Origin of the sequence: Actinomadura terrae (assembly GCF_022751215.1) — a bacterium.
In the GTDB taxonomy this organism is placed as follows: Bacteria; Actinomycetota; Actinomycetes; order Streptosporangiales; family Streptosporangiaceae; genus Spirillospora; species Spirillospora terrae.
The window spans coordinates 57672-114682 of the sequence record NZ_JAICDG010000002.1; the positions used below are offsets into that span (position 1 = coordinate 57672).

The window sequence follows — 57011 nt, forward strand, 5'->3', positions numbered from 1 at the left end:
GGGCCTTGCGGTGCGTCGTCAGGTAGAGCGCCGCGACGCCGCTCACGTACGGCGTGGCCATCGACGTCCCGCTGAGGGACTTGTGGCCGCCGTTCTTCCAGGTGGAGGTGATCCCGTAGCCGGGCGCGCTGATGTCCACGCATTTGCCCCAGTTGGACCAGGCCGCGCGGTTGTCGTAGACGGTCGTCGCGCCGACCGTCATGACCCAGCCGGCGCTGGCGGGCGACGTCCGGCAGGCGTCGACGTTGTCGTTGCCCGCCGCGACCGACACGAACACGCCCGACTTGGACAGGTTCGTCACCGCCGTGTTGAGCGCCGCTGACTTCGGCCCGCCGACCGACATGTTCGCGACGGCGGGCTTCGCAGCGTGCGTGCGCAGCCACTGCGCGGCGGCGACGAGGTTGGACATCGAGCCGGTCCCGTCGCAGCCGAGCACGCGCAGCGCCCGCAGTTTCACGTTCTTGGCGACGCCGTACGTCTTGGACCCGATGATGCCCGCGACGTGCGTCCCGTGCCCGTTGCAGTCGTTGCCGTCGGCGAACTCGCCCGCCTTCCAGGCGACCGCGGCGCGTCCGCCGAACTCCTTGTGCGTCGTGACGAGCCCGGTGTCGATGATGTAGGCCGTGACGCCGCTGCCGGTGGCGCTGTAGGTGTAGGACTTGGAGAGCTTCCGTCCGCGCTGGTCGATGCGGTCGAGCCCCCACGGCAGCGACCCGCGCTGGGTCTTGGACGCGACCTTGACCACCTGGTCCTGCTCGATCGCGGCGACCCGCCCGTCCCGCCGCAACTCGCCGAGCTGCCGGTCGCTGAGCCGCGCCGCGAACCCGTTCAGCACGCCGTCGAACCTCTGGACACCGGCCGCGCTGACCTTCTTGGCGGCGGCGTCGGTGGACGCGCCGGCCTTCAACGTGACGATGTACCGTCCGGGCAGCGGAGTGCCCTCGGCCGCCGTGACCTGCACCAACGAGGGCGACGGGTCATCGGCGAAAACCGGCAGCGCCGCCGCGCCGCCCGCGCACGCCGCGACGACGCCGACCAGCAAGAGCCTTTGGTGGACAGCCCGCAAGACGTCTCCTTCTGCCCGGGGGGAACCGCGTTCTCGGAGGCCAGGCCGCCCGTCCCGGGGGCTGGGCCGAGGGGAACCTTAGCGGATCTATCGCGACATGACTGGTAAATCGGTCATGCTCGGTCTTGGGCTCTACGTCGTCCTTTGGGCCTGGGGCCATGTGGCGGCCAAGTCAGGAAACCGACACCTTGGATGGCCACTTGGCCGCGCTGAAGGTGGCCTCGGCGTGCGGACGTTTTTGCTTGTCGGATCGTCCGAGACACGCCATTGTGCTCGGCGTATCGCGGGGCAGGATCTCAGCTGCGGCTCAGCTTGCCCGCGTAGCCGAGTTGGGTGCCGGGTTTGCTCCAGGTGTACTGGAGTGTTCCGTCCGGCTCGCGGAGGACGCGCACGGTGCCGTTGGTGCACGGCTTGGGGATGACCAGGTCCATGTTGAGGGTGCGCTCCGTCCCCTGGCTCAGCGTGAGCGTCCCGGTGCAGTTCTCCCGCGGATAGACGGCACGCGCGGTCCTGCCGCCCGTCTCGAACGTGACCTCGATGGGGAACGACACGTTGCGGTTGGTGTTGACGACCGTCCCCTTCCACGTCCCGGCGAACGAGGGCGGGATCGCGGTCACCGGACGGTCCGAGCCCGTCTTGTCCACCGGGGGCTGGGCGTCGTCGCCCTTGAGCTGCGGCCACAGCACCAGGGCGATAATCGCGATGCCGACCCCCACGCCGATGATGAGGGAGAGCGCGACACCCAGCACGTGGTTGCTCGGGCGTCGCAGCTTCCCGAGCGCCAGCGCCGGGTTGAACCGCCGCTGCTCGCCGCTTTCCCGCGACGGCTTCAGCCCCGGGATGAGGTGCGGGGCGGTTTGGGTGCGGTCGTGCGAGCCGTCCTGGTCGTCCGGCTCCACCGATGCGAACGCGGTCGTCTGGTCGTTGGACGGATCGACCTCGAACACCGTCGTCGACTCCCCGCCGTCCACGGGAGTGAACGCGGCGGTCGCCTCGAAGGCGGCCGGGTCGAGATCGGTTGCCGAGGAGTCGTCTTTCGCGTCCCCGGGTGGCGGGGGAGGCGGGGCACCCATGGGCGACCGGGGCGGTACGAATCCGGGTTGCGGACCAGGGCCGGGGCCGCCTGGTGGCCCCACCGTCCACGGACCCGCCACTCCGGGCCCAGCGGCCCCGCCGGCCCCAGGCGCAGCCGCACCGCCACCGGGACCGGGCACGGGCACGGGCCCGAAGCCCGCGGGGCCATGACTCGGCGCGGCGCCGCCGGGCGCAGCACCAGCGGGGCCATGACCTGGGACGACGCCGCCGACCGCAGGGCCACCAGGACCACGACCGGGCGCGGAGCCAGAACCAGGTGCGGCACCGGGATTCGCGATACCGCCGGGCGCAGCTCCTGCGGAGCCAGGCGCGGTGCTGAGGTTCGCAGAGGCAGAACCAGGTGCGGGACCGGGATTCGCGGCGGGGTTCGCGAGGCCAGGAGCGGCGAACCCGGCACCTGCACCACCGAAGGAGGACGGAGCACCCGCTCCTTGTCCGGGGCCGGGTACCCCAGGAGCGGCGACGCTCGTCCCACCAGGCGCGGTCACCGCCGAGCCCGGGTTCGGACCTCCGGAACCGGAGCCCACGAAGTCGGACGACACCACAGGCTCGGGCGTCGTCGGATCCGGCGGGCCAGACTGGGAGCCTGTCATCCGATTCCCGGACGCCTCGTTGTCCGCCACGCCCGAACCCGCCTGCCCCACGACATCAGAGGGCTCCGCGATCGGTAGAGACGACGCGAGTGCGCGCCCCTCCTCGACCATGGCGGGGGGCATGCGGCCCGCCAGCGGCGCACTGTCGTCGAGCAGGCGCGCCAAAAGGATCTTGGCGGTCGGACGCTTGGTGGGGTCCTTGGCCAGGGCGTCCGCCATCACCTCGCGGAGCGACTCGGGGACGGCCGACAGATCGGGGTCGTCGTACACGATCCGCTGCATGATCTCGGACGGCGAATCGTCCCCGAACGGAGCTTTCCCCGTCGCCGCGAACAGGATGGTGGCCGCCCACGCGAACACATCGGCGGGCGCGTCGATGCCATGGCCGCTGAGCTGCTCGGGCGCCTTGTAGGCGGGGTCCTCGGCGACCCGTCCGGCGGGGGTGGCGTTCACGGCCTCCAGGGCACCGGCGATGCCGAAGTCGCACATCCTCGGGCCGGCCCGTCCGAGCAGGATGTTGCCCGGCTTCAGATCGTGGTGCAGGGCACCGGCGCGGTGGACGGCGGCGAGGGCCACCGCGGCCCCGACCGCCAGGCGCTCCACGACGGCCCCGCCGCGTACGCCCTCCTCTTCCACGAGCTGCTGGAGGGACGGGCCGTCCACCCACTCGCTCACCACGTAGGCGCGGTCGCCCTCCACGTCCGCGTCCAGGATCGCGGCCGTGCAGAAGCCGGACACCTTCCGCGCCGCCGTGAACGAACCCGCGAACCGCGAGCGCGCCACGGGCTCCCCGCTCAGCCGGGCGTGCAGCAGCTTCACCGCCACGACACCGCCGGCCGCGTCCCTGCCGAGGAAGACGGCGCCCTGCTCACCGACGCCGAGCCGTCCCGTGATCTCGTACGCGCCGAGTCTCCGCGGGTCACCCGGCTGCAGGGGCAGCGCCTCGGGCATCTGACGAACCTCCGTGTCCTGCGGGGACCCGTGTCCCCGGCCGTCCGTTCCCCTTGGCCCCATGTTCGTACCGGGGTCCATTGTTACCGCCCCGGTGGCGTTGCGCCGCCGGACGCCCCTTGCCCGCGACCCGGTAGCGTCGGACGCGATGCCTCGAACACCGCTGTCCCCGGCCGTCCTCACCGAGCAGCGCGCCGCGCTCGGCCTGCCGCCCTACACCGGCCCGGACGAGCCCGCCGAACTGCGCCGTGCGGCCCTCGACACCGTCCTGGCCTCGGTCGACGCTGGATCCACAGCCGCCGTGCAGTCCCGGCCGGTCGTCCAGGGCGCGGTGCGCTTCCTACTCGACCGCCTGGCGGAACTCGCGCCCGGCCGGTCGGTGGAGGTCCGCGTCCCCCCGCACGCCGCCGTTCAGTGCATCGACGGCCCGCACCATACCCGGGGAACCCCGGCAAATGTGGTCGAGATGGACGCCCCCGCTTGGATCGCCCTGGCCACCGGACGCCTGACATGGACTGACGCCATAGCCGACGGCACCATACGCGCCAGCGGCTCCCGAGCGGACCTCTCCCCCTACCTCCCCCTCCCCCCAGACTGACCACCCCCGCTCCACAACGTCTCGCCCCCCCGCCAACAAACCCCCCTCAGCCCCACCCCGCCCCCGACCACAAAACCCCTGCAACCCGCCCCCCGACAAACCCCGCCCCCCATCCTTCACACCAGCACACTCGTCCGGTCCACACCCACGCCTCCGCCCTGACCCCCGCCTAGCCCCACCAGCGACGGCCTCGTCCGAGCGGAGCCGACGCTTAGCGGGACCGCTTGGGCGAAGTACACCGCGCGTTCCGCCCGCCGGAACACTCCAGCTAGCCCGCATGAGCCCTGCCCCTCCCCTTCCTGGTGGGCGAGTCCTGCCGTGGCCGCAGTTCGCCCCCGCCAGCCCAAACACCACCCCCAGCGGCGTCAAACTTGCTGCGGGCCTGTCCGTGCCTTGACAGTTCCGAGGGGGCGTCAGACGAGGCAGGAAGTAAGAAGAGGCAGACCAGAACGGACTTGACCCAGCTCACGACATGACAACGGCGGCGAGCACATCGGGCAGGACGACGCCAGCAGCGGCGCCCTGTGGGCAGCGCAGGCAGCCTGGGCAACGCTGACCAGGCAGGGCGCCCCTGGGGACCAATCCCGCAGCGCGCCCGTACGCCCCGACTAGCCCCCGATGGCCCCTCATGCCAGACGGAGCAAAGAAAACGCATGCGACGGCGCGTCCAAAGGGCCTAGACCTCAGTGGATTCGCCTGCGGGACGGTGCCAGAGGCGGCGCGGAGCGGGGGCCGCGGGCCCCCACAGCACCGGCTAGATGGTCGTCAACGAACACCACCCCGGCGGGGCAGACCCCTGCCCGCATGCGCCCAGAGGAACCGTGGGCCACGGAGATCCGTCCGGCGGTAAAGGTGGGACCCCAGCGGCCCGCCTAGGACGAGGGGCCCAGTATCAGAACTCAGGCCCGCCTGCGCCCCACGGCCCCGCCGCCCCGCGGCCCTTGCCCCCGTGCCGCCCCACCCGTGCCGCCCCACCCGTGCCGCCCCACCGGCCCGCCCAGCTCCGCCGCGCCGCCGTGCCGCGCCGCCGTGCCGCCCCGCCGTGCCGCCCCACCGCCCCGCCCCACCGTGCGGGGCTGCGGACCTGTCGCTCTGCCCTGCGGGTCGGTCGTCCTGCTAGTCGGCCGCTCCGCCGTGCCGCCGAGGGGTTGCGGCCCTGGCGCCTTGCGCGCTTGCCGCGCTGCGGGCCTGCGCGCCTGCCGCTGTGCCGCGCCCTGCCGTGCCGCCCTGCGCAGGCTGCCGCCCTGCCGTGCCGCCCCGCCGCTATGCCGCCCGCCCCGCCGTGTCGCCGCGCCGTGCCTCGGTGCTGCCCTGCGGGCCTGTAGTCCTGTGGGTTTTTCCCGCCGTGCCGCCCCTTAGTTCTTCGGGGATGTCGGCCTGTGCGCCTGCCGCCCTGCCCGCGCTGCGGCTCTGTGGGCCTACCGCCTCGCGGCAGCCCCGCCGCTCTGCCGCTCTGCCGCTCCGCCGTGCCCCGCGCAGGTTTGCGGCCCTGGCGCCTTGCGCGCTTGCTGCTCTGCGGGCCTGCGTGCCTGCCGCTGTGCCGCGCCCTGCCGTGCCGCCCTGCGCAGGCTGCCGCCCCGCCGCTCAGCCCTCTCGCGGCTCAGTTGTCCTGCCGTACTGCCTGTGGCCCTATGCCTTGTGGCCCTGCGCGCCTGCGGACTGCCAGCCCCGCCGTGCGCCTGCCGTGCCGCCTGCGTCGTGCCGCCCTGTCGGTATGCCGCCCCGCCGTCCGCCGTGTGGCTCTCTGCTGCCATGCCGTGCTGTCGCCCTGCCGCCCCGCGGATCTGCCCCTCCGCCGTGCCCCCCGCGGATCCGCGGGCTGTCGCCCTGCGCTTGCCGCCCTGCGCTTGCCGCTCTAGGGCCTGCCGCTGTGCCGCTGGCTGTCTGTCTTGCCGCCTTGCGGAGGCTGCCGCCCTGCCGCCGCGCCGCTCTGCCGTCTCGCGGGTCAGCCGTCCTGCCGTGCTGCGCTGTCACTCTGCGGGCCTGCTGCCTCTGCGGCCCTGTCGCCCTGTGCGCCTGCCACTCTGCGGGCCTGCGTGCTTGCCTCTGTGCCGCCCTGCGGAGCTGCCGTCCTGTGCGTCTGCTGCACTGCGGGCCTGTGGAGGCTGCCGCGCGCCGTGCGCACTGCCTTGCCGCCCTGCCACCCCGCCCTGCCGCGCCGCCCCTTGGCTCAGCGGACCTGCCGTCCTATGCGCCTGCGGCCCTGCCGCGCTGCGGGTCTGTGGGCCTGCGGCCCTGCCGCGCTGCGGCCCTGCCGCGCTGCGGGCCTACGGGCTTGTCGCCGTTGGGCCGCGGGCCTTGAGCCTGCGGAGGGTGCCGGGGTCCCGTGCCGGCCTGCGTCCTGGTGCGCTGGGGGTCCGCCGGGCTGCCGTGCCGCCTCGTGGGTTTGCGGGCCTGCGGACTTGACGCACGGGGGTCTGGCGCGCTGCGGGCTTGTGGCCCTGTGGCCCAGTGGGGCTGTGGGTTGCGGAGCTGTCGGGGTGTTGGAGGTGTGTGGGGACGGGGCGCGGGGGCCTTGGTTGGGGTCGGGTTTTGGGTGGGGTGGGAAACCGGTGGGTGCGGGGGGTAAAGGTCGGATAAGGAGATGCGCCGATCGGAGCAGGTGAAGGGGGCATCTAGACTGGTTCGCGTGCCTCTCCGTGATGGACGTCTGAGCCACGACCTCGACCCCTCCGATCGCTCTCCGCAGGACGCCTGCGGGGTGTTCGGGGTCTGGGTCCCGGCTGACCAGGCGTCGCGAGCAGAAGTGAGCAAACTCACCTACTTTGGCCTGTACGCGCTCCAGCACCGTGGGCAGGAGTCGGCCGGTATCGCGGTCAGCGACGGGTCTCGCATCGTCGTCTTCAAGGACATGGGTCTTGTCGCCCAGGTCTTCGACGAGTCGGTGCTGAACACGCTCCGTGGCCACATCGCCGTCGGACACTGCCGGTACTCCACGACCGGCTCGCCCACGTGGGAGAACGCGCAGCCCACCTTCAGGTCGACCGAGTCGGGTGGGCTGGCGCTCGTCCACAACGGCAACCTGATCAACACGCCTGAGCTCGCGGCGCGGCTGGAGCCCGGGGTGTTGACCGCGACCAGTGACACCGAGGTTCTGGCCGCGCTGTTCGCCGCCGGTGGCAAGGGCGCGGAGGCGCCCGAGGGTCTTCATTCGCGTGGGCAGGGCGTCGCGTCGGCCAGGCTCCCCCATGACGAGCCGGTGGCGCGGGTCGACGAGGGGCCGTTGGCTGCGGCACGGGAGATCCTTCCTGCTACGCGTGGTGCCTATTCACTGGTTTTCATGGACGAGGGGACCCTGTACGCGGCGCGTGATCCCGAGGGGATCCGCCCGCTCGTTCTGGGCAACCTCGAGGACCGCGGCTGGGTGGTCGCGTCCGAGACCGCCGCGCTCGACATCGTCGGTGCCCGGTTCGTCCGCGAGATCGAGCCCGGTGAGATGGTCGCGATCAACGGTGACGGCGTGCACTCCGAGCGGTTCGCCGAGCCTCGGCCCAAGGGCTGCCTGTTCGAGTACGTGTACCTGGCCAGGCCGGACACCACGATCGCCGGACGCAGCGTCCAGGCCACCCGTGTCGAGGTCGGGCGCCGGTTGGCGCGTGAGCATCCCGTCGAGGCCGACATGGTCATCCCGACCCCGGAGTCGGGGACGCCGGCCGCGATCGGGTACGCCGAGGCGTCCGGGATTCCCTACGGCCAGGGGCTGGTGAAGAACTCCTATGTCGGACGCACCTTCATCCAGCCGTCCCAGACCCTTCGACAGCTGGGCATTCGCCTCAAGCTGAACCCGCTGCGCGAGGCCATCGAGGGCAAGCGGCTGATCGTGGTCGACGACTCGATCGTGCGCGGCAACACCCAGCGGGCGATCGTCTCGATGCTGCGGGACGCGGGTGCCGCGGAGGTCCACGTGCGGATCTCCAGCCCGCCCGTGGCGTGGCCCTGCTTCTACGGCATCGACTTCGCCACGCGCGCCGAGCTGATCGCCGGGAACCTGTCGGTGGAGGAGGTCCGCGACTCCATCGGCGCCGACTCGCTCGGCTATATCTCGTTGGACGAGCTGATCTCCGCCTCCCACATCGCCAAGGACAACCTGTGCCGCGCCTGCTTCGACGGGGTCTACCCGATCGAGGTGGAGGAGGCGGCACGCGGGAAGCACCTCCTTGAGGTGACCCGGTCCTGAGCGGCGCACCCGTGGGCGGCAGTTGTCGGCAGAACAGTGGTCTCCTGCCATGTCGGGGTCGCGGTCGGACCTGCTTGGGTGGTGACCTGGATGCGCAAGAGCACGTCGAGAGGACGAGATGACCTCGTATGAGGCCGCCGGAGTCGACATCGCGGCGGGGGAGCGTGCCGTCGAGTTGATGAAGGCCAGGGTCGCGCGGTCGCGGCGGCCCGAGGTCGTGGACGACGCCAGCGGGTTCGCGGGCCTCTTCGACGCGTCGGCGTTCCTGCGTTACAAGCGTCCGCTGCTCGCGACGTCCACCGACGGCGTCGGTACCAAGGTCGATCTGGCGCGGCGCCTCGGGATCTACACCACCATCGGGCACGACCTGGTCGGCATGGTCATCGACGACCTGGCGGTGTGCGGCGCCGAACCGCTGTTCATGACCGACTACATCGCCTGCGGCAAGGTCGTCCCTGAGCGCATCGCCGACATCGTGGGCGGGATCGCCGAGGCGTGCGCCCTCGCCGGGTGCGCGCTGGTCGGCGGCGAGACCGCCGAACACCCCGGCCTCCTCGACGCGGACGAGTTCGACGTCGCCGGCGCCGGGACCGGTGTCGTCGAGGCGGAGGAGCTCCTCGGGCCCGAGCGTGTTCGGCCGGGGGACGCCGTTATCGCGATGGCGTCGTCGGGGATCCACTCCAACGGGTACTCGCTCGTCCGCCACGTCCTGGCCACGACCGATCTCGCGCTGGAGTCCGAGCCCGCCGACCTCGGCCGGTCGCTCGGTGAGGAACTCCTCACGCCGACCCGTATCTACGCCAAGGACTGCCTCGCCCTCACCGCGCTCGGCGGTGTCCGCGCGTTCGCCCACATCACGGGCGGCGGCCTGGCCGCCAACCTGGCCCGTTCCCTGCCCGCGTCCGTCGACGCCGTACTGCGCCGGTCCTCGTGGGAGGTCCCGCCCGTGTTCCGGACGCTCCAGGCCCATGGGAACGTCCCCCAGGCCGAGATGGACAAGACCTTCAACCTTGGGGTCGGGATGGCCGCCATCGTCGCCCCCGACACGGCCGACGAGGCGCTCCGCGTCCTCGCCGCCCGTGGCGTCCCCGCCTGGACGCTCGGGGAGATCGTTTCGGGCACCGGTACCGCCCTTCTGTCCTGACATCTCCCGCTTGGGGAGCTTTCGTGGCGCCTTGACCACCGTCGATACCTCCGTCCGTCCTTGTCGTGGCGAGCCTCGCTGCGGATGGCCCGTTTCGTCAGCTCTCGGTCGTGCCTGCCCTGTGCCCCCCGCGGCGAGCCGACTCAGGCCCCTTCCGGTGGTCGGCTTAAGTGGGCGCTTGCCGGTGGCCGTCTCGGGTCCCTGCCGGTGGCTGTCTTAGGTGGGCCCTTGGGGTGGGCGTCTCAGGGCCCTACTGGTGGTCGCTTAGGTGGGCGCTTGTGGGTGGGTGTCTCGGGTGCCTGCCGGTGGATGGGGTCCGACGGCCCGGATTCGTGAGCTCCTGGTCGTGGCTGCTCTGCGTCGCCCCGGCGAGGTCGTCTCAGGCTCCTGCCGGTGCCTGCCTTAGGCCCTTGTCGGTGGCTGGGTGCCGCTGCCACCCGGCAGCCGTCGGATCGTGTGGGTTCGGGGCCTTGGCGTCGCTGGTGGGTCTCTGGCTCGTTCGGACTCCATGCGAGTGGGTGATCTTGTGGGTTGAGTGCCTGGGTAAGGCATCGGGTTCATGCTCGTCCTGGCGGGTGGGGCGGGGAAGTGGAATCGCGTTCTGTGGATAACCGGGGGACCGCGATCTTCGGGAACTTCGGTGCCGATGGCGGCGTCGAACTTGTGTGATCTTCATCCGGGAGCGGGCTGAGGGGGCTCAGGAGGGCGCGGGACGGCTGCTGGGCCTCTGGGGATGGGTGAGGCGCTGGGCGGGACCTCTGGGCGTTCTCGGCGGGCTTGGGGTGTACGCGGTGCTGGCGCCGATGGGGTGGGCGTACGCGGACACGGCTCGGTACCGGTACTCGGTGGAGGACGTGCCCGAGACGCCGGTCGCGTTGGTACTGGGGGCGGGGATCTGGAGCGGGCAGCCGTCGCCGCTGCTCGCGCGGCGCCTGGATCTGGCCGTCGACCTCTACCGGCGGGGCAAGGTCAAGGTCCTGCTGGTCTCCGGCGACAACCGGTTCAGGGGCTACGACGAGCCGACGGTGATGCGCGCCTACCTGGTGGGGAAGGGCGTGCCGGAAAGCAAGGTCGTCCGGGATTTCGCGGGGCTGGAGACGTGGGACTCCTGCACGCGCGCGAGACGCATCTTCGGCGTCACGAAGCTGACCGTCGTCACACAGGACTTCCACCTGCCGCGGGCCGTCGCGCTCTGCCGGGCGGCGGGGATCGAGGCCTGGGGCGTGGGGGACGACAGTATGGGCGGCGGGCGCACGCAGGCCACCGTACGGGGCTACGTGCGCGAACCGCTCGCCATGCTGAAGGCGATGCGAAGCCTCACACTACGGCCCGATCCGGCGCTGCTTGGCCGGAAGGAGCCGGGTGTGGACCAGGCCCTGGCATCGCCCTGACCGGCAAACGAACGCCACTGCCCGGGATCCGGGCAGTGGCGCCATGTCGTCCGGTCAACCGGAGGTGCCGTCCTTACGGTCCTCCGTGCCGAAGTCCTCTGCGAAGTCCGCGTACTTCTCGGCGAGCTCGTCATAGGAGTCGTCGCCGGAGTCGTTGACTCCCAGTTCGCTCTTCAGGCGGTCGAGGTCCGTGTTGCCGCTGTTGTACTTGAGCTGTCGGGCAACCTTTACCTGCTTGGCCTTGGCTCGGCCGCGACCCATTGGCTCGACCCCCTCGATGGTCAGGGCTTTCGTGGGCCCATCAACGCGCGCGTGTACCACACGAACCGGTGCCTGATGAGCCATGCGTCAGTCACGGATACAACCGTACCCGTTTTGCGCCCGGCTCGGTACATCGACGGTACGTGGCGGCGCTCATGTTGCGCAGAACACGAGTCTATCTGGGGCCTGGCTAGGGAAGACAGGGTCCCGTAACCCACCCGGACACTCAGATCATCAAGGCCGTCATGGGAAGTTTCGGACAGCCCATGACGGCTCCGTGATGGCCTCGTGACGGGCCGTTCAGACGAGGATGCCGCGCAGCCGGCCGATCTCCGACATCCGGCGCTCGGCGAGCCGGTCCGCCGCGACCGCCGGGGGGACGCCCTCGTCGGCGGCCAGCGCGAAGATCTTGCGGGTGGTCTCGAAGATCCCGGTGGCACGGGCCTTGGCACGGTCGAAGTCGAAGCCGTCGATCTCGTCCGCCACCTGGATCACGCCGCCGGAGTTGACCACGTAGTCGGGCGCGTACAGGACGTCCCGGTCGGCGAGGCTCTTCTCGATGCCGGTGTGGGCGAGCTGGTTGTTGGCCGCCCCGCAGACGATCCGGGCCTTGAGGGCGGGAACGGCGTCGTCGTCCAGGGAGCCGCCCAGGGCGCACGGCGCATACACGTCGAGTTCCGTGCGGACCATGGCGTCCTTGTCCGGGACGACCTCCACTTCGGGGTGCTGCGCCCGGACGCGCTCCACGGCGGCCTCGTTCACGTCGCAGATCACGACGTCCGCGCCGTCCTCGCGCAGGTGCTCGACCAGCCTGTGGCCGACCTTGCCGACGCCCTCGACGCCGACGCGGCGGCCGCGCAGGGTGGGAGCGCCCCATACGGTCTCGGCGGCGGCGCGCATGCCCTGGAACACGCCGAACGCGGTGAGGATGGAGGAGTCGCCCGCACCGCCGTGCGCGACCGTCCTGCCGGTTACATAACGGGACTCGCGCGCGATGACGTCCATGTCCTCGCTGTAGGTGCCGACGTCGCATGCGGTGTAGTAGCGGCCGTTCAGGGTCTGGACGAAACGTCCGTAGGCCCGTAGGAGCGCCTCCGACTTGTCCACGGCCGGATCGCCGATGATGACGGCCTTGCCGCCGCCGAGGTCCAGACCCGCCAAGGCGTTCTTGTACGCCATCCCCCGGGACAGGTTCAGTACGTCGGTGAGCGCCTCCTCCTCCGATCCGTATGGGTAGAACCGGGTGCCACCCAGGGACGGGCCCAGGGCGGTGGAGTAGATCGCGATGATGGCGCGCAGGCCGCTGGCCTCGTCTTGGCAGAAGACGACCTGCTCGTGTCGGGGTTCTGAGCCCTTGTGAGGCGACCCGAAGACATTAGGCACGGTAGTGCCCTCCTCTCTGTCTCTAGATCAGCCTAAGGGGGTTACATGCCCGGCCGCCTGCGTATGCGCGTTTCCTCCAGCACGTGCCCAGGGACGGACGGACGAGGTAACGCACCCGTCTCAGTGGCCCTGACACACCCTCGTCGAGGCCAGTCTCATGTCACGATGCGGTTGTGTTTCCGTACGCCGCGTACCTGCGGGTATATGAACCGGTGACCGCCTTCCCGCAGCCCGCGCGGACCCTGTGGACCGCCTACGCGGACTCCAGACGGCGCCCGAGGCGGATTCACGCCCTCGCGGCGGAGCACCATGAGGCGGCGAGACGCCTCACCTCCGCGCCGCCCGAGGTCGTGCCGGACCGCGAGAGCCGCGACGCCTACGTCCGCCGCTCGGACGACATGATCTTCATTTGCCCCTGGGAGACGCGGCTGCGCTGCTGGCTGGCCCTCGAGCGCTTCCGGGACGAGCGGTCCGCGAGCGTCGCGGCGGCGTTCGTCCCGCCGACGGTCGCGGAGCGGGCGGCGAGCGAGTTCGAGCACTGGAAGCGGTCGGGCCGGTCGCTGCGCCCGCACATCCTGACGGATGTCTGGCATGTGCCCTTGGCCTGGTTTGTGCCGTTCGCCCGCTCAGAGCGGTGTCTGATGCTCGGCGCACCCGGGACCGGATACCGGACGACGTCCGACGCTTTGCAGGAACATGCAGGTCATGGGCCTGCAACGGCCGCTCGTGCGCGTACGCTCATCTATGTCACCTCAATGGGTGAGGCCCGTCGCCGGGTGGCGTCCGCGCTCCCGGTGGTACGCGCCAACCTCGGCGAGGGGGCGGTGGACGCCGTCCCGCTGTCGGCCGGACGGCTGGAGGCCCTCGGCCGGTGGCTGGAGGAGTTCCACCCGCGGGCGCTCGTCGAGCTGGACTACGGCGGCCTCGTCCACCTCCTGGACGACCGGACGCTCCAGGCGGACGAGTCGGTGGCGGAGATGTCCGTGGCGCTCGCCGCGATGGAGCGCGGGGAGCCCGAGCTCGCCGTCGCGATGTACAAGCGGCTGCTTGCGCGCTGGAGGCCCGTCAGGGCCCTCGAAACGGCGAACTAAAACAAATTTCCCGAATCAGCGCGCGATACGACTATACGTGTCGCTAGAATCACGCAGCGTGACCCGTTGGCCATCGAAGACGCGCTGCTCCCGGCGTCCGCAGGGATGTTTGCACGCAACTACCGCCAGGAACTTGCTTGTTGCGCTGAGTGGTGGCAAGGTTACACGTTGTGATGTCATAGTGGCTCTTTCGGGCCATAGGGGACATCAGTGACCGCGCGAGGATCAATCGCAGGATCGCTGTCATCGGTCCACGGAGGAGAGGCCGCAAACATGTCAGCACGTACGCCAGAGGCCGAGCCCCTGCTGACGCCGGCGGAGGTGGCGACGATGTTCCGCGTCGACCCCAAGACCGTCACGCGCTGGGCGAAGGCCGGGAAGCTCACGTCCATCCGCACGCTCGGGGGGCACCGCCGCTACCGCGAGGCAGAGGTGCGGGCGCTGCTGGCGGGAATCCCGCAGCAGCGATCGGAGTAGCGACTCCGCAAGGAGTAGCCGCTCCACCTGGCGGCATGCCGCCGGATCCGCCGGTCACCCGGCGGAGCGCAAGGGGGGTCAGGAGGCCCTTGGACGACCTCGCACGTCATGTTCGCGCGAGGGCCGGCCCAGCGGCCTCCTGGACGAGAACGGGCCGGGACCACGGTCATCCGAGAATCGCGGTCCCGGGTCGGCATCGTTCGACCAGATGTCCCGCCCGCACCCGACCGCGGGCGGGACATCCGCACGTCCGCGCCCCGATCACCGGCGGCTGCTTCCTGGGCGTGTCTGTTGCTGTCTGTACGGGACTGTGGTCTGTATCGTCGCGGATAGGTCCGACCTACCCTCCTGGCCACTTCTAGGTGGCGGGTGCGGTGGGGGCGGGTGCCCGGTGGCGACCTCGCGTCACGGCCACTCGTAGGTGACCGGGGTGGTGACGTTCTATGACTTTCCGTCACGCTGCGCGATCGCGTCTGCTTTCATGCTGTGGGTGGGGTGTTCGTGACTCAAGGGGCGTGAGTCGGTGGGTTTGGGACGCGGCGTCCACAAGAGGACAGATCTTCAAGGGCTCGGGTGGAGTTCCGTCCGGGCCGAACGGTCGATGAGGGCGCCGGTGCCGGGGTCGTGGCGGCCCGCGACGTCGAGCATGACCACGAGGTGGTCGACCAGGAGTCGTTCCAGGTCGGGGCGGGGAAGGTCGCGGTTCTCCAGCCAGTCGAGACAGGCGGTCTCCACGGCGGCCATCCAGGAACGCAGGGTGATGCGCAGGACGGGCTGCGGCGCCGCGACTCCCAGTGAGTGGAGGATGCGGTCCAGAAGGAGCTGGCGGATGCCGTCGACGATTTCGCCCACTTCGCCGGAACGGTCGGCCGGGCCGCCGCGAAGGAGGGCGGTATAGCCGGCGGCGTGGCTTTCGGCGAAGTCGAAGTAACGTTCGAGAGAGATGCGCAGGCGATCGAGGGGTGCGCCCTCGGCGGGCGGTTCGAGGAGGACCGACAGCCGCTTGGCGGCGCTTCCGAGAGCGGCCAGGTAAAGCTCGTACTTGCCGCCGAAGTAGTGGTAGACCAATGCGCGGGAGGCGCCCGCGGCGGCCGCGACATCGTCGATCGAGATGTCCTCGGGCGGGCGGGTGCTGAACAACTGGAGGGCCGCTTCGATCAGTTCGTCGCGCCGTTCGTCGACGCTGAGCCTGCGGCGTCCGCGCCGGGCGCCCTCCGGGCTCCGCGCCTTTCCACCGGCCACAGCATGATCTCCCACCTGGGCAGCGTATCCGAGCGTGAACGGTCGCCCGCCGCCGGCGGGCAGGGGCCCGGCGCCGTTTTCGCCGGATCCTGATCACGTCAGAATACGGCTGTGAGCCGAAACACCATAGCCCCGAACTGCCATTCGCGGATGCCCGTTACTGACTGTTGCGACGATATGGGGTGAAGCCGAGGCATCATGGCATCTCCTCCCGCGCGGAGGCGGGCGCGCCGAGACTTCCCAGCAGTGGATACCCGGGGCGCCATCGCGGCAAGTCCTGCAGGCCCCCCTCCTGGACGGAGTGCCATGTCATCTGGTGAAGGAAGCCCCCCGCACAACAGGCCGGTGATGGGAGAAGGCGTTGTTCCCCCGCCGCGCGACGGCGGCTCTCATTCGGCGCGCGGCGAGGGGAGGTCGGTACCCGCGCCGAAACCGACCATCCGCAACGTCGCGGAGCGGGCCGGTGTGTCCAAGTCGCTCGTGTCGCTCGTCATGCGAGGGTCACCGCATGTGAGCGAAAGACGGCGGCAGGCCGTCCTTCAGGCGGCCCGGGAGCTCGGCTACCGGCCGAACGCCGTCGCCCGCAGCCTCGTCGAGGGACGCACGAGGCTGATCGGCGCGATCGTCGCCGACCTCCACAACCCCTTCTTCGCGGAGTTCCTCGACGGTTTGCAGGAGAGCCTGCACGGGGAGGGCCTGCGGATGCTGGTCGGCAGCGGGCGGTGGGATCCGCTGTTCGAGGCCGAGGCGGTGGAGGCGTTCCTGGAGATGCGGGTGGACGGCCTCGTGCTGCTCAGCGTCGTCCCCGAGTCGTTGAAGGAGGCCGCCGCCAGCGTGCCCGTGGTGGTGGTCGGCGAGCGCGACGTCGTCGGTGTCGACATCGTCGTGGACGACGACGAGCTGGGCGCGAGCCTGGCCGTCGACCACCTCGTCGAACTCGGGCACCGGCGGATCGCGCACATCGAGGGCGCGCGCTCGACCACCGCGCGGTACCGGCGCGCGGGCTATGAGAAGGCGATGCGGCGGCACGGCCTGACGGACGAGATCGTCGTCGAGCCCGGTGACTTCACCGAGGAGGGCGGCTACCGCGCGACCCGCGCGCTGCTGCGCCGCGATCCCCGTCCGACGGCGATCTTCGCACCGAACGACCTGGTGGCGACGGGCGCGCTGTCGGCGGCGGACGAGCTGGAGACGCCCGTGCCGACGCAGCTGTCGATCGTCGGGTACGACAACACGCATCTCGCGGCGATCAGGCACATCTCGCTCACCAGCGTCGACCAGCCGCGCCGGGACATGGGACGGGTGGCCGCCGAGCTGCTGACCGCGCGGATCGGCGATCCGTCGCGGATCGCGCGGCAGAACCTCGTGGTCCCGCATCTGGTGATCCGCTCGACGACGGGCCCGGTGCCCGTCCTGTAGTGGCCACGGCCAGGTCCCGGTGCCACGGCCCGGTTCCGGTACCGACGGCCAGGTTCCCGGTGGTCACGGTCAAGCCCCCCGCCTGCTCCACGCTCCCCATCTGTCGTAGGGGCCGCACGTGTTCCCGAGGTAGATCCTTCCTCGGACCGGTGCGCCCCGGGTAAGGGCCCGGCCAAGCCTGTCGTATTCGCCGGATCCCGGGCCGCCGCCAGCGGGTTAATGGACGCACCGCTAGGCGGGGCCCGGCTCCGGCGCGGCCTCGTGGGAGGCCGTGCGGACCGGCTTCCGGCGGCGGACACGGGGAGGAACCATGTTCACCCAGGGGGGGTCGGCTCGTGCGTGATCCGGAATTGGTGTCGTGCGCGCAGCGCGCGGCGAACGAGTTGGAACGCGCGTGGACGGAGTGGCGGCACGCGCGCGGGCTGGCCGAGCAGGTCTCGGAGTCCGTCGCCAGCTATGTGGCCCACTCGATCGACCATCCGTGGGGGCAGCCCCGGGTGGTGCTGGGCCTGGACGCGGACGAGGCACGCGCGCTCGCCGCGCTCCTGGGCAAGGAGGGCCCGCTCGGGTAAGCCGGGCAGCGCCCTCACGTAAGTCCGGCAGGCCCTTCGGGATAGGCCTCGTCAGGTAGGTGCGGCGGGAGCCCTCGGGTACGTCCCGTTTGGCGGGGTTTCTGGGGAGCCCCGGGGGAGGCTTCGGTGCGTCCCGTCCGGCGGGCTTCTGGGTAGTGCCGGTGGAGTCCTCGGGGAGGCGCGCTTGCCTGCCTTGGGGAGGCATGCTCGGCGGGCCTCGGGTGGGCACGCTTGCCTGCCTCGTGCGTGACTGAGACCTGCCCATTTCGTGGAACTCCGTTTGACGAACCTCGGTCCGTGTGCAGACTGTCAGGGGCGGTCACGAAGTCGTCACGGAGGGCGGGGTCTGTGCGAATCCATCGAGGCGGCCCTGCGGCCGCCGGTCTCGCGCTGTGCCTCGGCGTCCTGGCCGCGTGCGGAGGCTCGTCCGACGACGCCTCAGGCGACCCCGCCGCGCCCCCCACGGTGCGCGGGACGGCTCCGCAGAGCGCGACCGGCTCCGAGGACCCGAAGTCCCCGGACGGCTCTCCACAGGGCTCCCTGGACGCCTCCACGCTGCGCGGCAAGGTGATCGTGATCGACCCCGGGCACAACGGGGGCAACGCCTCGCATCCGTCCGAGATCAACAAGCAGGTGCCGATCGGGAACGGCAGCAAGGAGTGCGATACGTCCGGTACGAGTACGAACGCCGGATATGAGGAGCACGCCTTCACCTGGGACGTCTCGAACCGGCTCGCGAAGCTGCTGCGCTCCGGGGGCGCCAAGGTGACGCTGACCCGCAAGAACGACACGGGCGTCGGGCCGTGCATCACCGAGCGGGCGGCGGTCGGCAACCGGCTGCGCGCCGACGCGGCGCTGTCCATCCACGCGGACGGCGCGTCCGCGTCCGGGCACGGATTCCACATCATCGAGCCGATCGGCGTGAAGGGCCACAACACCGAGGCCGTCCCCGCCTCCCTCAAGCTCGGCCGGACCCTCCGGGACGCCTACCACTCGGGCACCGACGTCCCGTACTCCAGCTACATCGGCGAGAAGGGGCTCGACCGGCGCAGCGACCTCGGCGGGCTGAACCTGTCGACGGTGCCGAAGGTGTTCATCGAGTGCGGAAACATGCGCAACTCGGGGGACGCGGGCAAGCTGTCCAGCGCGTCGTTCCGGCAGCGCATCGCCGAGTCCCTGGCCAAGGGCTTCGACACCTACTTCCGCTGACCACGCCGGCCTGCGGTCGGGACGCGCGTCTGCCAAGCTCGCGCCGACCTCAGTAGAGCTGATCGCTGGGCGCCGTCCCGCGGCGCCGAACTGGGCAGGGGTGGTTGTGGCCTGCCTGCCCCACGAGAGCTGGACGGACGTTCTGTACCGATTGTGATGCGCGTCCACGGCATCCATGGGTGGTCGCGGGTCGCTGGTTCGCGCGCTGTTCTGCCCCTGCGCCGGGCGCGGCTCGCGCCAGTGGTGGTGCGCGTCGACCGCGTGACGTCAGGTCGCGGGTGCGTTGGTGGTGTGGTGCATTGGCCGTGGGCTGGGGCGTGCCTGCGCCGGTGGGTGGTGCGCGTCGAGCACGTTAGGGCTGGTCGCGCGGAGTGTTTGGATCGCGCGCCGCCCGCCTCTGCGTTGGAGCGGTGCCTGCGTCGGGGGTGGTGCGCGTCGAGCGCATTCAAGGCTGGTCGCGCGGGTTGGTGGATCGCGCGCCGCCCCGTCTGTGCGTTGGGGTGGTGGCTGCGTCGGCGGTGGTGCCCGTCGAGTGCGTTGAGGCTGGTCGCGCGGGGGGTCGGATCGCGCGCTGCCCCGCCTCTGCGTTGGGGCAGTGCCTGCGCCGGTTGTGATGCCGTCCCCCGCGTTTACGGCTGGTCGGGGTTGCTTTGGGCGTCCGGGGTCTCGTCCCTGGGCTGTGGCGGCGCCGTTGCCGGTGGTGAGGTGCGTCTAGCGCGCTTACGGCTCGTCGTGGCCTGGGTTGGTTGTGCGGTGCCTCGTCCATGGGCGCGGGGCGGTGCCTGTTGCCGGTTGTGGGGCGCGTCGTGGCTTGTGTTGGTCGTGTGGTGCCTTGGCCGTGGGCTGGGGCGGTGCCGGTGCCGTGGGGATGCGCCGATACCGCAGCTACTGGGCGGCGTGGGTTGCAGAGAGCAGGCGGCGCCCCGTCCCCTGAGTCGGGGCGCCGCATGGGCGGGTCAGGGCTTCACTTCGCGTAGGCGTCCGGTCTCGACCTCGTAGACGAAGCCGCGCACCTGGTCGGTGTGCGGGATGAACGGGTCGGTGGTGATGCGCCGGATCGACTGGCGGACGTCCTCCTCGATGTCGGGGAACGCCTCGGCGGCCCAGTCGGGCTTGAGGCCGGTTTCTCGTTGGATGTCGGCTTTGAACCCGTCGTCGGTGAAGGTCAGCATGCCGCAGTCGGTGTGGTGGATCAGGATGATCTCGCGGGTGCCGAGCAGCCGCTGGCTGATCGCGAGGCTGCGGCGCTCGCCTGCGGTGATCACGCCGCCGGCGTTGCGGATGACGTGGGCGTCCCCCTCGCTCAGGCCGAGGACGCCGTAGGGGTTGAGGCGCGCGTCCATGCAGGCGACGACCGCGACGCCCTTGCCGGGCGGCAGGGGCAGGTCGCCTTTGTCGAAACTGGCGGCGTATCGCTCGGCGTTGGCGAGGAGTTCGTCTGTCACGCTCATGGCGGCCTTCCGTTCGCTCGGGACCTCAGGATTTCCGATTAAAACAGTAGAGTCAATGGGTAATGACGCACCGTGATATCCGGGCCCGTGGAGTGTCGGGAGCGGGCAGGATGGGCGGATGTCTGATCTTCGTGCGCCGCTGGAGCGTGTCCGTGCCGTCCTGGACGAGGCGGGGTACACCGTGGACGGGGTGCGCGAGTTGCTCGGGCCGGTGGCGGGCGGGGCGCTGGCGCGGGACGAGATCGTCCCGGCGTTGCGCGCGACCCGTGGCGGGTCGCTGCTGGAGGTGCTGACCAGGCTGTTCTGGCTTCAGGTTCCGGTGGAGGCGGATGCCGTACCGGTGGACGATCTCGTGCGCGCGGGCCTGGCGGAGGTCTCCGTGGACGAGGTGCGGCCCCTGCTCCACGTCGAGCCGCTGGAAGGCGACGGGCATGTCGGGTACGCGGTCTCGGATCTCAAGGTGCGGCCCGGGTCCGGGGGCGTCGTGCCGTCCGATCATGTGGTGGGGGTGGGCGGTGCGTCGGGGAGTCTGGCCCGGCTGATCGTCCACAGGCCTGTGGATAACTTTCTTGATCTCGGGACGGGATGCGGGGTGCAGGCGGTCCATCTGGCGCACCGGAATCCGGCCGCGCGTATTACCGCCACGGACGTCAACCCGAGGGCCCTGCGGCTCGCCGCGATGAGCTTCGCGCTCTCGGGGGTGGACGGCGCCGAACTCCGCGAGGGGTCGCTGCTGGAGCCGGTGCGGGGGCGGCGTTTCGACCTGATCGTGTCGAATCCGCCGTTCGTCGTCGCGCCGTCCGGCGAGGGCGATCCGCGGTTCACCTACCGGGAGTCCGGGTTGCCGGACGACGAGTTCTGCCGTCGAATCGTCACCGAGGCGCCACACTTTTTGAACGACGGCGGGCACGTACAACTGCTGGCCAACTGGCTGCACGTCGACAGGACGCCGTGGGAGGAGCGGGTCGGCGCGTGGGCGGAGGAGTCGGGGTGCGACGCGTGGATCGTCCAGCGGGACGTGCAGGATCCGGCGGAGTACGCGGAGTTGTGGCTGCGCGATTCGTGCGAGGCGGGGACCCCGGAGTACCGGGCGCGGTACGAGGCGTGGCTCGCGCATTTCGAGCGCCGGAACGTGACCGGGATCGGCTTCGGATGGATCACGTTGCGCCGCACCGGCGGGCGTCCGGGAGTGCGCGTCGAGGAACTCCGGCACGCCGTCGAGCAGCCCGTGGGAGCCTATGTCGATCATGTGCTGGACGGGCTCGTGGCGGCCACGGAGTTTTCCACAGGCTGTGGACGGCGAGTACTCCGCGCGGCGCCGGGAATCGTCCAGGAGCAGATCGGCGCGCCCGGCGCGGAGGACCCGGAGCGGATCGTCCTGCGCCAGACCGGACGGCTCGGGCGGGCAGTCGGCGTCGGCACGGTCGAGGCGGGGCTCGCCGGGGTCTGTGACGGCACGCTGCCACTCGAACCGCTGCTGGACGCCATCGCCCAGCTCACCGGCATGCCCCCGGAGCAAGTGCGCGAGCACGCGGCGGCCGTCCTGCCCGAGCTGATTGCCGACGGCTTCTTCGAGGTGCCGTGAGGATCAGACGCGGCGGGCGGCGTCGATCGTGCGGGCAGGCGCGATGGGCGTTGGCGATGGTGCCGGTTGGGTGCGGTGGGCTGCGGTGATCGTTGGGGGCGGGCGTGGGAAGGCGGTGATCGGCGGCTGGCGCGGCGGGCGCTGATGGTCCGGGTCGGGGACGGCGGGCGGCGTTGATCGTGGGGGCAGGCGCGGCGGGTGGTGGTGAACGGCGAGCGAGCGCGGCGGGCGGTGATCGTGCGGGTCAGGTCCGGCGAGCGGCGGTGATCGCGGGGCGGGCGCGCCGGGCGGCGGTGCTCGGCGGGCTGGCGTGGCGGGCAAAGATGGTGCGGGTCAGGGACGGCGGGCGGCGGGTGGTAATCGTGCCGGTCAGGTGCGGTGGGCGGCGGTATTCGTGGGGGAGGGCGGTGGTGCTCGGCGGGCTGGCGTGGTGGGTGGGGATGGTGCGAGGCGGCCGTGGTCGGGGGCTGGCGCGGCGCGTGGTGGTGATGGTGCCGGTCAGGTGCGGCGGGCGGTGGTGATTGTGGGGAAGGCGCTGCCGTGCAGGCGGCGCGTGAGGGTGCGGTTGACGTGGTGTGCCCACAGGGGTCCGCCGTAGATCATTCCCGTGTACGCCTGGACGAGGGTGGCCCCGGCGCGCACGCGTTCCCACACGTCGTCGGCCGTCTCGACGCCGCCGACCGAGATCAGGACGAGGCGTCCGCCGGTGCGGGCGTGCAGCCGTCGCAGAACCTCCAGGGAGCGCTCCTTGAGCGGGGCGCCGGACAGGCCGCCGGTCTCCTTGACCAGGTCGGGGGCGCTGCGGAGCGCCTCGCGTCCGATGGTGGTGTTGGTGGCGATGATCCCGTCGAGCCCGAGGTCGAGCGCGAGGTCCGCGACGGCGTCGATGTCGTCGTCCGCGAGGTCGGGGGCGATCTTGACCAGCAGCGGGACGCGGCGCGCGGCGGACGCGCGGTCGGCCGCCTCTCGGACGGCGGTAAGCAGCGGCCGCAGGTGCTCGACGGCCTGGAGGTTCCGCAGGCCGGGCGTGTTGGGCGAGCTGACGTTGACGACGAGGTAGTCGGCGTGGGGGGCGAGGCGCTCGGCGCTCGCGACGTAGTCGGCGGCGGCCTCGTCCTCCGGGACGGCCTTGGTCTTGCCGATGTTGACGCCGACGATCGTCCCCGGGCGCCGCTGCCGCAGCCGCCGCGCGGCGGCCTCGGAGCCCTCGTTGTTGAAGCCCATCCGGTTGATGACCGCCCGGTCGGGGACGAGCCGGAACAGCCTCGGACGCGGGTTGCCCGGCTGCGCGCGTCCGGTGACGGTGCCGATCTCGACGTGGCCGAAGCCGAACGCGCCGAGCGCGTCGTAGGCGACGGCGTCCTTGTCGAAGCCGGCGGCGAGGCCGAGCGGGCTGGGGAAGTCCAGCCCCAGCGCGTGGACGGCGAGGGCCGGGTCCCGGGGCGCGAGGACGCGGCGGAGCAGCGCCGCGAGGCCGGGCACGGCCTGGATCGCCCGCAGCGCCGCCATCGTGAGGCGGTGGACGGTCTCCGCCGAGACCCGCGTGATGACCAGTGAGAACAGGAGTCGATACATCGCCCGCCAGTATCCCAGCCGGATCGTTCGAAAGGGTCAGTGGCCCCGGAAGGTGCGGCGGAGCGTCAGCCGGACCTCGCGGCTCGTCTCGCGCATCGTCGCGCGCACGGCTCGGACGGGGTCGCCGACGGTGACGCGCCAGCTTGTGCGGACGCCGTTTCCGATGGGGCGGAGCACGTTCGTCCTGACCCAGCGGAGGGGGGTGGTGACGAACGTCCGCCAGAGCCAACGCAGGAAACGGGCCGCGAGGCGCCACGTCCCTGCGACGCCGTGCCCGATGGGGGCGAGGACATACCGGTACACGGCCCGCGCGGGCAGGACGATCAGGTAGCGCGCAGGCAGCACGAACAGGACGAGCCCCAGCCACGCCAGGCCGCGTCCCAGCCACCGCCATGCCCATCCCACAGCGGACGCGAACGCCTTCCAACCGGCGGCGAGTACACCCCAGACCGAGACGAAGAAGACGCCGATTCCGCGCGCAACCCAGGCGATGCCCCTGCCGATGCCCCGCGCGACCCACGCGATGCCACGTCCCACGGTTAGTAGGAGCCAGGCCAGGCCGAGGAGGGGCGGACGCAGGACGTACTGCCACAGCAGCACGGCGGGCAGCACCACCAGGACGCCGATCAGCCACCCGAAGACCGTCGCGATGCCCGATCCGAGCCAGGCCAGCCACCGTCCGACCAGCCGGAGCGGGCGCAGCAGGACGAAGTCGAGCACCAGCGCCAGCCCGCGTCCGATCATGGCGAGGAACCGGCCCACCGGGGCGAGCAGCCAGCGGTAGAGCAGGCGGGCCAGGTGGACCGTTCCGCGTCCGAGGAGGCGGAACGCGCCGATCACGACCACGACCACCAGCCACCGCAGCGGACGGGTGATCAGGACGTCGAACAGCCACGCCACACCCTCCCCGATCGCCCGGAAGACGGCCGCGACGCCGCGTCCGGTGAGGCGGAGCAGGTCGTAGCAGAGCCGGAGCGGCAGCACGAACACCAGCGCGACCACCCGCGCGGGCACGACGAGCCACGCCGGACCCGTCATTCCGGGCCCAGGCCCGGCGCCCACCCCTCGCGAAGGCGCGGCGGCGTGCCTGCCTGCGGAGGGCGCGGCGTGCGTGGCTGCGGGGGGTGCGTGCTTGTTGAGGTTGATGCGGTCCCGGTCGTGTCCGCCGTGGCCGTCTGTTGAAGGGCCGGTGGTCACCACATCGCACCTCGGGGTCGGGGGGCAGGTTCGTCCGGAATAAGACCTGTTCGGGAGGCGGACGGTTCCCCTCCCGGCTGTCCCGCTCCAACCCGGTTGAACCTGACGGCGTCCGCCCACCGTACTGCCGGTCGATCAAGGAGAGTGGTGCGGCCGCTCCGCCTCGATCGCCGTACCGGACCCGGGCGGCCCGGGCCCGGATCGACTTGGAGGACACGACATGGAGTTTCCACGTTGGGCGATCCCCGTGGCGGCCGCCCTGACCGCGACCGGGCTGGTGCTCACCGCGTGCGGGCAGGAGAAGGCCGGGACGCAGCAGAACGCGGCGGCGGGCACGAAGCAGAGCCCCGCCGCCGCGGCGTCCTCGAAACCCGAGCCCGAGCCCGAACCGACGACGCTGGAGGTCGCGAGCGTCACCAAGCTCGGCAAGGTCGTCACGGACGGCCGGGGCATGACGCTGTACCGGTTCGACAACGACACCGCGCGTCCGCCCGCGTCCACCTGCGAGGACGCGTGCGCCAAGGCGTGGCCGCCGGTGTGGGCGGGCAAGGGCGACACCGAGGTGAAGGGCGTCCGGCAGGCGCTGGTCGGCAAGGTCAAGCGGCCGGACGGCAAGTGGCAGGTGACGCTCGGCGGCTGGCCGCTGTACCGGTTCGCCAAGGACGAGAGCCCCGGGGACGTCAAGGGCCAGGGCGTGGGCGGCACCTGGTACGCGGCGGCGCCCACCGGCAAGAAGGCCCTGACGACCACGGCGGCGCCCACCAAGGAGACGCCGACCGCGAAGGCGCCCGCGGACGATCGCTGGAAGGGCTGGACGGTCGTCAAGGCCAAACGCGATCCGAAGCTCGGCCTGATCATCACCGATGGGCGGGGCCGCACGCTCTACCGCTATGACAAGGACACCAGCAGGCCACCGAACTCCGTCTGCTTCGGCGCCTGCAAGAAGGCGTGGCCGCCCGCAGTGTTCAACGGCTGGAAGCATCTCAAGCTGGAGGGCGTCAGCAAGAAGGACGTCAACTTCATCGAACGCAAGGACGATGGGAAGTGCCAGCTCACGATCAACGGCTGGCCCATGTACTTCTACGAGAAGGACGCGCGTCCCGGCGACACCAAGGGACAGGGCGTCGGCGGAGTCTGGTGGGCCACCACGCCCGAGGGCAAGAAGGCCATGTCCGCCACCGGCAACGGTAACGGTTACTGAATTCGGCCGACCGCGCCCTGATCGGCCGTCGCAGAGAGCGGCCGTCACAGATCGCCGCCGCGGAGAGCGGCCGTCACAGGCGAAGGCGCGGGAGGTTCGTGGGTCGGTCGGGGCCCGCGAGCCTCCCGCGCCTTCTTTGCACTGCTTACGCTATCGACGTTCCCGCGAGTCCCCTTTATCGAAACAAGTCCGTATCCGCACCACCGGTATCCCGGGGGCGGGCATGGACATTGTTAGCCGTGGGCAGCTTTCTGATCACGATCACTTTCCGGATCTCGACAGTCACCCGCTCCGGTGATCGAATGAATTCGGTCCCGCCATGGATGCGGCCCGGCGAAGTGCCCGCGCTTGGTGGGTGGCTTCTGGAGGCCCGATGGTTGAGCGAATCGGACGAGCCGGACGCATCGTGCGCGCGGAAGGGAACGCGCGGAGGAGGAGCGTCCCGCCCGACCGGCATGTTCCGCCCGAGCGGCGCATTTCGTCCGACCGGCGTGTTCCGCCTGCCCGGCATGTTCCGTCCGGCCGGCGCATTTCGTCGGACCCGCGCCGGCGCGGAATGCCTGTGTTCCGTGCCGCCGTGGCCCTGACCCTGCTCACCGGCGGCCTCGCGGCCTGCTCCTCAGGCGGCGGGGGAACACCGACGCTGAACTGGTACATCAACCCCGACGACGGCGGCCAGGCCAAGCTCGCCGCGGCCTGTACCAAGGCGTCCGGCGGCAAGTACAAGATCAAGACATCGGTGCTGCCGAACGACGCGACGCAGCAGCGCGAGCAGCTCGTCCGGCGGCTCGCCGCGAAGGACTCCGGGCTCGACATCATGAGCCTCGACCCGGTGTTCGTCGCGGAGGTCGCCAACGCCGGGTTCCTGCGCCCGTTCACCGCCGCGGAGTCGAAGCAGTTCACCGACGGCGTGTTCCCGGCCGCCGTCCAGAGCTCGACGTGGGAGGGCAAGCTGTACGCGGCGCCCTTCTGGGCCAACACCCAGTTGCTCTGGTACCGCAAGTCGGCCGCACAGAAGGCGGGGGTCGACCCGTCCGCGCCCGACTTCACCTGGGACAAGATGATCGACGCCGCCGTCCGGACGAACACGACCGTCGCCGCGCAGGGCAACCGGTACGAGGGCTACATGGTGTGGATCAACGCCCTCATCGCGTCCGCGGGCGGGCGGATCATCAGCGACGCCGAGAAGGGCGCCGACGCCACCATCGAGATCGACTCCCCGGCCGGACGCCAGGCCGCGACGATCATCCGAAAGCTCGCCCGGTCCCGGGCGGCGAGCCCGACGCTGTCCACCGACATCGAGGAGCAGGCGAGGTCGGTGCTCAACGGGTCGCGTGGCGCGTTCATGGTCAACTGGGGCTACATCTGGCGCGCTGAGAACGGCGACGCCAAGTCCGGGGTGATCAACAAGAACATCCCGGCGGACCTCGGCTGGGCCCGCTACCCGAAGGTGAACGCGAACCAGGACAGCAAGCCCCCCTTCGGCGGCATCGAGATCGGCATCGGCGGTTACGGCAAGTACAAGGACACGCTCGCGGTGGACGCGGTCAGGTGCATCACCACCCCCGAGCACATGAAGCAGTACATGATCGACACGGGCAACCCGGCGGCCCGCGCGGTGGTCTACGACGACCCGCAGATCAAGAAGGAGTTCCCGATGGCCGGGCTCATCCGGGACTCGATCAACGCCGCGTCGCCGCGTCCGATCACGCCGTACTACGGCGATGTGTCCGGCGCGGTGCAGAGCCGCTGGCACCCGCCCGCCTCCGTCGACCCGAACTCGACGCCGCGCAGGTCCGAGACGTTCATCCGCCAGGTCCTGCGCGACCAGGCGCTGCTCTGAAGGGACGGATGATGGCCGCAGTACAGAGCGCGCCCGCCGCGACGCAACGCAGGGCGGGACGCGCGGAGCTGTCGGACCGGAGCCGCAGCGAGCGCCGCCTCGGGCTGCTGCTGTCGGCGCCCGCCGTGATCGTCATGCTGCTGGTGACCGCGTACCCGCTGCTCAACGCGCTGTACCTGTCGCTGTTCCGGTACCGGCTCACCGCGCCCGAGGACAAGAAGTTCGTCGGCCTGTCCAACTACTGGACGGCGCTGTCCGACTCGCTGTTCTGGCAGAACGTGTTCACCACGTTCATCGTCACGTTCGCCACCGTGGCGGTGGAGCTGGTGATCGGGTTCGGGCTGGCGATGGTGATGCACCGGGCGATGTTCGCGCGGCGGACCGTCCGGACGGCGATCCTGCTCCCGTACGGCATCGTCACCGTGATCTCGGCGTTCGCCTGGCGGTACGCGTTCGACCTCCAGTCGGGGTTCGTGAACTCCTGGTTCGGGCTCGGCGACTACGCCTGGTTCTCCGGCCGCTGGTCGTCGCTGTTCGTGATCATCCTGTCGGAGATCTGGAAGACGACGCCGTTCGTGTCGCTGCTGCTGCTCGCCGGGCTGGCGCAGGTGCCGAACGACCTCGGCGAGGCCGCGACCGTGGACGGCGCGACCGCCTGGCAGCGGCTGCGCCGGGTGACGATCCCCAACATGAAGGCCGCGATCCTCGTCGCGGTGCTGTTCCGCACGCTGGACGCGTGGCGGATCTTCGACAACGTCTACATCATGACCTCCGGCCAGCAGAAGACGCAGACGCTGTCGTTCCTCACCTACCAGCAGACGATCACCCGGACCGCCATCGGTCTCGGCGACGCGGTCGGCGTGCTGCTGTTCCTGTCGGTCGTCCTGATCGCGGTCGTGTTCATCCGCGGGTTCCGCGTGGACCTGTCCCAAGTGCGAGGTGACCGGTGATGGAGAGCACCCGTTCCAAATGGCTGTGGATCGTCGCGTCCCTGCTCATCCTCGTCTGGACGGTCTTCCCGATCCTGTGGATCGTGATGCTGTCGTTCAAGCAGCCCGGGGAGATCGGCAACCAGAAGGGCTTCCTGCCCCACCACTGGACGTGGGACAACTACCGCACGGTGTTCAAGACCGACCTGTTCACCTCCGCGCTGATCAACTCGATCGGGATCTCGGTGATCGCGACGTTCGTCGGCGTGGTGTTCGCGACGCTGGTCGCCTACGCGATCGCCCGGCTGGAGTTCCCCGGCAAGAAGCTGATCCTGTCGTTCGCGCTGGCGATCGCGATGTTCCCGGTCGTCTCGCTCGTCGGCCCGCTGTTCAACCTCTGGCGTGACATCGGCCTGTACGACACCTGGCTCGGCCTGATCATCCCCTACATCTCGTTCGCGCTGCCGCTCGCGATCTGGACGCTGTCGGCGTTCTTCCGCGAGATCCCGTGGGAGATGGAACAGGCCGCGCAGGTGGACGGCGCCACCGCCTGGCAGGCGTTCCGGAAGGTGATCGTCCCGCTGGCCGCGCCCGGCGTGTTCACCGCCGCGATCCTCACCTTCTTCTTCTGCTGGAACGACTTCGTGTTCGGGATCTCGCTGACCTCCTCCGACAACGCCCGGCCCGTCCCGGCCGCGCTGGCGTTCTTCACCGGCGCGTCGCAGTTCGAGCAGCCCACCACCGCAGTCTGCGCGGCGGCGGTCGTCGTGACCGTCCCCGTCGTCGTCATCGTCCTGGCGTTCCAGCGCCGCATCGTGGCCGGGCTGACGTCCGGCGCCGTCAAGGGCTGAGCCCACCGGGATTAGGGAGAACCATGGCCGCCATCACCCTGAAGAAGATCGTCAAACGGTACGGCGACGGTTTCCCGGCCGTGAACGAGGTGTCCCTGGACGTACGGGACGGCGAGTTCATGATCCTGGTCGGGCCGTCCGGCTGCGGGAAGTCGACGCTGCTGCGGATGATCGTCGGGCTGGAGGACATCACGTCCGGCGAGATGGTCATCGGCGACCGCGTCGTCAACCGGGTCGCGCCGCGCGAGCGGAACCTGTCGATGGTGTTCCAGAACTACGCGCTCTATCCGCACCTCACCGTGTTCGAGAACATCGCGTTCCCGCTGCGGCTGGCGAAGACGCCGGGCGAGGAGGTGAAGCGCCGCGTCACCGAGACGGCGGAGCTGCTGGAGCTGACCGAGCACCTGGAGCGCAAGCCCGCGAACCTGTCGGGCGGGCAGCGGCAGCGCGTCGCGATGGGCCGCGCGATCGTCCGGCAGGCCGACGCGTTCCTGTTCGACGAGCCGCTCTCGAACCTGGACGCCAAGCTGCGCGGCCAGATGCGCACCGAGATCTCCCGGCTCCAGCGGCGGCTCGGCGTCACGACCGTCTACGTCACGCACGACCAGACGGAGGCGATGACGCTCGGCGACCGCGTCGCGGTGCTGCGCAAGGGCGTCCTGCAACAGGTCGGGAGCCCCCGCGAGCTGTACGAGCAGCCGGTCAACCTCTTCGTCGCCGGGTTCATCGGCTCGCCGTCGATGAACTTCCTGCCCGCCTCCATCGACGGGGCGACGCTGGAGACCCCGCTCGGCCGCTTCGAGGTGCGCGACGAGCGCAAGGCCGCCGCGCTGGAGGGCCGCGAGGTGGTGCTCGTCGGCATCCGTCCCGAGCATTTCGAGGACGCCTCGCTCGTCAGCGAGGAGAAGAAGGCGCAGGGCAGCATCGTCGCGGCCCATGTCGACGTGACGGAATGGCTGGGCAACGAGCTGTACGCCTACGTCCCCTACGAGGCCCCGGCCGACCTCGCCGCGCAGCTGCGCGAGCTGTCCCGCGAACTCGACAGCGACCAGCTCCGCACGCAGGCCGTCGTCGCGCTGGACGCCTCCAGCCCCATCCGGCCCGGCCGCGACGCCGAGCTGTGGATCGACACGTCCCGCATCCACATCTTCGACCCGTCCACGGGCGACAACCTGACCCGCGACGAGGAGCACGTCGCCGAACTCGGACGGCTCGCCGAGGAGCACCGCGAGGCGCAACGCGACGCCCAACGCCCATCGGAGCCCGCCGCCGCCACGACCGCCACGACCGCCACGACCGCCGCGTCCGAGAGCGCTGCGTCCGAGACCGCCGAGTCGGAGCGGCCCACCGAGACCTGACCTGGTGGTTCGCCCGAGTTGATCTTGTCTGGCACGATCGGACGTATGACTTCCGGGGACATGTACGAGCGCTTCGCCCACGCATATGCCGCCCACGCCGAGGACGGCGCCTACAACGCCTACTACGACCGTCCGTCCGTCCTCGGCCTCGCGGGCGACGTCGCGGGCCTGACGGTCTTCGACGCGGCGTGCGGCCCCGGCCTCTACGCCCGCGAGCTGCTGGAACGCGGCGCCCGCGTGCTCGGCTGCGACGCGTCCCCGACGTTCGTGGAGCTGGCCCGCGAGCGCACCGGCGGCAAGGCCGACCTGCGCGTCCACGACCTGACCGAGCCGCTGACCTGGGTCGAGGACGGCACGGCCGACCTGGTCGTCCTCGCCCTGGCCGTCCACTACTTCGACGACCGCGTCGCCCTCCTGCGCGAACTCCGCCGCGTGCTGACCCCTTCGGGGGCGCTCGTCCTGTCCACCGAGCACCCGATGGCGGAGTGGTTGCGCCTGGGCGGCTCCTACTTCACCACCGAGCCCGTGGAGGAGTCCCTCAGCTCGGAGCACGACTGGCCCATTCGCGCCTGGCGCCGCCCCCTAACCGTCACCGTCACCGAGTTCCGCGAGGCGGGTTTCTATATAGACGAACTCCTGGAACCCCGTCCGGCCCCCGAAATGGCCACCCGCTACCCCGACGACTATGCGCGCCTGGAGCAGTCCCCCGACTTCATCGCCTTCCGCCTACGCCCCCTCCCGTGAGGGCGCGGGGATTTTGCCTATGCCCAGGGCGTTCTCGCGGGGGAGCAGGCCGGATTCGAGTGCCTTGACGAGGAGGGGCGTGGTCAGTTCGGCCAGTCGGGCCGACTTCTCGGCGCCCAGCGTCTGCCAGGGGGCGTAGGCGAGATCGTCGGTGGTGCGCTCTACGGTGTCGCGTAGGGCGCGGAGTTCGTCGGTGGGGGCGCCGTCGGGGGTGAGAAGGCCGCGCGCGGTGAGGCGGTCGCGGGCGGCGGTCCACTCGGCGTCCGTCCAGCCGCGGGTGGCGAAGGTGGCGGTGGACGCGGCGCCGATCGCGGCGAACGAGACGAGGGCCTCGGCCGGGTCGAGGCCCGCGGTGAGGAGCGCGGCGATGTGTCCGTCTCCGCGGTGTTCGCGCAGGATGCCGATGGCCTGCCAGAGGACGAGGTGCGGCTCGTCCGGCCAGGGGACGGCGGCGTATGCGGCGGCGAGGGGGCGACCGGCCAGGGGGGCCGCGAGGGCGGCCTCGCGGGCGAGGTCGGCCGCCTCGGACAGGTCGTCGACGGCGTCGCCGAGGAGGGCGCGGTAGAGGCGGTCGACGACGCGGGTCCGGGCCGCGAGGACGCGGTCGGGGGACGCGGTCTTCCAGTCGGCCGGGAAGTGCTCGGCGATCAGGCGGGGGCTGAAGCTGTAGAAGGCGGACGCCACGCGTTCGGGGCCCACCGCGCCGAGGGGGGCCGCGCGCCAGGCGAAGTAGCTCGACCAGCGGTCCTCCGCGTCGAAGCCGAGGGCGGCGGCTTCGGCGAACATCTCCGGCGCGTACCAGAACGGGGCGTGGACGGGTTCGAGCTGGTGCCACATCCGCCTCGCCAGGCTCGGGTCGATCGGGTCGCTCATGTCGGGCTCCTCTCGTCGGATGGGGCCCAGCATTTCATGATCGTCAGAGGGCGGCGGCGGGGGCGACCAGCTGTGATTCTCTTCTCGGGTGAGCATTCGGCGACGCGCGGTTTACTTTTGGCGCAATCGGCGGATGGGACGTTAAGTCATACCGTAGGCTCCGCGAAAGAGCCCGACCTGGAAGCCCTCGAACGCACCACGAAACCGTCCGCCGCACCGACCCGTCGCGCGCCCCTTCGGGTCGGTTTGGAGCGGTCCCAGATTGCTGGCGGCCCCGCCCGGGGCCGCCGGTGGTCCCGGTCCGCCCGCCGGACGGTTCCTGCCCACCGGACCCCCGTGGCCCGGGCCCGCCGCTCGCCCGCGCGGGGCCGGTGCCGCCGGTAGCCGTGCCGCCGAGCGTGTCCCGGAAAGGTCAAGATCAAGTCGTCCGGCGCGTTGCCCGATCACTCACCGCAGGTGAATGATTGCGATGCGCTTCCGACCTTCTGTGTGGTGATGCAGTGAATCTCGGCACGACGGACCCAGGCTCCCGCGACCGTGGCGGCCCTCGGCGGGCCGCGACGTGAGCGGGATGGAGCGGCTCGGCGACCCGCTCGGCTTCACCGCCGACCCCGAGGTGGCGCGGCGGGCGCGGCGCACCGTCCGGGAGCGGGCGGGCAAGGTCGTCGACGACCCGACGCTGCTCGACGACGTCGAGCTGATGAGCGCGGAGGCCATCGCGAACGCCGTCCTGCACGGGACCGGGCTGATCAGCGTGACCGTCGAGACCGACGGGCGGCGGCTGCGCGTGGTGGTCGCCGACGAGGGCCCCTCGCGCGCCGACCAGCACCGGCGGTGCCGTCTCGACCACGGCCGCGGCCTCACCGTGATCGACGCGCTCGCCGAGGAGTGGGGGCTCGACCAGACGCCCCGCCGCACCCAGCTCTGGTTCGAGGTCGACGCCGCCGGGGTGTCCGCCGGGACGTGACCGGGGTTTCCGCCGGGACGGGCCGGGGTGTTCGCCGGGACGTGTCGGGGTGTCCGCCGGGACGGGCTGGGGTGTCCCGCCGGGGGCGTGAATCGAGGGGTGGCGGGGAGATCGTCTCCTGGGCGGCGGTTCGTCCGGCATGGGTAGTCTGGATCGACCATGGAGACGACGACCGGCGGGTTGCGCGAGCGCAAGAAGGAGGCGACGCGCAAGGCGCTGCACGACGCCGCGATGCGCCTCGCCGTCGAGCACGGTCTCCAGGAGGTCACCGTCGAGGCGATCGCCGACGCGGCCGGAGTGTCGCGGCGCACGTTCTCCAACTACTTCGGCGGCAAGGAGGAGGCGCTCCTCTACGGCGACGAGCGGCGCATGCAGACGCTGCTGGAGCGGTTCATCGCGCGCCCGTGCGACGAGACGTCGTGGACGGCGTTGCGCGCGTCGCTGCACGGCATGCTCGCCGACGAGGGGGAGCGCGATCCTCGGTGGGTGGCGCAGGCGCGGCTGGCGCGCGAGCACCCGTCGGTGATGGCGCAGCAGCTCGCGCACTGGGCCTCGCTTGAGCGCACCTTCGCCGACCTCATCGCCGTGCGGGACGGCCTCCCGTCCGGCGGCGCGCGCCCGCGCGCGATGGCGGGCGCGTTCATGGCCGCCCTCCGCATCGCCTCGATCGTCTGGACGGACGAGCGGCCGCCCCGTCCGCTGGCCGAGATAGCCGACGACCTCCTCCACGAGATGGCCCGCCCCTTCGGCTGAGGGGTCCCTGCAAGGGCGCGGGACATGGTCAGGTCAGGGCCTTGGGATGTTGCGGAGGTTGCTGCGGGCCAGGTCCACCATCTTGCCGACGCCGCCGGTGAGGACGGTCTTCCCCGCCGCCAGCGCGAAGCCCCTGATCTGCTGCGAGGTGACGCGCGGCGGGATCGACAGCGCGTTGGGGTCGGTGACGACGTCCACCAGGTAGGGGCCGGACGAGGCGAGCGCCGCGCCGAGCGCCCCGCGCACGTCGGACGGACGCTCCACCCGCGCCGACTCGATGCCCGCCGCCTCCGCGATCGCCGCGTAGTCGACGGCCTCGTGGTCGGTCTCGAACGAGGGCAGGCCGTCCACCAGCATCTCCAGCTTCACCATGCCGAGCGACGCGTTGTTGAAGACGACGATCTTCACCGGGACGCGGTGCAGCCGCACGGTGAGCAGCTCGCCGAGCAGCATCCCGAGGCCGCCGTCGCCGGAGACGGAGATGACCTGGCGGCCTGGCGCACCGTACTGCGCGCCGATCGCATGCGGAAGCGCGTTCGCCATGCTGCCGTGTACGAAGGAGCCCATTACGCGGCGCCGTCCGTTGGGAGTGATGTAGCGGGCGACCCACACGTTGCACATGCCGGTGTCCACGGTGAAGATGGCGTCGTTTGCGGCGAGGTCGTCCAGGACGCTCGCGACGTATTCAGGGTGGATCGGGATGTGCCGATCGATGTCGCGCGTGTATGCGGAGACGACATTCTCCAGAGCGCGCGCGTGCTTGCGCAGCATGTCGTCCAGGTAAGAGCGGTCGTGCTTCTGCTCCACCTTTTCCAGGACGAGGCGGAGCGTTTCCCCGATGTCCCCGTGCACGGCCAGATCGAGCGGGGTTCTGCGTCCCAGCCGGGACGGGTCGTCGTCCACCTGGATCGTGTTCTTGCCGGGCAGGAACGGGTCGTATGGAAAATCGGTGCCGAGCAGCAGGACGAGGTCGGCCTCCTGCATCGCGTCGTAACAGGCGCCGTAACCGAGCAGCCCGCTCATGCCCACGTCGAACGGATTGTCGTACTGGATCCACTCCTTGCCGCGCAGCGCGTGCCCGACCGGCGACAGGACCTTGTGCGCCAGCGACATCACCTCGGCGTGCGCGTTCCTGACCCCGGCGCCGCAGAACAGCATCACCCTGCGCGCCCGGTTCAGCGCGCCCGCCAGCCGCTCCACCTGGTCGGACGGCGGACGCACCACGCCCTTGCGGACGAGGAGGTCGTGCTCCCCCGTGGGCTCGGTCGCGTCCCTGCTCGCGATGTCGCCCGGCAGCGTCAGCACCGCGACGCCGCCGAGGCCGACCGCGTGCTGGATCGCGGTCCGCAGGATGCGGGGCATCTGCGCCGGGCCGTTGATCATCTCGCAGTAGTGGCTGCATTCGGCGAACAGCCGCTCGGGACGGGTCTCCTGGAAGTAGCCGCTGCCGATCTGCGTGCTCGGGATCTGCGAGGCCAGCGCGAGCACGGGCGCGCCTGAGCGGTGCGCGTCGTAGAGGCCCTGGAGCAGGTGCGTGTTGCCGGGTCCGCAGCTTCCGGCGCACACGGCGAGCCGTCCGGTGGTCTGCGCCTCGGCCGCCGCCGCGAACGCGCCCGCCTCCTCGTTGCGGACGTGGACCCAGTCGATGCCGTCCGTCCGGCGGACGGCGTCCACGACCGGGTTGAGGCTGTCGCCGACCACCCCGTAGATCCGCCGCACCCCGGCCTGCCGCAGTACCTCGATGAACTGGTCGGCGACCGTCGCCATCGTCCCCCCACGTCCCGATGATCGTCAGAGGGGAGATGCCCGAGGACCGTCACGGCCAACCCGCAGGTAATCAAAATGTGAACCAATTGGTCCGTCCGGGACTAGGGTGTCGTCATGGACACCGATGGCGACGCGGAACTGGACTTCTGGTCGTTCGTCGACCTCGCCGGCCGTCGCCTTTCGGAAGAGTTCGGCTTTCCGCACCGGCTCGCCACACGATTGTTGCTGACGCTCAACCGGGCGTCCGCGATCGTCACCTACGACCTGGAGTCCACCGTGCACCGGCCGCGCGGGCACTCCTGGTCGGCGTTCCGGCTGCTGTTCGTCACCTGGCTCGCCGGGCCGCTGGAGCCCGGACGCGCCGCCACGCTGGCCGGGATGAGCAGGGCGGCCGTCTCCAACCTCGCGAAGACCCTCGTCGCGGACGGGATGATGGTCCGCACGCCGGGCGAGCGCGACGGCCGGTCGGTGATCCTGTCGCTGACCGAGCAGGGGAACAAGGCGATGCTGGACATCTTCGCCGGGCAGAACGAGCGCGAGCGGCAGTGGGCGAGCGTGCTGACCGAGGCCGAGCAGCACATACTGATCATGCTGCTGGACAAGCTCATCGCGGGCCGCGACCGGTTCGACGTCCGCGAACGAAGCTAGCCCGGCCGCGCGGGGCCGACCCTTCCCTGAACCCGGTAAGGGTCGTAATGTCGACGCAAAGTAGTAAACACGTTAATCATTTGCTGGAGGCGAACGACCATGGCCCACTACCGCCGGGCCGGTGACGTGCCGCCGAAGCGCCACACCCAGCACAGGGACGGCGCGGAGCGGCTCTACTTCGAGGAGTTGATGGGCGAGGAGGGCTTCTCCTCGGACTCCTCCCTCCTCTACCACCGGGAGATCCCGTCGGCGATCGTCGACTCGCGCGTCTGGGAGACCCCCGACGTCGCGACGACGCCGAACCATCCGCTCAAGCCGCGGCACCTGAAGCTGCACGAGCTGTTCCCCAAGGAGACCTGGAGCGAGACCGACACGGTGACCGGGCGGCGGCTGATCCTCGGCAACGCCGACGTCCGGCTGTCCTACGCCGTCTCCAGCGCCGCGTCCCCGCTGTACCGCAACGCGACCGGCGACGAGATCGTCTACGTCGAGTCCGGCAGCGCGACGGTCGAGACGATCTTCGGTGCGCTGTCCGCGCGGCAGGGCGACTACGTGGTCATCCCCACGTCCACCACGCACCGGTGGCTGCCCAACGGTGACCTGCCGCTGCGCACCTACGTCATCGAGGCGACCGGGCACATCGCGCCGCCCAAGCGGTACCTGTCGCGGTTCGGCCAGTTCCTGGAGCACGCCCCCTACTGCGAGCGCGACCTGCACGGCCCCGGCAACCCCATTCAGGTGGACGGCACCGACGTGGACGTCCTGGTCAAGCACCGCGGCCCCGGCGGCGTCACCGGCACCCGGCTCACCTACGCGCGGCACCCGTTCGACGTCGTCGGCTGGGACGGCTGCCTGTACCCGTTCACGTTCAACGTGGACGACTTCGAGCCGATCACCGGCCGCGTCCACCAGCCGCCGCCGGTGCACCAGGTGTTCGAGGGGCACAACTTCGTCGTGTGCAACTTCGTCCCGCGCAAGGTGGACTACCACCCGCTGTCCGTCCCCGTGCCCTACTACCACTCCAACGTGGACTCCGACGAGGTCATGTTCTACTGCGGCGGAGACTACGAGGCCCGCAAGGGATCGGGCATCGGGCAGGGTTCGGTGTCGGTCCACCCGGGCGGCCTCGCGCACGGCCCGCAGCCCGGCGCGTACGAGCGCAGCATCGGTGCCGAGTCCTTCGACGAGCTGGCGGTGATGGTCGACACCTTCCGTCCGCTGGAACTCGGCGAGGGCGGCCTCGCCGGCGAGGATCCGGAGTACGCGTGGACCTGGGCGAGGCAGTCATGACCGAGCCCCTCACCACCGAGCCTCCCGCCGCCGAGCCCCCCGCTCTCTTCACGGGTCTGTGCGACGACGCGGCCGTGTTCCCGCCCGGCCTCGCGCCGCTGTCGGAGGCCGTCCCCGCGCACCGCCGGCACCGCGCCGCCGCCTACGCGCCGATGGTCGGCCCGCTCGTCCTGCCGGTCAACGCGCTGGACGACCTCGGCCCGCTGCTGCGGGAGAAGATCGGGATCGCGGTGACCGCGCCCGGCGGCCCCGACGAGGTCACCGAGGCCTTCGCGCGGGCGTCCGGAATCCCGGTCGAACTGCACGGCATCGAGGTCGCCGTCCCGCCCGGCCTGTCAGTCGGCGACTTCTTCCGCGCCCTCGACCGCGCCCACGCCGGCCGCGAGGAGATCCCCGTCTGCGTCGAGGTGCCCCGCGACGAGCGCCGTCCCGAGATCATCCGGGGCCTCGCCGCGACCGGCCACCGCGCGAAGTTCCGCACCGGCGGCGTGACCGCCGACCTGTACCCGTCCGTGGAGGAGCTGGCCGACGCGATCAAGTCCGCGGTGATCGCGGGCGTGCCGTTCAAGGCGACGGCGGGGCTGCACAACCCCGTCCGGCACACCGAGCGCGCGACGGGCTTCGACCAGCACGGCTACCTGAACATCCTGCTCGCCACCGACGCCGCGCTGGACGGCGGCACCGCCGCCGAGCTGGCCAAGATCCTCGACCAGCGCGACCCGTTCTTCGTCGCGGGCGCCGTCCCCGCCCTCGCCGACCGGGCCGTCGAGATCCGCTCGGCCTTCCTGTCCTTCGGGACGTGCAGCATCGCCGAGCCGCTGGGCGACCTCGCGGGCCTCGGGCTACTCCCAGACGAGTTCTTCCAGGAGGATTTGTGACCCGTATCGCGATCCCGGCGGATTCTCCGTTCGGCCTCGCCAACCTGCCCTACGGCGTGTTCTCGACCCCGGGCGCGGCGCCGCGCGTGGGCGTCCGCGTCGCGAACACGGTCGTCGACCTGGCCACCGCGCTCGGCGACGACGTCTTCGCCCAGCCGTCGCTGAACCCGTTCATGGCGCAGGGATACGGACGCTGGGTGGAGGTCCGCGAACGCATCACCGACCTGGTCTCGGGGGACGTGCCGGGCGCGGCCGTCCATCCCGTCGGTGCGGTCACCCTGCACCTGCCGATCGAGGTCGCCGACTATGTCGACTTTTATGCGTCCGAGCACCACGCCTCCAATCTCGGACGCCTGTTCCGCCCGGACTCCGAGCCGCTCACGCCGAACTGGAAGCACCTCCCGGTCGGCTACCACGGACGCGCCGGGACGGTCGTCGCGTCCGGCACGGACATCGTCCGTCCCAGCGGCCAGCGCAAGGCCCCCTCCGAGGACGCGCCCTCCTACGGCCCGTCCCGCCGGTTGGACATCGAGGCGGAGGTCGGCTTCATCGTCGGCACCAACTCCCCCTTGGGCACACCCGTCTCCACGGACGATTTCGCGGAGCACGTATTCGGCGCCGTCCTGCTGAACGACTGGTCGGCCAGGGACATCCAGGCTTGGGAGTACGTCCCGCTGGGGCCGTTCCTGGGGAAGAGTTTCGCGACGTCCATCTCCCCTTGGGTCGTGCCCCTTCTCGCGCTGGAAGCGGCCCGCGTGGCCACTCCGCCGCAGGACCCCGAGCCTCTCCCGTACCTCCAGGAGAAGAACGCATGGGGACTCGACCTGAACCTGGTCGTCGAGTGGAACGGCCAGGTCGTGTCCCGTCCGCCCTACCGGGAGATGTACTGGTCGCCTGCGCAGATGCTCGCGCACATGACGGTGAACGGCGCCTCGTCCCGCACCGGCGACCTTTTCGCGTCCGGGACGGTGTCGGGGCCCGAGAAGGACCAGCGCGGCGCCTTTATCGAACTGACCTGGGGCGGCAAGGAACCCGTCGAGGTGAACGGCGAGCCCCGCACGTTCCTTGAGGACGGCGACGAGGTCACGATCTCCGCGACCGCACCGGGCGCGTCCGGCACCTCGATCTCCTTCGGAGAGGTTCGCGGCCGCGTCCTGCCCGCACGCTGAACCGCCGGGCCCGGCGGTGCCCGGGCCTGGCGGTTCGTCAGTCGGCACAGACGGTGCCGGGCGCAGGCAGAACGAGGTCGGTCAGATACCGGTTGGTCGCCTCCCGGACGCACCGCGACGACAGGATCATGCTGTAGTCGTCACCCTCCCGGCCGAGGACGAGGCTGCCACGGAACTGCTCGGCGAACGCCTGACCAGCCGCATGCGGCGCGTGCGCCTGATGCGTCGACTGGACGACGAGCGCACGCGGCGCGTCCGGTATCTCTCCTCCGGCGCGTACGGCCTTCCCGCCCACCGGCCAGCCCACACACCCGATGAGGTTGGCCCAGCCGGACACCGCCCCGCCGAGATGCGGCGACCGCGCCCTGAGCGCCTGCCGCGCCCGCTCGGCCTGCTTGAACGTCCGGATCTGCCGGGGCGTGTCGAGACACCCGCTCACCTGCGCCTGGACGGGGTCGAGCGTCCGGTCGGGCGTCGTGGCGAACCCCGACGCGTCCCCACCCTGCGCCTTGACGATCGCCTCCGCCAGCCGGGGCCAGGTGAAAGCCGCGAGGTTCAGGTAGTCCTGGGTGGCCTCGCGGATGTCCTCGCCCGTCATCTTCCTTCCGGCTTCGACGGGAATGGGCTCACGATCGGCCCGGGCGACGAGCGCGTCGTACTCCACGCCGACGTCACGTCCCTTCAGTGCGCATTTGTCATCGGTGGTGCACCAGGCCGCGAAACGGTTGAAGGAGTCCTCGGCGGCGGACGCCTCGCCGAGCGCCTGGTCGAGCGGCGAGCCGGTGTCGTCGAGCGCGGTGTCGGCGTTCAGCGTGCGGAGCCGTCCGGGGAAAAGGGTGGCGTAGGTGCGTCCGAGCAGGGTGCTGTGCATGATCCCGTACCAGTTGAGCTGCCGCTCCCCGAGGTTCACCCGCAGCGCCTCGAAGTCGCGCGCGGTGCTCGTGGCATCGACGTTGGCGACAAGCGGACCGTTGCGGCGCAGGCAGTCCTGAGCGAACGCACGGTTGTGCTCGGCAAGCCTGCTGAAGGCGGCCCGATCCTTAGGAAAATGCGTGACACCCTCGGGCTTGATCGGCACCGCGCACCGGACGGGCGCACTGTGCCCCACCCCACGCGGATCGATCGCGACGATGTCGAACCGCTGCGCCATCGCCCCGGCGAGCTCGGGAAACCCGCTGCGCATCGCGAACCTCAGCTGCTCGACCGCGGAACGTCCGGCCCCGTTGTTGAGCAGCAGCGTCCCCTGCCGACGCGCCGGATCACTGGCCGGCCGCCGGACGAGGGCCAGATCGACCTGAGCTCCACGCGGCTTCGCCCACTCCACCGGCACCCGCATCGTGCCGCACTGCATGCCGATGAACTCGGCGTCAGTACACGCACGCCACTCGATCGTGCGCGCCTGTGCCTGCGCGGGCGCGGTGAACACGGGCGACAGGATCACCCCGGCCGCCAGGACGACGACCCCGGCCCGCCGTCCACGCCTGGAAAGTCCGCTCATGCCAGCTCCTTAGAGACAGTTATCTACGCTAGAAGCTATAACTAACCTGACAGTCTCCTCGCGCCTCGTCAAGGGGGCGGGCCCCGCGAGTTAGAAGGACTACTGTCGGCGATAAGCTTTAACCGAGGGTGGAAAGGGGCGGTGACATGGTGGTGGCGAAGGGCGCGACGTCTCCCCGCGAGAGGTACCGGGCGCAGGTCCGCGAGGAGATCAAGGAACGGGCGTGGGAGCAGATCGCCACCGCCGGAGCGTCCGCGCTGTCCCTCAACGCGATCGCCAAGCAAATGGGCATGAGCGGCCCCGCCCTCTACCGCTACTTCGCCGGCCGCGACGAGCTGATCACAGAGCTGATCAAGGACGCCTACCGCAGCCAGGCCGACACCCTCAAGGCCGCCGTAGCGGACGGCCCCGACCTGGCCACCCTCGCCCACGCCCTACGCCGCTGGGCCCTGGACGACCCGCAGCGCTACTTCCTCCTGCACGGCACCCCGATCCCCGGCTACCACGCCCCCGACGAGACCACCGCGATAGCCGACGAGGTCATGCGCCTGGTACTGGACGCCTGCCAGGAAATCCCGTCCACCGCCCCGCCCACCGAATTCGAAGAACACCTGGAAACATCCCGCCATTGGGCCCAAGGCCATCCCGCCCCACCCCAGGCGCTACACCGCGCCCTATCGACGTGGACGCGCGTCCAGGGCGTCCTCTCCCTGGAACTAGCCGGCCACTTCGCCCCAATGGGCTTCGACCCAGCCCGCCTATTCGAGGCCGAGGTAGAAAGCCTGACAACCCCCTGACCCACTTCCCAGCCGAGGCGCACCCCGCCACTCGCCTGGCCCCCTAAGCCCGGGCCAGTTCCCGGACGACAAGCGCCACGGCATACTCAACATCACTCACCGGCGTCATCCGCCGCCCATCGCCCCAGGTGAACCACCAGGCGCCCTCGAAGAAGTCGCACCCGACCTCAATAAGCCGCTGCGGCCGCCCGCGCCACACCACACTCAAGCCCGCCGGCGCCCCACGCCGCTCAACGACCCCGCACGTCAGCTCCGGACGTAGGTCGAGGACGGCTCGCAGCACGCCCAGATGCGCCTGCCGATCACCCAGAGGGGCGGGATACGCCTGCCAGCTCACACCCATGACACACCCATGACGGTTCACCTCACAGTTCGTCCGTAGGGAACGGCGCGGCCGGTAGATCCGGGGGGCGGGACCACCGACCGCGCCGCGCTTCATCCAGACCCAGCCGCGCGCTGACGCGCCCGCTGAGCCTGCTGATCGAGGGCCTCACGCAACAGCGACGCAGAAGGATGCATGAGCGTCGGCTCCACACCCGCAGTGGGGTCGTGCAGGCTGGCGACCCACTCGCCCAGCCGACCGTCCTGCCGCACGGCCCGCCAGATCCGCCACCCACCGAAGTCGCCCCGCAGCGACTCCAGCTCCCACTCGTCCCGCGCTCGCCCGTCCATCACCCGACCCCCTGCCCGCTCACCTGCCCGAATCGTGCGACAACCCTCACACGCTCAACTACTCTCAGCTACAGCCCCAACACTCCCCAGGCCCCACCCCAGGCCTCCCGAGGAGGTTCCCCATGACGAAGGAAGAAGCCGGGTACACCCGCGACCCGCTCCTCCGGACGTTTGGCGTGGTCCTGCGCGCCTACCGGGAGGCGGCGGGCGCGTCACGCCCTCAGCTCGCGCAGGCGCTTGGCTGCCAACCGGGGTGGATTGAAAAGCTAGAGACCGCCCAGAAGCCATGCTCCGAAGCCACCGCCGATGACCTGGACGTGTACTTCCAGACGCCGAAGCGCCTGTTCTGGAAGATGTGGTTCGAGATCAAACGCGAGGGCAAACACGTCGCGGCGCCTCCGGGATTCTCCAGGTACGCCGAGATCGAAGCCAAAGCTGTCGCGGGCCGCTTCTTCGAGGCTCAGGTAGTGCCTGGCCTGCTTCAGACACCGGCCTACGCGCGGGCGGTCCTGAACTCCGGGCTGGCCCCCGAGATGCTCGAAGAGCGCGTGGCCTCGCGTATGGGACGACAGGAGATCCTGGCTCGCGACGATGCGCCCCGCATGTGGTTCGTCCTCGACGAGGCTGTGCTACGCCGATGTGTGGGCGGACCAAGGGTGATGGCGGAGCAGTTGACACGATTGATTGATTTGTCTACATCAAACCACAAGATCGAGGTTCGTATTCTTCCATTTTCGTCGGTGACTTACGCTGGCCTTGATGGAACATTCTCTGTCCTCAGCCTTCCCGACAGGGATGATGTTGCGTATCATGAGGGCCCGGAAATCAGTCAAGTTACGAGTGTCGGGGCTACTGTCGCCGAATACACAGTTCGCTTTGACCTGGTGATGGGAGAGTCGCTGCGAAACGAGGACTCTCTCAAGATGATCAGAGAGATTTTGGAGGGTTACGCGTGAGCACCTCTGACCTGGCTAATCTCCAGTGGCGTAAGAGCAGTCGCAGCAGTGGGCAAGGTGGTCAGTGTGTCGAAGTCGCAACTCACACCACGATGATCGCTGTCCGTGACTCCAAGGACCCGAACGGACCTCGGCTGGCTTTCAGCGCTGCCGAGTGGCATGGGTTCACGCAGCGTGTGAAGGCAGATCACCTCCACGTGAGGGGCTAGCCATGGTTGTGTCGGACGTCCAGTGGCGTAAAAGTAGCCGCAGCAGTGGTCAAGGTGGCGACTGTGTCGAAGTCGGCCAGTGGCGCAAGAGCAGCCGCAGCGGTGGTCAGGGCGGCAACTGCGTCGAGCTCGCCGACGCGACGTCCGCGATCTTGATGCGGGATTCCAAGGACCCAAGCGGACCTCGGCTAGCGCTCACCCCAGCCGCCTGGCGGGCCTTCATCCAGCACGTAGGGCGGACCCCCTCGCCTTAAGGCACCGGTAGACAGCGAGTTGCGACGTGTTGCGGCCTCCCTAAGGACCGATGAGGGCAGGAGGACGCAGCGCAGGCGGCGGGAACCCTCATGTCGAGAACCCTCGCAGGGGCGATGAGGACTCCGGATGCGACACCCGAACCTCGACCGCGAGGTGTTGCGAACCCTCGCAGGGGCGATGAGGACTTGAACGTCGTCGTCACGCAGCCGCTCCTGGCGGTCTTGTTGCAAACCCTCGTGAGAGCGATGAGGACGTCGAGCTGGCCGTCCGCGACCGGATGGACGAGACCGGGTTGCGAACCCTCGTGAGGGCGATGAGGACGTGAGGTCGCGCCATTGGGCGGGGTCGCCGAGCAGGTGTTGCGAACCCTCGTGAGGGCGATGAGGACCCCACGGTAAAGCCGCAGGTATGCGAAGGGAAGTAGGGCTAGCTGGATGCGGATTCTTCAGCGATCCGCCGGTTGCGTTGCCGTCCCCCGGCACCTACGTCGGCGGCGGCGTGGTGCCGCGAACCCTCGCGGGGCGATGAGGGCCCGCACGATTACATCGTGTGGCTCCAAGCGTCGAAGTTGCGAACCCTACGCAGGGGCGGTGAGGACCGGAGGCTGGTGGACGGCCTGACGTCGTCTACCCCGAGTTGCGAATCCCCGCAGGGGCGATGAGGACCAGTCCGAGACGTGGGGCGCCTCTATCTGTGGTGTTGCGAACCCCCATGGAGGCGATGAGGACCTGTCTGGACGAGGTGATCGAGAACCACTACGAGTTGCGAACCCCCGTGGGGGCGATGAGGACGTCGCCAAGAGCTTCGGGGGCTTCTGGAACTTCGGCACGTTGCGAACCCCCGGGGGGGCGATGAGGACCCACGGTAAAGGCGCAGGTCGCGAAGGGAAGTAGGGCTTGCTGATCGGGGATGCTTCAGCGATCCGTCGGTTCTGTTGCCGACCCCGGTGTGTCGCTGAAATGCCTTGATCAACTTTGTGTCGGTGATCCGGGTGGGTGAAGCGGTGCGTCCGATCACGGTAGCTGGAACAGGTTTGGTCCCGTCTCCGCGCGCCACAGGTAGGAGCCCTGCCCGTATTCCTGATGCGTCGAGTAGGCGTAGCGGTGCAGCGTCCCTGGCCGCGCCGCCAGCTCGTCCACTGTGTAAGGGCGTCGCCTCTCAGTGTGCTTCGGGCTCCCGCCCCACAGAACCCGCACCGCTCATCGTGCACCTGGCCCCCGGCGACGGCGGCGTCGCTGCGGGCAGTGAACCGCCAGCAGGTCGCCGTAATCCGACCCAGGCGAGCTGGGCACCGCCCTCACCTGATCCTCGTGCGGTGTGCGAACTTTACTATCCGCGCGAAGCCCAGCCGGTGCTTGCTGCGAACCCCTGTAGGGGCGATGAGGAGGCGTCAAGCTGCAGGTCGACGTCGGCGCCGCGTTCGTGTTGCGAACACTGGTAGGGCTCTATGAGGGCCTGGTCAGGGGTGGGTCCAGGCTGTGGTTTTCAGGGTGCCGGTGGTGCCTAGGTCTAGGGTTCCGGCGGGTTTGATGGTTTGGGGTGGGTGGCCTGGGGCTGGGGTTATCTGGAGGTAGATGCCTTTGACTGGGGGATTTACCGAGTCGGCTACTGTGTTTCGCCAGACTACTATTGCCTCGGCTGTTTTGCCGGGGGCGATTTTCAGGGGGCGCGGGCCTGGGTCTTTTACTTCTGTGGGGCCTTGGACGATCTTGATCGGGGCCGGTTTGCGGGAGGCGTCCAGGACGGTCAGGGCGGGGTAGCCGTTCAGGGGGTAGGGCTTCTTGCCGCAGTTGGTCAGCTTGATCCGCATCGCGCGTAGGCCGAGGGCGGCGTCTGGTACGTCCGAGGTGATGGAGACGCCGTCCGGGGGGCAGGAGGGGGACGGCGACGGGGACAGTGCGGATCGGGGGAGCATCGACGGTGGTGCGGGCGTTGGGGGCGGCGAAGCGGCGGTGGTGTCGGTGGACGACGCGGAACCGCACGCGCCGCCGCACAGCACCACCGCCGCGGCGATGATCGGCCAGGCTCGGAGACGGGGGGTCACCCCGTCAGCATGCCAGGTCAGGAGCAGAAGGCGGTTTCGGCGGCCTTCTTGATCTTGTCTTGGAAGGCCTTGTCGTTCTCCTGGCTCGACTCGTTGTAGGTGATCACGGCCTGGCGGCGGCCGTCCGTGCTGGTGTAGGTCCAGGTGCGGTAGCCGGGGAAGCCGCCGTCGTGGCCCCAGCCGTAGCCGCAGGAGAACTTCGTCCGCGTGACGCCGAGGCCGTAGTCCTCCTCGACCCAGTCGTCCATCACCGGGCGGGTGGTCGTCATCTCGCGCATCTGGCGCGCGGGCAGCATGCGTCCGGTGAACAGGGCCCGGTGGAAGCGGGCGATGTCGTCGACGGTGGAGATGATCCCGCCGGAGCCGCGTGCGCTGGACGGGCTGATCCCCGTGCTCACGTCACCGTAGTCGCCGTAGTACCCGTGGACGTAGGGGCCGGGGAACGCGCGGCTCGTCGTCGGGAAGGAGGTGTGCTTCAGCTTGAGCGGCTTGAAGATCCGGCGCTTCATCTCCGTGCCGAGCGTCCGGTGCGTCACCTTCTCGACGATCATGTCGGCGAGGATGTAGTTGGTGTTGGTGTAGTTCCAGCCTTCGCCGGGCTCGTACTTCGGCGGCTGCTCCATCGCGATCGCGACCAGTTCGGGCTTGGTCCAGGAGCGCTCGGGGTTCTGGATGACGCGCGGGTCCAGCGTGTAGTCGTTCAGACCGCTCTGCTGCGCGAGCAATTGCCGGACGGTGATCTTCGAGCCGTCGTTGCGGTTGCCCTGGACGACCCCCGGCAGCCACTTCTCGACGGTGTCGTCGAGGGAGAGGCGGTGCTCGGCGACGAGTTGGAGCACCACCGTCGAGGTGAACGTCTTGGTGACGCTCGCGGCGCGGAACAGCAGCCGGTGGTCCATCGGACGGCCCGTCGCCTTGTCGGACACGCCGGAGGTGACGTGTGCGACGTGGCCGCCCCGGCGCGTCATGACGATCGCGCCCGGGACGCCGCCGGCGACGAGGGCGTCCGCCGCTTCCTGGACCGGTCCGCTGCGGGGCGCGGGCTTTGCCTCGCTCTTGGGGGCGGCGTTCGCGGCGGGGACGACGGCGGTGACGGCGAGCGCGGCGCCGAGGGCGGCGGTGAACAGGGCCGGGATGCGCGACATGGTGACTCCTCGTCGGTGGGGCTGACGTGATCAACATTGCCGGGGCGTGGTCGGCGTGGCACTGGGCTCAAGGCCCGAGCGCGGGGTGTAGTTGCCTACACCTCCCCCGGCGACGGGCGCTGCGTCCCCTGTGGGAGGGACCTTTCCGGCTGGTGATTTTGGCTCGGGCGGGGGACGTCCTGGGTGTGTTCTGCTCCGTAGCGTTCCGGGGCATGAAGGCATCCATTCGTTCGGCCTTGAGCTTTATCGTCGCTTTCGGGGTGGCCGGTGCTGGTGGGGCGTGCGGCGGCGCCCCGGAGGTCGCTGCTCGGAGTGTGGGAGATATGGATTCGCTCCGTAGCCCTGCGATCGATTCGTTTTTGGACGCGACGCTGCCGAAGGGGCCCGGCGGTACCGTCGTTGCCGCGCGGGACGGGCGGCTCGTCCACTGTGCGGGGTTCGGGTTCGCCGATCGTGAGAAGAAAATTCCGGCGGGCTGCGATACCGCCTACGACATCATGTCGATCACCAAGCAGTTCACCGCCGCCGCGATCATGAAGCTGGAAACGGCGGGACGGCTGCGAACGACCGATCCGATCGGCAGGTTCCTCGGGCCGGTACCCGCCGACAAGCGTCGTATCACCGTTCATCAGCTGCTGACGCATACGTCGGGGCTGGACGATGAGCAGGGCGGAGACGACTACGAGCCGGTTTCTCGGGAGCGCATGCTCGGCGTGGCCATGAAGTCCCGGCTTCAGTCTGTTCCGGGGGCCGAGTTCCATTACTCGAACCTGGGGTACAGCGTTCTCGCGGCGATTATCGAGAAGGTCTCGGGGGTCGGGTATGAACAGTTCCTCGCGCGGGAGTTGTTCGCGCCGTCCGGGATGAAGCAGACCGGGTATGTGCTGCCGCGCTGGCGTCCGGGGCAGATCGCGGTCGAGTACGACGAGAAGGGCGAGCGGCAGGGGCGGCCCAACGAACACCCCTGGGCGACGGACGGTCCGTACTGGTTTCTGCGGGGGAACGGGGGCATCATCTCCACACCGCGGGACATGTTCCGCTGGCATCGCGCGCTGGAGGGTGACTCGATACTGTCGGGGAGTGCCAAGGCCAAGATGTTCACGCCCTACGCCTATGTCGGCGTGCTGAACGGCAGCAAGTACTACTACGGGTATGGGTGGGGGGTCACCCAGACCAGTGCTGGGCCGACCATTACGCACACCGGTGGGAACGACTGGTCGTTCGGTGATTTCGTGCGCTTTCCCCGGCAGCGGACGATGGTGTTCTGGATCACCAATCACGTCCAGCGGGAGGGGAAATGGAACCTTGAGGATCTGGACGCGGAACTGACGCTCGGCATCGAGGAGCGTGCGTCGAGGTAACCGCGGGAGGCGCGCGGCGCGGTGGGTCGACCACCGCGCCGCGCCGCGTCCGGTCAGGACGTGGTTTCCAGCCATTCCTCGAAAGTCGGGCCCGCGAGGACGGTGTCCGGTCCGGCGAGCAGCACGCCGGCCTTCACCAGTTCGTCGTCGGGGTCGCCGGTGTTCTCGACGGCCTCGACACGCGCCGGGTCGCCGCGCCGCGCGGCCAGCTTCGTGGCCATGTCGGCGAGGTTCTCCTCGCGCGGGCCCGCGAGGTTGGTGATCGGCGGGCCGTCCGTCGCGGCCATGTCGGCGAGCGTCTGGGCCACCACCCGCGCGGCCACCGGCTGGATGCGGCTCGACGGGACGTGGCTCACGTCGCCCTGCCGTCCCCATTCGAGGTTCTGTGCGGCGAACTCGTGGAACTGCGCCGCGCGGAGGATGCGCACGGGGATCGGGCCCGCCTGCGCGACCCGTTCCTGTTCGGCCTTGGCCGCCATGTATCCGGAGGAGAACCGGTCGACGGCGAGGATGGACAGCACGACCATCCGGCGCACGCCCGCGCGTTGGCCCGCCTCCATCAGGTTCTGGATGGCGGTCGTGAAGAACTCCGTTGCCGCCGCTTGGTCGATCGTCCCGGCGTTGCTGACCTCGATGACGCACTCCACGCCGGTCAGGGCCGCGTCGAGGCCGGTCCCGGTGATCACGTTCACTCCGGCGGAGCGTGATACCGCGACGACGTCGTGGCCCTCCGCGTTGAGGATCTCCACGACATGGCGGCCGACCATCCCGGTCGCTCCCACTACTGCGATCTTCATGTCTCTTCCTTCCGTCACCAGAGCGACGAGACAGCCCCGGGTCCTGTGACCGGTGCGTCGAAGAAGCCGCGCGCGGCCAGTAGTGGCCGTCCCCGGAAAAAGCGGCGAGATACGAGGTAGGGGCGCCGCCTCCCGGACGGAGATGTGGGCGAATGGTCCTTTCGTTCGTGGCGTGCGGTGGCGGGCTGGAGGATGTCGGAGGGTCGGCCGAGGGGTCGGCGCAGGCATCGGGTTGAGGAGTCTCGGTGAGATTTCGGACGGGTTCGGCGGCGGTCGTCGCGTGCGCGATGGCGCTGACCGGTTGTCACCTGGGGGGATCGGGGGATTCGGACGGGAAGGGCAGGCCCGCGGTGAGCGAGGCCCCCGCCACGGACGGGGCCGAGCTGGTGGACCGGATCTCCAAGGCGCTCAAGCGGGCCCGCGCCGTGCACGCGTCCGGAAGCTGGAAGGACGGGGGCAAGGGCGTCTCCCGGATCGACATCCGCATGCAGGGCGAGGAGACGCAGGTCGACGCCCACATCTTCGAGCTCGGCCGGGTCCAGTACGTCCTGCTGGGGGAGCGGGCCTATCTCCGGAGCCCGGCGGTATGGAAGCTGATCGAGACCGAGACCAAGATGAAGGGGCTCGCCGCGCGGGTCGGCGACCGCTGGGGCGCGCTCACCGCGTCCGCCGGGCAGCTCGTCAACAAGCTGGTCGGCATGGACGCGCTGCTGGGCCTGGCGTTCGGCGGCATGACCCCGCCCGGGTCCCTGACCACGCTCGCCGGACGGCCCGTCCGCGCCGTCGGGTTCGAGGGCGAGCCCGGCAAGACGCTGTACATGGCGGCGTCGGGGGACGCGCGGCCGTACGCGCTGGTCGACGGCAAGGAGCGGCTCGGCTTCGAGTACGACGCGCCCGTGCAGATCGAGGAGCCCCCCGACGTGGTCATCGTCGGGGCGTGACCGGCGCCGCGCCGCGTCGCGGCCGGGGGCGGGGCGGGGTCGGGGTGGTGTACGGGCGGTGTGATGTGCGGAAACGTTCGCGCATCCTGAACGGCGGGCGGGCACCGGCCGTACAGCCTGGGTGACGGGTGACTTTCCGGAGCGGAGGGGGGCCGTCGCCGTGGGTGTCGTGGACGCGCCGCGACCCGCCGGACGCACCGGACGGCGGGGAGGTGCGGTGGGCGGGGTGCTCGGTGAGGTCACGTTGCCGGGGACGCGGCGCTCGGTCGGGGTCGCGCGGGGGTTCGTCCGGGAGCTGGCGGACGGTTACGAGGCCCTGGACGACCTGGTGACGGTGGCGAGCGAGATGGTCGCGAACGCGGTCGCGCACACGGCGTCGGGACGGCGGGGCGGGCGCGTACGGGTGGTGCTCGCGGCGATGCCGGGACGGTACCGGCTGGAGGTCGCCGACGATGGCGCGGACGGTGAGCTGCCCCAAGTGCGGGCGGAGGCCGGTGCCGAGTCGGGGCGCGGGCTGCGGATCGTCGCGGGGCTGGCGGAGCGCTGGGGGTTCCGGACGGACGGCCCGCGCACCGTGGTCTGGGCCGAGTTCCCCGTACGGGACGGGGAGCACCCGGCCCCGGCCGGGGAGGGCCGGGGCCGGGGGCCCGTCAGCGGCCCCGGTTGAGCTGCCGGGTGGGCATCTGCCGGGCGTTGCGCCGGTTGCCGGCGAGGTTCGCCGCGCGGAAATCGTTGTTCTTCCGCTTGCCCTTCTTCTTGGACTTGGCGAAGGGGTCGGATTCCGGGTTGTTCATGGCGCGCATAAGTAAACCACCTCCGGGCATACGTGAATTCGGCCGAGAAAGGCCGCGAAAAAGGTGATGAAAGGGCGCGCGGGCAGCCCGAGCACACTGGTCGCAGCAGGTCACGGCAGTATGCGGTGGCCTGGTGTCGAGCAGTGGTGGTCAGGGGGTGCCGGTGGCGCCGAGAGACGGGAGCGGCCCGGAGGGCGGCTCAACCGAGATGGGGATCAAAGCTCCATGCCCCAGAATTAATCATGGCCGCACCACCGGTGTCAAGCCCGAATTTCCGTGAACTCGAAACGGCGGGAGTGGAGAAACGTTCGCGGACACGGCACACCGACGGCACCGGGAGGGCCCATGGACATTCTGGCGGCGCTGCGCGCCCTCGGACGCGAGCTGGAGCACGAGCCTCCGCGCACGCTCGCCCTCCAGCGGGGCAGGCTCGCCAAGGCGATCGCGGCGCGCCGGTGAGGCTCCTCGCGTGGGCGGCGGTGGCGGTCGCCGTGGTGGTCGTCACCGGGAGCCTGTCGGCGTACGGGTACTACTGGCGGCTCCAGAACGCGGTCAAGCACGAGGACGTCGACAAGCTGATCGGCGGGAACCGGCCGAAGAAGCTGAACGGCGCCCGCGACATCCTCGTCCTCGGGTCGGACACGCGGGAGGGCGCGAACGCGCAGTACGGGCGGGGGCTGCGGCACAAGCCGCCCGCGTCCGACACGATGCTGCTGCTGCACCTGTCGCCGGGCGGCGGGCAGGCGCTCGCGGTCAGCTTCCCGCGCGACCTGATGGTGCCGATCCCGGCGTGCACGCGCAAGGACGGGACGAAGGCGCCCGCGAGCGCGGTCGCGATGCTGAACGAGGCGATCGCGCGGGCGGGGCCGACCTGCACGGTGCACACGATCGAGCAGGTCACCAAGATCCATCTCGACCATTTCGTGCAGGTCGACTTCACGGGGTTCAAGAACATCGCGACGGCGGTCGGCGGCGTGCCGGTGTGCGTGACCGGCGACGTCCACGACAAGGACTCGGGGCTGAACCTGGCGAAGGGGCGGCACCGGTTGAAGGGGGAGGACGCGCTCGCGTACGTGCGCAGCCGCAAGGGGTTCGGCGACCGGAGCGACATCCAGCGGATCAAGCGGCAGCAGCACTTCTTCGGCGCGCTGGCGAAGGAGGCGATGGGCGGCGGCGTCCTCACCGATCCCGGCCGGATGAACGCCCTGCTCCAGGCCACCGCGAAGTCCCTCACGACCGACCGGGGGCTGACCGTCGGGGAGATGCTGAAGATCGGGCAGGGGATGCGGGACCTGAGCGCCGGGAAGCTGCGGTTCGTCACGGTGCCGTCCGGTGAGTACGCGCCGGACAAGAACCGGGTGGCGCTCACGCATCCCGCGTCCGACGCGTTCTTCACCGCGATCCGCAGGGACCAGGCGCTGCCCGAGCCCACGAAGGCGCCGCGCGTCCCGCCCGGGAAGGTGGCGGTGCTCAACGCCTCCGGTGCCGAGGGACGCGCCGCGCAGGTCGCGGCCCAGCTCAAGGACGGCGGCTGGCAGGTCACGCAGGTCGGCAACATCGCGCGGCCGGCGCGGACGACGGTCGTCCGGTACGGGACGGACGTGCGGGCGCAGGCGGCGGCGCTGGTCAAGCTGGTCCCCGGAGCGAAGGCGGTGCGGGTGGCGACCCCGGGCACGCTCGACCTGGTGATCGGCGCGGACTTCACGGGCGTCCGGGCGTCCGGCGGCGTGCCCGTCCAGCAGGGCGAGAGCCGGGCGAGCGAGGCGGTGTGCGAGAAGGTCGGTGCGTGAAGGTCGGGTCGTGATGGCGTGATCTGTGGGGTAGGTGTCGTTGACGCCATCGGCGGCGGACGGCCAGCCTGGAGGGCATGCAGCGCGTCGCGTTCGTGATCTACGAGGGGTTCCAGGCGCTCGACCTGACCGGTCCGCACGAGGTGTTCCAGACCACCGAGCGGTACGAGTGCCCGATCGTCGCGGCCGAGGCGGGGCCCGTCCGGTCGAACAGCGGGCTTGCCGTGCACGCCACGCACGGCTTCGCCGACCTGCGCCCGGATCTCGTCGACACGCTCGTGGTCGCCGGCGGGATCGGGGTCGACGGCGCGCGGGAGGACGCGGCGCTCCTCGCCTGGGTCGCCGAGGCCGCGCGGTCCGCGCGGCGCGTCACGTCGGTGTGCAGCGGCGTCCTGCTGCTGGCCGCCGCCGGGCTGCTGGACGGGCGCCGCGTCACCACGCACTGGAGCCGCGGGGACCAGCTCAAGCGGGAGTATCCGGGGCTGGCCGTCGACTGCGACCCGATCTTCGTCCGGGACGGGCGGTTCTGGACGTCCGCCGGCGTCACGGCCGGGATGGACCTCGCGCTCGCGCTGGTCGAGGACGACCACGGCCGCGAGGTCGCGCACGCCGTGGCCCGGGAGCTCGTGCTGTTCCTGCGGCGTCCGGGCAGCCAGTCGCAGTTCAGCGTGCCGCTGTGGTCGGCGCAGCCCGCCACCGACCCGGTCCGGGCGGCGGTGACCTCGATCCAGGCCGACCCGGGCGCCCGGCACGGCGTCGCCGACCTGGCCCAGCGCTGCGGGCTCAGCCCGCGGCACCTGCAACGCCGCTTCACCGCCGAACTCGGCGTGCCGCCCGCCGCCTACGTCGAGCAGGTGCGGGTGGAGGCGGCGCGGCGGGCGCTGGCCGAGGGCGACGAACCGGTCGAGGCGCTGGCGCGGCGGCTCGGCTTCGGTACGGGCGAGACGCTGCGCCGCGCCTTCCACCGGCGGGTCGGCGTCGCCCCGTCCGACTACAGGGACCGTTTCCGGGGAGCGAGGGAGTTCTCATGACCACCTACGGACTGCTGATCTTCGACAAGGCCGAGGAGCTGGACTTCGTCGGCCCGTGGGAGGTGTTCACGGCGTCGGCGATGGTGCGCGACAAGGGCGACAGGGCCGTCCTGCTCGCTGAGACCAAGGAGGCCATGCGGTGCGCGAAGGGCATGCGCGTGCTGCCCGACCACACGCTGGACGAGCACCCCGAGCTGGACGTGCTGCTCGTCCCCGGCGGTTACGGCGCCCGCGAGGTCCAGCCGTACAACGAGAACGTGACCGGCTGGCTCGCGCGGACGGCCGCGGACGTCGACTGGGTGACCAGCGTGTGCACCGGCTCGTTCCTGCTGCACGCGGCGGGCCTCGCCAAGGGACGGCGGGTCGCGACGCACTGGGGCTCGGAGGACCTGCTGGAGGCGTCCGGCGACGTGACCGTCGTCCGCGACGCCCGCTATGTCGTGGACGGGAACCTGGTCACGAGCCAGGGCGTGTCGGCGGGCATCGACATGGCGTTGTGGCTGGTCGGACGTATCCACGGCCGTGACCACGCCCGGAGCGTCCGGCGCTACATCCAGTACGAGCCCGCCCCGCCCTACCTCGCCGACGAGCCCCTCGCCTAAGGGTCGAAGACGTTCGCGGCGCCCATCGCGACCCGGCCGCGCACGTCGTCCAGCGTCATGATCTGGCCCGAGCCGCCGAGCACCAGCAGCGGCCAGTGCGCGGCGACCGCGTCGACCAGCTCGGCGGTGAGCAGCTGCGACTCGGTCCCGTCGAAGATCTCCAGGGTGATCGAGGTGTAGGGCGGGTCGCCGAGGACGCCGCGGTGCGCGAGCAGCGCGGACGGGTCGACCGGCGCGGTGCCCGGCGGCTCCAGGCGCATCCACACCCAGGCGCCGCCGCGCTCCAGCACCGCGTCGGTGTCGTCGCCGGGGCCGGCCCGCGCCCCGGCCGACCGGACGAGCCGCGCGAACCGGTCCGCGGCGACCACGCCGGGCAGCAGCAGCGTCGCCCGCCGGACCCGGCCGCGCCGCTGCCCGGCGGGCGAGGCGTCGAAGCGCCCCTCGGGCTCGAAGAAGTCGGTGCGGCGCCGGGCGAGGCGGCGGTGGAACTCGGCGACGGTGATCACCGCCTCGCCGAAGTCGCACACCGCGAGCGGCCAGCGGTCGGCGGCGGCCAGCACGATCTCGGCGGCGAGCCACTCGCTGTCGCGGCCCCAGTGCACCTCGATCATGATCCGGGTGCGCGGCGGCGCGCCGAGCGCCCGCGCGCACTCCTCGCGGAGCGCGGTGGCGCGGATCGGTTCGTCCGGCGGGAACGGGTACACGAGCACCGAGCCGTTCCCGCGTTGCAGGACGGCGACGTCGGGTTCGGTCACCGAGGGCTGGTGGCTGCCGCCGAGCGAGACGACCAGGTCGCGGACCTCCGCGGACGGGATCGGCGCGCTGGAGACGAGGTGCACATCGTGCGACACCGCCCGGGCCTAGCTGAGCGCGGCGGTGACGGCGGCGGTGATCACCGAGGTCAGCGCGGCGCCCGCCGCGCCGTCCGGGTCGCGTTCCGGGTCGTAGATGGCGACGTGCAGGCCGGTCGCTCGGGGGCTCGCCAGCAGCGTGGCGAGGACGGCGGTCAGCTCCGCGAAGTTCAGCCCGTCCGGGTTCGGCGAGTCGACCGCAGGCATGACGGACTTGTCCAGGATGTCGGCGTCGAGGTGGATCCAGAAGCCGTCGATCGGCGCGGCCTCCAGATGGACGCGGGCCTCCCGCGCCGCCGCGGCCGCGCCGTGCTCGCGGACGTACCCGATCGGGAACCGGCGGATCCGCGACGTCTCGAACGCCTCCAGGTCGGAGTCCTCGAAGTCCTCCGGCTCGCGCTGGACGCCGATGTGCGCGACGTGCTCCTCGACGACGTAGGGGCGCAGGCCGCCCTGGTCGGTGAGCGCGTCCGGGCCGTGGCCGGTGACGAGGCCGAGCGCGAGGCCGCCCGCGGTGAGCCGTCCGGCGTGCGCGGCGGGGTCGAGGCGGGGCGAGTAGTCGTCGTGCCCGTCCAGATGGGCGAGGCCGTAGGTGCCGCGCGTCCGCAGCGCGAGCATCGGGCCGAGCAGGATCGAGCAGTCGCCGCCGAGGACGAGCGGAAAGTGCCCTTCGTCCAGCAACGCCCCGATACGCTCGGCGAGCAGCGGCGAGTACGCGGCGAGGCCGGGTCCGTTCAGGTAGCCGGTGGCGTCGTCGGGGCCGAACACGTAGGGCGGCGGCTCGACGCGTCCGGCGTCGTCCGCGCCGACGCGTTCGGCGATCCCGTGGCCGCGGAGCGCGTCCGCGAGGCCGCGCACGCCCGGCTCGTGGCCGTCGCGCGGCGGCCGTAGCCCGAGGTTGGAGGGAGCGTCCAGCACCGAGATCACGCTAGGCAGCCTAACGTTGGGGAGATACCGGACGCGGAGGAATTGATGACCGTTTTGGGCCGCCTGACCGAACGTATCCTCGGTCTACCGGCGGCGCCGACGTCCGCAACGTCATTTCCGGGGTCGGGCGCGGTCGGCGTGGCGCGCGGTCTGCGGGTGCCGATGCCGGACGGCGTCGACCTGCTCGCCGACCTGCACCGTCCGCGTGGCGCGGGGCCGCTGCCCGCCGTCCTGGTGCGCACGCCCTACGGCCGGAGGCAGGCGCTCGTACGGGTGCTCGTCGACGCCCTCGCCCGGCGCGGCTTCCAGGTCGTCGTGCAGGACGTGCGCGGGACGGGCGGCTCCGATGGGGCCTTCCGCGCCTTCCACGACGAGCGCGACGACGGCCTCGCCACCCTCGCCTGGCTGCGCGCCCAGCCCTGGTGCGACGGACGGGTCGCGACGGCCGGGGCCAGCTACCTCGGGTTCGCGCAGTGGGCGCTCGCGTCCCGGGCCGATCCGCCGCTGGCCGCGATGGGGGTCGGCCTCACCGCGTCGGAGATGGTCAGCTCGTTCTATCCGGGCGGCGCGCTCGCCCTGCACAACACGCTCGT

50 protein-coding genes (2 of these 50 cut by a window edge) are annotated in these 57011 nt (G+C 70.7%); 33 read left to right on the forward strand and 17 right to left on the reverse strand.

What is annotated here, in order from left to right; translation table 11 throughout:
- Together K2F47_RS10385 and K2F47_RS40580 are read right to left on the reverse strand one after the other, a co-directional pair.
- A protein-coding gene (locus K2F47_RS10385) for a S8 family peptidase (RefSeq protein WP_242902664.1) crosses the window boundary here: on the reverse strand, window positions 1–1066 show its 5' portion. The gene continues 104 nt to the left of window position 1, outside the view; the window shows 1066 of its 1170 coding nt (coding positions 1–1066); the start codon lies at window positions 1064–1066; its stop codon lies off the left edge, out of view.
- Between the two features lie 296 nt (window positions 1067–1362).
- The gene (locus K2F47_RS40580) at window positions 1363–3705 is read right to left on the reverse strand and encodes a serine/threonine protein kinase (RefSeq protein WP_272496870.1); all 2343 of its coding nucleotides are present in this window, start codon (window positions 3703–3705) and stop codon (window positions 1363–1365) included.
- Window positions 3706–3853: 148 nt separating this feature from the next.
- Here K2F47_RS40580 and K2F47_RS10400 point away from each other — a divergent pair, with 148 nt between their 5' ends.
- The 4 genes from K2F47_RS10400 to K2F47_RS10415 all read left to right on the forward strand — a co-directional run bounded on the left by K2F47_RS10400 (window position 3854) and on the right by K2F47_RS10415 (window position 11015).
- Complete coding sequence (locus K2F47_RS10400) at window positions 3854–4303, forward strand: sterol carrier family protein (RefSeq protein WP_242902665.1); 450 nt, start codon at window positions 3854–3856, stop codon at window positions 4301–4303.
- Window positions 4304–6932: 2629 nt separating this feature from the next.
- Window positions 6933–8480, forward strand: a complete 1548-nt coding sequence (gene purF, locus K2F47_RS10405) for an amidophosphoribosyltransferase (RefSeq protein ID WP_242902666.1) — start codon at window positions 6933–6935, stop codon at window positions 8478–8480.
- 118 nt (window positions 8481–8598) lie between these two features.
- The gene (gene purM, locus K2F47_RS10410) at window positions 8599–9624 is read left to right on the forward strand and encodes a phosphoribosylformylglycinamidine cyclo-ligase (RefSeq protein WP_242902667.1); all 1026 of its coding nucleotides are present in this window, start codon (window positions 8599–8601) and stop codon (window positions 9622–9624) included.
- A 791-nt stretch (window positions 9625–10415) separates the two neighbouring features.
- Window positions 10416–11015, forward strand: a complete 600-nt coding sequence (locus K2F47_RS10415; RefSeq protein WP_242902668.1) for a SanA/YdcF family protein — start codon at window positions 10416–10418, stop codon at window positions 11013–11015.
- A 54-nt stretch (window positions 11016–11069) separates the two neighbouring features.
- Here K2F47_RS10415 and K2F47_RS10420 read toward each other — a convergent pair whose 3' ends face one another.
- Window positions 11070–11276, reverse strand: a complete 207-nt coding sequence (locus tag K2F47_RS10420; RefSeq protein WP_242905882.1) for a DUF3073 domain-containing protein — start codon at window positions 11274–11276, stop codon at window positions 11070–11072.
- A 300-nt stretch (window positions 11277–11576) separates the two neighbouring features.
- Window positions 11577–12659 carry a Glu/Leu/Phe/Val family dehydrogenase gene (locus K2F47_RS41310; protein WP_242902669.1) on the reverse strand — a complete coding sequence of 361 codons (1083 nt, stop codon included), beginning with the start codon at window positions 12657–12659 and terminating at the stop codon, window positions 11577–11579.
- 173 nt (window positions 12660–12832) lie between these two features.
- Here K2F47_RS41310 and K2F47_RS10430 point away from each other — a divergent pair, with 173 nt between their 5' ends.
- On the forward strand, window positions 12833–13750 hold the full coding sequence (locus K2F47_RS10430; protein WP_242902670.1) for a DUF8083 family protein: 918 nt from the start codon (window positions 12833–12835) through the stop codon (window positions 13748–13750).
- Window positions 13751–14023: 273 nt separating this feature from the next.
- Window positions 14024–14227 carry a developmental transcriptional regulator BldC gene (gene bldC, locus K2F47_RS10435; RefSeq protein WP_012850682.1) on the forward strand — a complete coding sequence of 68 codons (204 nt, stop codon included), beginning with the start codon at window positions 14024–14026 and terminating at the stop codon, window positions 14225–14227.
- A 561-nt stretch (window positions 14228–14788) separates the two neighbouring features.
- Here bldC and K2F47_RS10440 read toward each other — a convergent pair.
- Window positions 14789–15484 (reverse strand): TetR/AcrR family transcriptional regulator, encoded by a 696-nt coding sequence (locus K2F47_RS10440; RefSeq protein ID WP_242902671.1) that lies wholly within the window; start codon window positions 15482–15484, stop codon window positions 14789–14791.
- Between the two features lie 450 nt (window positions 15485–15934).
- On the opposite strand from K2F47_RS10440, the gene K2F47_RS10445 reads away from it, so the two are divergent.
- The 3 genes from K2F47_RS10445 to K2F47_RS10455 all read left to right on the forward strand — a co-directional run bounded on the left by K2F47_RS10445 (window position 15935) and on the right by K2F47_RS10455 (window position 18669).
- A complete protein-coding gene (locus K2F47_RS10445; protein ID WP_242883503.1) occupies window positions 15935–16888 on the forward strand; it encodes a LacI family DNA-binding transcriptional regulator in 954 nt (317 codons plus the stop codon).
- 335 nt (window positions 16889–17223) lie between these two features.
- Window positions 17224–17460, forward strand: a complete 237-nt coding sequence (locus tag K2F47_RS10450) for a hypothetical protein (RefSeq protein WP_156217390.1) — start codon at window positions 17224–17226, stop codon at window positions 17458–17460.
- Between the two features lie 348 nt (window positions 17461–17808).
- Window positions 17809–18669: an N-acetylmuramoyl-L-alanine amidase gene (locus K2F47_RS10455; RefSeq protein WP_308198392.1), complete on the forward strand. Its 861-nt coding sequence runs from the start codon at window positions 17809–17811 to the stop codon at window positions 18667–18669.
- A gap of 956 nt (window positions 18670–19625) precedes the next feature.
- Here K2F47_RS10455 and K2F47_RS10460 read toward each other — a convergent pair.
- Window positions 19626–20120 (reverse strand): beta-class carbonic anhydrase, encoded by a 495-nt coding sequence (locus K2F47_RS10460; RefSeq protein WP_242902672.1) that lies wholly within the window; start codon window positions 20118–20120, stop codon window positions 19626–19628.
- A gap of 118 nt (window positions 20121–20238) precedes the next feature.
- Here K2F47_RS10460 and K2F47_RS10465 point away from each other — a divergent pair, with 118 nt between their 5' ends.
- Window positions 20239–21705: a DUF7059 domain-containing protein gene (locus K2F47_RS10465; protein ID WP_242902673.1), complete on the forward strand. Its 1467-nt coding sequence runs from the start codon at window positions 20239–20241 to the stop codon at window positions 21703–21705.
- 498 nt (window positions 21706–22203) lie between these two features.
- Here the strand turns inward: K2F47_RS10465 and K2F47_RS10470 are convergent, their stop codons facing one another.
- Together K2F47_RS10470 and K2F47_RS10475 are read right to left on the reverse strand one after the other, a co-directional pair.
- Window positions 22204–23280, reverse strand: coding sequence for a quinone-dependent dihydroorotate dehydrogenase (locus K2F47_RS10470; RefSeq protein WP_242902674.1), 1077 nt, complete (start codon window positions 23278–23280; stop codon window positions 22204–22206).
- A gap of 36 nt (window positions 23281–23316) precedes the next feature.
- Window positions 23317–24318 (reverse strand): hypothetical protein, encoded by a 1002-nt coding sequence (locus K2F47_RS10475; protein ID WP_242902675.1) that lies wholly within the window; start codon window positions 24316–24318, stop codon window positions 23317–23319.
- 379 nt (window positions 24319–24697) lie between these two features.
- Between K2F47_RS10475 and K2F47_RS10480 the strand changes: the two genes are divergently transcribed.
- The 6 genes from K2F47_RS10480 (at window position 24698) to K2F47_RS10505 (ending at window position 31403) form a co-directional block, all read left to right on the forward strand.
- Window positions 24698–25678: a hypothetical protein gene (locus K2F47_RS10480; RefSeq protein WP_242902676.1), complete on the forward strand. Its 981-nt coding sequence runs from the start codon at window positions 24698–24700 to the stop codon at window positions 25676–25678.
- A 577-nt stretch (window positions 25679–26255) separates the two neighbouring features.
- The gene (locus K2F47_RS10485) at window positions 26256–27521 is read left to right on the forward strand and encodes an extracellular solute-binding protein (RefSeq protein WP_242902677.1); all 1266 of its coding nucleotides are present in this window, start codon (window positions 26256–26258) and stop codon (window positions 27519–27521) included.
- Between the two features lie 8 nt (window positions 27522–27529).
- Window positions 27530–28471, forward strand: a complete 942-nt coding sequence (locus K2F47_RS10490) for a carbohydrate ABC transporter permease (protein WP_242902678.1) — start codon at window positions 27530–27532, stop codon at window positions 28469–28471.
- Window positions 28471–29301 (forward strand): carbohydrate ABC transporter permease, encoded by an 831-nt coding sequence (locus tag K2F47_RS10495; protein WP_242902679.1) that lies wholly within the window; start codon window positions 28471–28473, stop codon window positions 29299–29301. Before K2F47_RS10490 ends, K2F47_RS10495 begins: the two co-directional genes overlap by 1 nt.
- Window positions 29302–29324: 23 nt before the next feature.
- Window positions 29325–30659: an ABC transporter ATP-binding protein gene (locus K2F47_RS10500; RefSeq protein ID WP_272496872.1), complete on the forward strand. Its 1335-nt coding sequence runs from the start codon at window positions 29325–29327 to the stop codon at window positions 30657–30659.
- 45 nt (window positions 30660–30704) lie between these two features.
- Window positions 30705–31403 (forward strand): class I SAM-dependent methyltransferase, encoded by a 699-nt coding sequence (locus K2F47_RS10505; RefSeq protein WP_242902680.1) that lies wholly within the window; start codon window positions 30705–30707, stop codon window positions 31401–31403.
- Here K2F47_RS10505 and K2F47_RS10510 read toward each other — a convergent pair.
- Window positions 31386–32276: an SCO6745 family protein gene (locus K2F47_RS10510; RefSeq protein ID WP_242902681.1), complete on the reverse strand. Its 891-nt coding sequence runs from the start codon at window positions 32274–32276 to the stop codon at window positions 31386–31388. The two genes, K2F47_RS10505 and K2F47_RS10510, sit on opposite strands and share 18 nt — an antisense overlap.
- A 571-nt stretch (window positions 32277–32847) precedes the next feature.
- Here K2F47_RS10510 and K2F47_RS10515 point away from each other — a divergent pair.
- Window positions 32848–33243: an ATP-binding protein gene (locus tag K2F47_RS10515; protein ID WP_242905888.1), complete on the forward strand. Its 396-nt coding sequence runs from the start codon at window positions 32848–32850 to the stop codon at window positions 33241–33243.
- Between the two features lie 159 nt (window positions 33244–33402).
- The gene (locus K2F47_RS10520; RefSeq protein ID WP_242902682.1) at window positions 33403–33996 is read left to right on the forward strand and encodes a TetR/AcrR family transcriptional regulator; all 594 of its coding nucleotides are present in this window, start codon (window positions 33403–33405) and stop codon (window positions 33994–33996) included.
- A gap of 33 nt (window positions 33997–34029) precedes the next feature.
- Here the strand turns inward: K2F47_RS10520 and K2F47_RS10525 are convergent, their stop codons facing one another.
- On the reverse strand, window positions 34030–35763 hold the full coding sequence (locus K2F47_RS10525; protein ID WP_242902683.1) for a pyruvate dehydrogenase: 1734 nt from the start codon (window positions 35761–35763) through the stop codon (window positions 34030–34032).
- A gap of 114 nt (window positions 35764–35877) precedes the next feature.
- On the opposite strand from K2F47_RS10525, the gene K2F47_RS10530 reads away from it, so the two are divergent.
- The 4 genes from K2F47_RS10530 (at window position 35878) to fahA (ending at window position 39748) form a co-directional block, all read left to right on the forward strand.
- Entirely contained in the window at window positions 35878–36411 is a 534-nt protein-coding gene (locus tag K2F47_RS10530; RefSeq protein ID WP_242902684.1) for a MarR family winged helix-turn-helix transcriptional regulator, read from the forward strand.
- Window positions 36412–36510: 99 nt separating this feature from the next.
- Window positions 36511–37701 carry a homogentisate 1,2-dioxygenase gene (locus tag K2F47_RS10535; protein ID WP_242902685.1) on the forward strand — a complete coding sequence of 397 codons (1191 nt, stop codon included), beginning with the start codon at window positions 36511–36513 and terminating at the stop codon, window positions 37699–37701.
- On the forward strand, window positions 37698–38579 hold the full coding sequence (locus K2F47_RS10540) for a hypothetical protein (RefSeq protein WP_242902686.1): 882 nt from the start codon (window positions 37698–37700) through the stop codon (window positions 38577–38579). Before K2F47_RS10535 ends, K2F47_RS10540 begins: the two co-directional genes overlap by 4 nt.
- Window positions 38576–39748, forward strand: a complete 1173-nt coding sequence (fahA, locus tag K2F47_RS10545) for a fumarylacetoacetase (protein WP_242902687.1) — start codon at window positions 38576–38578, stop codon at window positions 39746–39748. The genes K2F47_RS10540 and fahA overlap by 4 nt, the downstream gene beginning before the upstream one ends.
- Window positions 39749–39785: 37 nt before the next feature.
- Here the strand turns inward: fahA and K2F47_RS10550 are convergent, their stop codons facing one another.
- On the reverse strand, window positions 39786–41246 hold the full coding sequence (locus K2F47_RS10550; protein ID WP_242902688.1) for an alpha/beta fold hydrolase: 1461 nt from the start codon (window positions 41244–41246) through the stop codon (window positions 39786–39788).
- Window positions 41247–41392: 146 nt separating this feature from the next.
- On the opposite strand from K2F47_RS10550, the gene K2F47_RS10555 reads away from it, so the two are divergent.
- The 4 genes from K2F47_RS10555 to K2F47_RS10570 all read left to right on the forward strand — a co-directional run bounded on the left by K2F47_RS10555 (window position 41393) and on the right by K2F47_RS10570 (window position 44134).
- Complete coding sequence (locus K2F47_RS10555; RefSeq protein ID WP_242902689.1) at window positions 41393–42043, forward strand: TetR/AcrR family transcriptional regulator; 651 nt, start codon at window positions 41393–41395, stop codon at window positions 42041–42043.
- 794 nt (window positions 42044–42837) lie between these two features.
- Window positions 42838–43671 (forward strand): helix-turn-helix domain-containing protein, encoded by an 834-nt coding sequence (locus K2F47_RS10560; RefSeq protein ID WP_242902690.1) that lies wholly within the window; start codon window positions 42838–42840, stop codon window positions 43669–43671.
- Window positions 43668–43880, forward strand: coding sequence for a DUF397 domain-containing protein (locus tag K2F47_RS10565; protein WP_242902691.1), 213 nt, complete (start codon window positions 43668–43670; stop codon window positions 43878–43880). Before K2F47_RS10560 ends, K2F47_RS10565 begins: the two co-directional genes overlap by 4 nt.
- Before the next feature lie 2 nt (window positions 43881–43882).
- Window positions 43883–44134, forward strand: coding sequence for a DUF397 domain-containing protein (locus tag K2F47_RS10570; RefSeq protein ID WP_242902692.1), 252 nt, complete (start codon window positions 43883–43885; stop codon window positions 44132–44134).
- A 1460-nt stretch (window positions 44135–45594) separates the two neighbouring features.
- On the opposite strand, the gene K2F47_RS41680 is transcribed toward K2F47_RS10570, so the two are convergent.
- Together K2F47_RS41680 and K2F47_RS10575 are read right to left on the reverse strand one after the other, a co-directional pair.
- Window positions 45595–46050 carry a DUF4232 domain-containing protein gene (locus tag K2F47_RS41680; RefSeq protein WP_372490864.1) on the reverse strand — a complete coding sequence of 152 codons (456 nt, stop codon included), beginning with the start codon at window positions 46048–46050 and terminating at the stop codon, window positions 45595–45597.
- A 146-nt stretch (window positions 46051–46196) separates the two neighbouring features.
- Window positions 46197–47324, reverse strand: a complete 1128-nt coding sequence (locus K2F47_RS10575; protein ID WP_242902693.1) for a serine hydrolase domain-containing protein — start codon at window positions 47322–47324, stop codon at window positions 46197–46199.
- Between the two features lie 212 nt (window positions 47325–47536).
- Here K2F47_RS10575 and K2F47_RS10580 point away from each other — a divergent pair, with 212 nt between their 5' ends.
- The gene (locus K2F47_RS10580; RefSeq protein ID WP_242902694.1) at window positions 47537–48685 is read left to right on the forward strand and encodes a serine hydrolase domain-containing protein; all 1149 of its coding nucleotides are present in this window, start codon (window positions 47537–47539) and stop codon (window positions 48683–48685) included.
- 53 nt (window positions 48686–48738) lie between these two features.
- Here the strand turns inward: K2F47_RS10580 and K2F47_RS10585 are convergent, their stop codons facing one another.
- A complete protein-coding gene (locus tag K2F47_RS10585) occupies window positions 48739–49482 on the reverse strand; it encodes an SDR family oxidoreductase (RefSeq protein ID WP_242902695.1) in 744 nt (247 codons plus the stop codon).
- Window positions 49483–49727: 245 nt separating this feature from the next.
- Between K2F47_RS10585 and K2F47_RS10590 the strand changes: the two genes are divergently transcribed.
- Both K2F47_RS10590 and K2F47_RS10595 read left to right on the forward strand, forming a co-directional pair.
- Complete coding sequence (locus K2F47_RS10590; RefSeq protein WP_242902696.1) at window positions 49728–50423, forward strand: hypothetical protein; 696 nt, start codon at window positions 49728–49730, stop codon at window positions 50421–50423.
- A gap of 169 nt (window positions 50424–50592) precedes the next feature.
- Window positions 50593–51090, forward strand: coding sequence for an ATP-binding protein (locus K2F47_RS10595; RefSeq protein ID WP_242902697.1), 498 nt, complete (start codon window positions 50593–50595; stop codon window positions 51088–51090).
- On the opposite strand, the gene K2F47_RS10600 is transcribed toward K2F47_RS10595, so the two are convergent.
- A complete protein-coding gene (locus tag K2F47_RS10600) occupies window positions 51074–51226 on the reverse strand; it encodes a hypothetical protein (RefSeq protein ID WP_242902698.1) in 153 nt (50 codons plus the stop codon). The genes K2F47_RS10595 and K2F47_RS10600 overlap by 17 nt on opposite strands.
- Before the next feature lie 446 nt (window positions 51227–51672).
- On the opposite strand from K2F47_RS10600, the gene K2F47_RS10605 reads away from it, so the two are divergent.
- The 3 genes from K2F47_RS10605 (at window position 51673) to K2F47_RS10615 (ending at window position 54640) form a co-directional block, all read left to right on the forward strand.
- Window positions 51673–53007 (forward strand): LCP family protein, encoded by a 1335-nt coding sequence (locus K2F47_RS10605; protein ID WP_242902699.1) that lies wholly within the window; start codon window positions 51673–51675, stop codon window positions 53005–53007.
- 77 nt (window positions 53008–53084) lie between these two features.
- The gene (locus K2F47_RS10610; protein WP_242902700.1) at window positions 53085–54038 is read left to right on the forward strand and encodes a GlxA family transcriptional regulator; all 954 of its coding nucleotides are present in this window, start codon (window positions 53085–53087) and stop codon (window positions 54036–54038) included.
- Entirely contained in the window at window positions 54035–54640 is a 606-nt protein-coding gene (locus tag K2F47_RS10615; RefSeq protein WP_242902701.1) for a DJ-1/PfpI family protein, read from the forward strand. The genes K2F47_RS10610 and K2F47_RS10615 overlap by 4 nt, the downstream gene beginning before the upstream one ends.
- On the opposite strand, the gene K2F47_RS10620 is transcribed toward K2F47_RS10615, so the two are convergent.
- Together K2F47_RS10620 and K2F47_RS10625 are read right to left on the reverse strand one after the other, a co-directional pair.
- Window positions 54637–55491, reverse strand: a complete 855-nt coding sequence (locus tag K2F47_RS10620) for a hypothetical protein (protein WP_242902702.1) — start codon at window positions 55489–55491, stop codon at window positions 54637–54639. The two genes, K2F47_RS10615 and K2F47_RS10620, sit on opposite strands and share 4 nt — an antisense overlap.
- Window positions 55492–55500: 9 nt before the next feature.
- Window positions 55501–56418 carry an arginase family protein gene (locus K2F47_RS10625; RefSeq protein ID WP_242902703.1) on the reverse strand — a complete coding sequence of 306 codons (918 nt, stop codon included), beginning with the start codon at window positions 56416–56418 and terminating at the stop codon, window positions 55501–55503.
- A 45-nt stretch (window positions 56419–56463) separates the two neighbouring features.
- Between K2F47_RS10625 and K2F47_RS10630 the strand changes: the two genes are divergently transcribed.
- A protein-coding gene (locus K2F47_RS10630) for a CocE/NonD family hydrolase (RefSeq protein ID WP_242902704.1) crosses the window boundary here: on the forward strand, window positions 56464–57011 show its 5' portion. It continues 1066 nt past the right edge of the window; 548 of the gene's 1614 nt are visible here — the first part of the coding sequence; its start codon is at window positions 56464–56466; the stop codon falls past the right edge of the window.

Bases quoted from the DNA above. Each gene is read 5' to 3' on its own strand.
- K2F47_RS40580 (WP_272496870.1), bottom strand. From the start codon at position 3,705: ATGCCCGAGGCGCTGCCCCTGCAGCCGGGTGACCCGCGGAGACTCGGC.
- K2F47_RS10400 (WP_242902665.1), top strand. From the start codon at position 3,854: ATGCCTCGAACACCGCTGTCCCCGGCCGTCCTCACCGAGCAGCGCGCC.
- purM (WP_242902667.1), top strand. From the start codon at position 8,599: ATGACCTCGTATGAGGCCGCCGGAGTCGACATCGCGGCGGGGGAGCGT.
- K2F47_RS10420 (WP_242905882.1), bottom strand. From the start codon at position 11,276: ATGGGTCGCGGCCGAGCCAAGGCCAAGCAGGTAAAGGTTGCCCGACAG.
- bldC (WP_012850682.1), top strand. From the start codon at position 14,024: ATGTCAGCACGTACGCCAGAGGCCGAGCCCCTGCTGACGCCGGCGGAG.
- K2F47_RS10460 (WP_242902672.1), bottom strand. From the start codon at position 20,120: ATGAGCGTGACAGACGAACTCCTCGCCAACGCCGAGCGATACGCCGCC.
- K2F47_RS10465 (WP_242902673.1), top strand. From the start codon at position 20,239: ATGTCTGATCTTCGTGCGCCGCTGGAGCGTGTCCGTGCCGTCCTGGAC.
- K2F47_RS10470 (WP_242902674.1), bottom strand. From the start codon at position 23,280: ATGTATCGACTCCTGTTCTCACTGGTCATCACGCGGGTCTCGGCGGAG.
- K2F47_RS10475 (WP_242902675.1), bottom strand. From the start codon at position 24,318: ATGACGGGTCCGGCGTGGCTCGTCGTGCCCGCGCGGGTGGTCGCGCTG.
- K2F47_RS10480 (WP_242902676.1), top strand. From the start codon at position 24,698: ATGGAGTTTCCACGTTGGGCGATCCCCGTGGCGGCCGCCCTGACCGCG.
- K2F47_RS10490 (WP_242902678.1), top strand. From the start codon at position 27,530: ATGATGGCCGCAGTACAGAGCGCGCCCGCCGCGACGCAACGCAGGGCG.
- K2F47_RS10495 (WP_242902679.1), top strand. From the start codon at position 28,471: ATGGAGAGCACCCGTTCCAAATGGCTGTGGATCGTCGCGTCCCTGCTC.
- K2F47_RS10500 (WP_272496872.1), top strand. From the start codon at position 29,325: ATGGCCGCCATCACCCTGAAGAAGATCGTCAAACGGTACGGCGACGGT.
- K2F47_RS10505 (WP_242902680.1), top strand. From the start codon at position 30,705: ATGACTTCCGGGGACATGTACGAGCGCTTCGCCCACGCATATGCCGCC.
- K2F47_RS10510 (WP_242902681.1), bottom strand. From the start codon at position 32,276: ATGAGCGACCCGATCGACCCGAGCCTGGCGAGGCGGATGTGGCACCAG.
- K2F47_RS10515 (WP_242905888.1), top strand. From the start codon at position 32,848: ATGGAGCGGCTCGGCGACCCGCTCGGCTTCACCGCCGACCCCGAGGTG.
- K2F47_RS10520 (WP_242902682.1), top strand. From the start codon at position 33,403: ATGGAGACGACGACCGGCGGGTTGCGCGAGCGCAAGAAGGAGGCGACG.
- K2F47_RS10525 (WP_242902683.1), bottom strand. From the start codon at position 35,763: ATGGCGACGGTCGCCGACCAGTTCATCGAGGTACTGCGGCAGGCCGGG.
- K2F47_RS10530 (WP_242902684.1), top strand. From the start codon at position 35,878: ATGGACACCGATGGCGACGCGGAACTGGACTTCTGGTCGTTCGTCGAC.
- K2F47_RS10535 (WP_242902685.1), top strand. From the start codon at position 36,511: ATGGCCCACTACCGCCGGGCCGGTGACGTGCCGCCGAAGCGCCACACC.
- K2F47_RS10540 (WP_242902686.1), top strand. From the start codon at position 37,698: ATGACCGAGCCCCTCACCACCGAGCCTCCCGCCGCCGAGCCCCCCGCT.
- K2F47_RS10550 (WP_242902688.1), bottom strand. From the start codon at position 41,246: ATGAGCGGACTTTCCAGGCGTGGACGGCGGGCCGGGGTCGTCGTCCTG.
- K2F47_RS10555 (WP_242902689.1), top strand. From the start codon at position 41,393: ATGGTGGTGGCGAAGGGCGCGACGTCTCCCCGCGAGAGGTACCGGGCG.
- K2F47_RS10560 (WP_242902690.1), top strand. From the start codon at position 42,838: ATGACGAAGGAAGAAGCCGGGTACACCCGCGACCCGCTCCTCCGGACG.
- K2F47_RS10570 (WP_242902692.1), top strand. From the start codon at position 43,883: ATGGTTGTGTCGGACGTCCAGTGGCGTAAAAGTAGCCGCAGCAGTGGT.
- K2F47_RS41680 (WP_372490864.1), bottom strand. From the start codon at position 46,050: ATGCTCCCCCGATCCGCACTGTCCCCGTCGCCGTCCCCCTCCTGCCCC.
- K2F47_RS10575 (WP_242902693.1), bottom strand. From the start codon at position 47,324: ATGTCGCGCATCCCGGCCCTGTTCACCGCCGCCCTCGGCGCCGCGCTC.
- K2F47_RS10580 (WP_242902694.1), top strand. From the start codon at position 47,537: ATGAAGGCATCCATTCGTTCGGCCTTGAGCTTTATCGTCGCTTTCGGG.
- K2F47_RS10585 (WP_242902695.1), bottom strand. From the start codon at position 49,482: ATGAAGATCGCAGTAGTGGGAGCGACCGGGATGGTCGGCCGCCATGTC.
- K2F47_RS10600 (WP_242902698.1), bottom strand. From the start codon at position 51,226: ATGCGCGCCATGAACAACCCGGAATCCGACCCCTTCGCCAAGTCCAAG.
- K2F47_RS10610 (WP_242902700.1), top strand. From the start codon at position 53,085: ATGCAGCGCGTCGCGTTCGTGATCTACGAGGGGTTCCAGGCGCTCGAC.
- K2F47_RS10615 (WP_242902701.1), top strand. From the start codon at position 54,035: ATGACCACCTACGGACTGCTGATCTTCGACAAGGCCGAGGAGCTGGAC.